Consider the following 57,671-nt stretch of genomic DNA (forward strand, 5'->3'; position numbering starts at 1 on the left):
CCAGACGGCGGAAAAGCTCGGACTGCTGGCCCCCGACCCCGATGATCCTTTCGGTTTCCCGCGGATTGACGATGACTACGCCGAAGAGTTGTTCGAACAGCTCTGCGGCATATCGCGCTACGGCAACGCGAAGATGGTGGTGCCCGCTCTCAAACAGCATTTCCGGCACGACCGCATCAAGTTCTTCGTGACCTCGTCGATCGGGTTCTACCTGGACAACGAGAAGGGCGCGTTCGATCCGGACGACCCGCAGAACCTGGTGCCCACCGCGTGGTCGGCCGCCGGCGAGTCCGGCACCGCGACCTCGCCCGGCAGCGGCTTTCAGATCCGCGGCCCGGTCCATCCGATCAACGTGATGGAGCCGATGGTCTGGCTCGGCCGGCGGATCTCCGCCGAGCGCCCTGAGGGGAAGGCGGGAGGGTGAGCCGCGAGGTGAAGGTCACCGCCGAGTGGGCGCTGTGGGGGAAGCGTCCCGGCACCGACGACGATTACAGCGTGCTGGACTGCAGCCGGGGGCCGTTCACCCGCGAGGACTTCCAGGAGATCCTCACCAAGTGGTCGCCCGGCACCCTGCCGAACCTGCCCCAGGTGACGATCAGCTGGGTGTACGGGCGCGGCGACGTGCCGTACGTCGGCCTGGCCGTCCAGTCGTGGTCGGGCGAGCGCGACGGCTTCGGGCGGCCGATCGCCGTCACCGGCTACTTCTGCGTGCCCTACGCCCAGCTGGCCGCAGGGCCGGTCTCCTACCAGGCGCTGTACGAGGTCCTCGCCGCCCACCGCCTGCCGGTGGACGGGCCGCTCATCGTGAGCGTCCCGGCGTCGGAGCCGCACCGCCTCGCGGACACCGCCGACGACACGGCCATGGCGGCGGCCGCGCTCCTGCTCGCCGACGCGCAGGTCTGCGTGACCGGTGGCGGCCACCTGCCCATGACCGAGCGCCTGCGGTATCTGGACACGGTGGCCGCGCTGCTCCCCTACGGCCTCCGGACCCGGTTGACCGCATCCACGTGGACCGACAGCTCGGCGACGCACCAGATCAAGCTCTCCTTCGCCAAGCGCCCGCGCGAAGGGGCCTCCACCCTGACCCTGGGCGGTGGGGCGGAGGGATTCAGCACCTGGTCCGACGTCTCCCGCTATTTCTACGACGTGCTGACCCGCCGGGCCCCCGGCGAGCTGGCCGAGGCCTTCGCCCAGGCGACCGACCCGCTGACGTTCAAGGAGGCGCCGAGGCAGGCGCTGGCCGCGCTGGGCGACTCCGGGCACAGGCCCGTCCACGGCTCCTCGCCGCTGCCCGTCTTCTACAGCGGCCTGAACCGCTGCGGCGAGCTTCTGGAACAGGGGGAGTACGCCGAGCTCGACGACCAGGTGGCGGAGCTGGCACGGTTGCTGCGCTCCCAGGCGCCGAGCGCGCACGAACGCGAGCACTACCGTGACATCGTCGAGTCGCGGCTGCTGCCCCGGCTGGACGCCGTCCCCCGGGCCGGCCTCAGGGACGCGGTCTACGACCTGGCCCTGCCTCTCGGGTACGGCCGGCTTCTGACGATCAACATCATGGAGCGGGTCCTGTCGATCACCGGAGGGGGACCTCCGGTGTACACGGCCATGGCGCGCATGAAGACGATGGAGCCGCAGGCCGCGCTGCTGCTGGCCATGCGCGTCCAGGATCCCGACAGGTCGCGTCTCCTCGCGGCGATACAGACGCCCGATCTCGTCAGGTTCGCCGCCGCCGAGGCGTGCGACCCGCCGGTCGTCCGGTTCATCCATGCCGAGCTGGTCGGCCGCGGCGGCGAGGGCGGCGACGACCCCGAGATCGCGCCCGCGCTGAGCGCGCACGCCTACCTCGCTCCCGCGATCGCGAGGCTGCACCGCGACGACCACGCGGCCCAGAGCGCCGCGCTCCGGGCGCTGCTCGTGGCCGCCTACGGGCCGTCCCTCGACCACGCCCAGGTCCAGGAGGTCCTCGGCAGCGTGCTGCCCCCGGAGTGGCGGCCGGTGGTCTCGGCCGCCACCTCGCTGTACGGACATGCGGCGCCGGCCCGGGAACACGCCGCGCCGGACGCGCGGAACTGGCCGAACTCCCCCGGATCACCCCCCGGCGCGATGCTGGAGGCGCTCTCCGGCGGCCCGTCCACGCGGCGGTACGAGAGGGACGAGGCCCGCCATCCGTGGTGGCGCCGCGTCTCCCTGTCCAACGGGATCTTGTTCGTCTGGTTCACGCTGGTGATCACCCTCTGCGTCATCGGTGTGTCCATGCTCGTGGGCTTCCTGAACCGCTAGCCCTCGCGACCGATGAGGACGGCCGATGGTACGAATCACCGCCGAGTGGGCGCTGTGGGGGAAACGTGCGGGAACCGCGGACGGCGACGACGTCCTGGCGTGCAGCGACGGGCAGTTCGACCGGGAGGACTTCGGCGAGATCATCGCCCGGTACACCCCCGGCGCCCCCGCCAACCTGCCCCGCGTGACGATCAGCTGGGTCAACGGGCACGGCGACACCCCCCACGTCGGCATGGCGGTCCAGGAGTGGTCCGCCGAGCGTGACGGCATGGGCCGCGACATCGCCCTCACGCGGTACTTCTGCCTGCCCTACGCCCAGCTCGCCCGGGGCCCGGTGGCCTACGAGGCGCTCTACCGGGCGCTCGGCCACCGCACGCCGCCGGCCGCGGGCCTGCTGACCGCGGACGTGGCGGCGCTGGACGTGGAGGAGGCCACCGGCCGGGCCGACCAGACCGCCATGGGCGCGGCGGCGCTGCTGCTCACCGGGGACCCGGTGTGCGTGGTGAACGCCGAGGGCGTGCCCATGCCGGCGCGGCTGCGTTTCCTCGACACGGTGGCGGCCCTGCTCCCCTACGGCCTCAGGAGCAGGCTCACGCTCTCGACGTGGACCGACAGCGCCTCACGCCACCGCATCAAGCTGTCGTTCGCCCGGCACGCCCCCGAGGGCGCGCACGTGATCGGGTGGGGGGAGCCCGCACGGGTCGCCCAAGCGCCGGAGACCGTCCGGCGCTACCACGACCTGCTGGCCGACCATCCCCGCCTCGGCGACCTGGTCGCGCGGTTCGCCCGCGACACCGCACCGCGGTCGCTGAGGTCACCGGACATCGCCGAGCTCGACGACCCGCCCTCGGGCGGTGGGTCCGGATCCGCTCCGCCGCAGACCCTGGGCGGGCTCCTGCTCGCCTGCGCCGACGGCATAGACGAGGGGGACACCCGGCGCGTGGCCCGGTGCGTGTCGCGGCTCGGCTCCCTGCCGCGCACCGGGGACGCCGCCGAGCGCGACGTCCTGCGCCAGATCGTCCGCGACCGCCGGATCCTGGTGACGGCGCGGTCCCTGGACCCGGCGTTGGAGGAACGCCTGTACCCGGTGGTGCTGGACCTGGCCTACGGCCCCGAGCCGACCGTGGAGGACTTCGAGGACCTGCGCGGGAACGCCGACCACTGGCTGTCGCCGGGGCTGGCCACGGCCCTGTCCAGGATGGCCGTGACCGATCCGGCGGTCACGCTACGGCTGGCCGCGTACCTGCCGCCCGGCGGGCTCGCGAAGGTCCTCGCTCCTCTGCCGACCGGCGACCTGGTCGCGGCGGCGGTGCGGGAGCCGCTGGACCGGCAGGCGCTGAACGTCATGTGCGCCGAGCTGAGCGTGCGGGGGGACGATCCGGCCGGACGGCCTGCCGTCCACGCGGCGCTGCGCCGCCACGGGTACGCCGTCGCGGCGGTCCACTGGCTGCATCCCGGCGACCCCGAGGGCCAGATCCGCCGGTTCCACGGCCTGCTGGCCGCCGCTCACGGCCCGGTGGTGGAGGCCCGCGTGGTGGCCGAGGACTTCCCCGCACAGCCCGACCCGGCGTACCTGCCGCTGCTGGCCGCGCTGGCGGCGCTGTGCTCGCCGGACGCCCGCAGGGAGCTCACCGAGAGCGTCCTCGCCGGCATGCTGCGGCGGGCCGGCATCAGCGAGGAGACCGTCGGCCGGGCCCTGTCGGGCACGCCGCGGGGAGGCGAAGAGGCGCCCGCCGCCCCCGCGGGCAACGGCCGCCGCTTCGGCCTGCTCGATCGCCGCCGCTCCCAGGCGTGACCTGGCGTCCGCCGCCGCGGGACGAGCCGAACGGGGCACTTCTTCCGGGTCAGTATCACATCGGCCATTGATCCGATGTGGGGGCGAGCGTATGTTCCTCCCAAGTTCCGTAATTCGAGTACGCCTCATGTTCTGGGGGTCCTCAACATGCACGCTCGTCTCCGGCGGACGATCACGGCGGCCTCGGCGCTGGCGATCATCGCGCTGGCATCCCCCGTCGTGCCCGTGTCGGCGGCCGTCTACACCGCCGACGACTACTGCCTCGGCCAATGCGCGGACGTCCTGCCCCCCGGTGAGAACGGCAACGCCACGCTGGTCGAGATCCTCGCCAACCAGGCGTTCGGCACCATGCCGAGCCACAGCGGCGACCAGCTCGGCAAGTACGCCGGCCTCATCGGCGGGTACACCGGGCTGACCGACGACCAGATCGCGAGGTTCTTCAACGACTCCTCCTTCGGCGTGCCCGCCGGGCAGGTGGAGAGCACGGTCAGCCCGCGGCCGGACGTGACCATCGTCCGGGACAAGGCGACCGGCGTCCCCCACATCACCGGCACCACCCGCGAGGGAACGATGTTCGGCGCCGGGTACGCGGGCGCGCAGGACCGGCTCTGGCTCATGGACCTGATGCGGCACGTCGGCCGGGGCGAGCTGACGCCGTTCGCGGGCGGCGCGCCGGGCAACCGCGCGCTGGAACAGAGCGTCTGGCGCAACTCGCCCTACACCGAGGCCGACCTTCAGCGGCAGATCACCCGGCTCAGGGACTCCGGCCCGCGCGGCGCCCAGCTGTACGCCGACGTCGAGAACTACATCGCCGGGATCAACGCCTACATCGGCCACTGCATGGCGAACCGCGACTGCCCCGGCGAGTACGTGCTCACCGGCCACCTCGACGCGATCACCAACGCGGGCGGTCCGCAGGCCTTCACCATGACCGACCTGATCGCGGTCTCCGGGGTGATCGGCGGGCTGTTCGGCGGGGGCGGCGGGGCGGAGATGCAGTCCGCGCTGGCCCGCGTCGCCGCGCGCGCCCGGTACGGAACCGCGGCCGGCGACCAGGCGTGGGCGGCATTCCGCTCGCAGAACGACCCCGAGGCGACGCTGACCCTGCACAACGGCCAGAGCTTCCCCTCCGGCGGCGCGCCGCCCGGCGCCACCGGCGTCGTGCTCCCGGACGCCGCCACCACCGCGCCCGTCGACGTCACCGAGAACGAGTCGGGCTCGGCCACGGCCCCCGTCCCGGCCGCCGCCCGCGCCAAGGGCGTGCTGGACGGGCTCACCGTGGACAACTCCCACCCCGGCATGTCCAACGCCGTGGTCGTGTCGGCCGCCGAGTCCGCCACCGGGCACCCCATCGCCGTGTTCGGCCCGCAGACCGGCTACTTCGCCCCGCAGCTCGTCATGCTCCAAGAGCTGACCGGGCCCGGCATCAAGGCGCGCGGCGCCGCGTTCGCCGGGCTCAACCTGTACGTGCTGCTCGGCCGGGGCACCGACTACGCCTGGAGCGCGACCTCCAGCGGGCAGGACATCACCGACACCTACGCCCTGGAGCTCTGCGAGCCCGGCGGCGGCCCGGCGACCACGTCGTCCGACCACTACATGTACCGCGGCGCCTGCACGGCCATGGAGACGCTGAAGAAGACCAACGCGTGGAAGCCCAACACCGCCGACTCCACCGCCGCGGGCTCCTACGACCTGGTGATCAAGCGGACCAAGTACGGCCTGGTGACCTGGCGCGGCACCGTGAACGGCAGGCCCACCGCCTTCGCCACGCTGCGCTCGACCTACCAGCACGAGGCCGACTCCGCCGTCGGGTTCCAGATGTTCAACGAGCCCGCCCAGATGGGCGACGCCGCGGCCTTCACGAACTCGGCGTCCAAGATCGGCTTCGCGTTCAACTGGTTCTTCGTGAACTCCTCCGACGCGGCGTACTACATGTCCGGCAACACCCCGGTCAGGCCGGCGGTCTCCGACCCGAACCTGCCGATGACCGCGGACGCCGCGCACGAGTGGGCGGGATTCGACCCGGCCACCAACACCGCCACCTACACCGCGCCCGCCACCCATCCCCAGACGGCGAGCCAGGACTACCTGGTGAGCTGGAACAACAAGCAGGCCAAGGACTACGGCGCCGCCGACGGCAACTTCAGCTTCGGCACCGTCCACCGGGTGGACCTTCTGGACGTCCCGGTCAAGGCCGCGCTCGCCGGGGCCGGCAAGCTCGACCGGGCCGGCACCGTGAAGATCATGGCCGACGCCGCCGTGACCGACCTGCGCGGCAAGGAGGTCCTCCCGCACCTGCTGCGCGTGCTCAACAGCTCGCCGGTGACCGACCCGGCGCTCTCCTCCGCGGTGTCCAGGCTGTCGGCGTGGGCCTCCGCCGGCGCCAGGCGGCTGGAGACCACGCCCGGGAGCAAGGTCTACGCGCACGCCGACGCCATCCGGGCCTTCGACGCCTGGTGGCCCAGGCTCGTCCAGGCCGAGTTCAAGCCCGGCCTCGGCGACGCGCTGTACCAGTCGCTGGTCAACGCGCTGCAGGTCAACGAGTCGCCGTCCGGGCACCAGCAGGGCGACGTCTCCAGCTTCCCCACCTCGGCCAACGAGGCACAGACCCACAAGGGGTCGGCGTTCCAGTACGGCTGGTGGGGTTACGTCAGCAAGGACGTCAGGGCCGTGCTCGGCGACCCGGTGGCCGGGCCGCTGCCCCAGAAGTACTGCGGCGGCGGCACGGTCGCGGGCTGTCGCACCGTGCTGCTGAACAGCCTGTCTGCGGCGCTCGCCGAACCCGCCGCCACGACCTACCCGGCCGACGACGCGTGCGCGGCGGGCGACCAGTGGTGCGCGGACGCCGTCCGGCACTCGCCGCTCGGCGGGATCAAGCAGTCGCTGATCTCCTGGCAGAACCGGCCGACCTACCAGCAGGTCGTCTCGTTCCCCGCCCACCGGGGCGACGCGATCGCCAACCTGGCGGCCGGAGGGAGCGCCAAGGCGTCCAGCACGCAGGTGATCCCCTACTATCCGGCCCGCGACGCCGTGGACGGCGACCCGACGACCCGCTGGGCGAGCGCCTCCAGCGACGACCAGTACCTGCAGGTCGACCTCGGCTCCGCCAAGACCGTGGCCCGGGTCGTGCTGCGGTGGGAGGCCGCCTACGGGGCGGCGTACGCGGTCCAGACCTCGGCCGACGGGTCGTCCTGGACCACCGTCGCCTCCACCACCACCGGCGACGGCGGCGTGGACAACGTCACCTTCGCCCCGGCGACGGCCCGCTACGTCCGCATGAAGGGCGTCACGCGCGGCACGACGTACGGGTACTCGCTGTACGAGATGGAGGTGTACCCACGCTGACGGCGCCATGACAGAAGGGGGTGGCGGATCCTCCCGCCACCCCCTCGGCCGCCCCCATGGCGGCGGTGGATCCGTCAGGCGCCGCGGAGCCGGGCCCCGGTGCGCTCGGACGCCAGGGCCACGGCCGCGTCGCGGGCCGCGGTGGTCTCCTCGACGGTCAGCGTGCGGTCGGCGGCGCGGAAGCGCAGGGTGTAGGCCAGGGACTTGTTGCCCTCGCCGGCCTGCGCGCCGGTGTAGACGTCGAACAGCCGGATCGACTCCAGCAGCTCGCCCGCCCCCTCCCTCAGCGCCGCCTCGACGTCGGCGACCCGCACGTCCGCCGGGACGATGAGCGCGACGTCCTGGGTGGCGACCGGGTACGCCGACACCGGCACCGCCTGCACGGGGCCGGGCAGCGCGTCCTCAAGGACGCTGAGCTCCAGCTCCATGGCGCAGGTGCGCGGCGGCAGGCCATAGGCCTCGACCACGCGCGGGTGCAGCTCGCCGGCGTGGCCGACCAGCGTCTCGCCGAGGTGCAGGGCGGCGCACCGGCCGGGGTGCCAGGGCGCGTGGCGGTCGGCGCTGATCGACAGCTCGACGCCGGCCTCGCGGGCCACCGTGCGGGCCGCCTCGACGGCGTCCGCCCAGGAGGCCTGGCGGCCCTGCCCCCACCAGCCGGACCGGTCCCGCTCGCCGGCCAGCACGACGGCGAGCCGCAGCGGCTGCCGGGGAAGGGCCGCGGTGATCGTCGCCAGTTCCTCCTCGGCCGGCCTGCGTTCGACACCCAGCACCGGCGCCTTCTCGGGGGCGCCGGGCTCGGGACGGTAGACCAGGCCCGTCTCGAACAGCGCGACGTCGCCGAAGCCGCGGCCGACGTTGCGGACCAGGGTCTTGAGCAGCCCCGGCAGCAGCGTGGTGCGCATCAGCGGCTCGTCCTCGCTGAGCGGGTTGGCCAGGCGGGTCGCCCGGCGCCGCGCGTCGTCGGCCGCGAGCTGCAGGTCGTCCAGGTCGCGCACGCCCAGGAACGGGTAGGCCAGCGTCTCGACGTACCCCGCCGCGGCGAGCGCGCGGCCCACACGGCGGCGCAGGCGCTGCGCCTCGGTCAAACCGGCGCCCGCGGGAGCGGCGGGCAGCACCGAGGGCAGCTTCTCGTAGCCCTCCAGCCGGATGACCTCCTCGGCGAGGTCGTTGGGGTCGGTCAGGTCAGGACGCCACGACGGCGGCGTCACCGTCAGCAGCCCCACGGCCCCGCTCGGCCCGTCCAGGACGTCGGCCGGGTAGGACGCGCCCTCGGAGCCCTCCCGCCCGTCGGCGTCGACCGGGCCGGTGACCGTGCAGCCGACCTGCTCCAGGCGGCGCACCACCGTCTCACGGCCGTAGGTCACGCCCGCGACCCGGTCGGGATGGTCGGCCGGGATGGTGATCGTCGCGGGCTCGACGTCGATCGAGACGTCGGTGACCCCGGCGTCCGCCGCGCCTCCGCCGAACGCGACCAGCAGCTGCACCGCGCGCCACGAGGCGTACAGCGGCAGCTCGCGGTCGACGCCGCGCTCGAAGCGGCGCGACGCCTCGCTGATCAGGTTGTGGCGGCGGGACATGCGGGCGACGCCGCTGGCCGAGAAGTGGGCGGCCTCGATCACCAGGTCGCTCGACGCGTCGGAGATCTCCGTCTCCAGGCCGCCCATCGTGCCGGCCATCGAGATCGCCCCGGACTCGTCGGTGATGAGGATGTCCTCGGGGTTGAGCTCGCGCACGACGTGGTCGAGCGTCTCCAGCGTCTCGCCCGGCTCGGCCCTGCGCACGGTGATCGGGCCGGTCAGGCGGGAGCGGTCGAAGGCGTGCAGCGGCTGGCCGAGCTCCAGCATGACGTAGTTGGTGACGTCGACGGCCAGCGAGACCGGACGCATGCCCGCGCGCACCAGGCGCACCTGCATCCACATCGGCGTCTCGGCGGAGGGGTCGAACCCCGAGACCGCGCGTAGCACGAACCGGTCGCACGCCGAGGGGTCGGCGATGGAGGCCGGGTGGGACTCCTCGGTGAAGGCGGGCGGCTCGACGTCGGCCGGGTCGCGCCAGGGCACGCCGAAGGCGGCGGCGGCCTCCCGGGCCACGCCCCGGATCGACAGGGCGTACCCCCGGTCCGGGGTGACCTCCAGCTCGATGACGTCGTCACGCAGGCCGAGCAGCTCGACCACGTCGGCGCCGAGGTGGGTGCCCGCGGGCAGGATCAGGATGCCGTCGTGGTCGTCGCCGACGCCCAGCTCGCGGGCCGAGCAGATCATGCCGTCGGACACGTGGCCGTAGGTCTTGCGGGAGCCGACCTCGAACCCGCCCGGCAGCACGGCGCCGGGCAGCGCCACCGCGACCCGGTCGCCGACCGCGAAGTTGGTGGCGCCGCAGATCACCCAGCGCGGCGCGGCCTCGCCGACCTCCACCGAGCAGTAGCGGATCGGCTTCTTGAAGCCGGTGAGCTCCTCGATGGACAGCACCTCGCCGACCACGACGTTCTTGATGTCGTAGCCGACCGATTCGATCGACTCAAGCTTGAGGCCCGCCGCGGTCAGCTTGTCGGCGACCTCGTGGGCGGTGACGGCGGGCAGGTCGACGTACTCCCGCAGCCAGGAAAGCGGGAACCTCATCAGACCTCCATACCGAACGGGAGCGTGAAGCGCACGTCTCCCTCGACCATGTCACGCATGTCCTCGGCGTTGTTGCGGAACATCAACGTCCGCTCGACGCCCATTCCGAAGGCGAAACCGCTGTACCGCCCGGGGTCGACGCCGCAGGCGACCAGCACGCGCGGGTTGACCATGCCGCAGCCGCCCCATTCGATCCAGCCCTCGGACTTGCAGGTGCGGCACGGCGGGTTGCCCGGGACGGCAGAGGCGCCGCGGCAGACGAAGCAGCGCAGGTCCATCTCGGCCGACGGCTCGGTGAAGGGGAAGTAGTTCGGCCGGAACCGCGTGTCGATGCCCTTGCCGAACATGACCTCGGCGAACCGGTCGAGCGTGCCCTTCAGGTGGGCCATCGTCAGGCCCTCGTCGACCGCCAGGCCCTCGACCTGGTGGAACACCGGCGTGTGCGTGGCGTCGAGCTCGTCGGTGCGGAAGACCTTGCCCGGCGAGACGACGTACACCGGCAGCTCGCGCGACAGCAGCGCGCGGATCTGCACCGGCGAGGTCTGGGTGCGCAGGACCATGCCCGAGTCGACGGAGCCGACGAAGAACGTGTCGTGCTCGGAGCGGGCCGGGTGGTCGGGCGCGATGTTGAGGGCGTCGAAGTTGAACCACTCGCCCTCCAGCTCCGGCCCCTCGGCGACCTCGTAGCCCATCGCCACGAACGCGTCGGCGATGCGCTCCTGCAGCGTGGTGAGCGGGTGCCTGGCCCCCCTCGGCGCGCGGTCCCACGGCAGGGTGACGTCGACGGTCTCCTCGACCAGGACGCGTTCGTCGCGCTCGGCCGTCAGCACCGCCTGGCGCGCGGCCAGCGCCTCGCCGATGGCCTTGCGGGCTCCGCCGATGCGCTTGCCCGCCTCGGCCCGGGCCTGGGGCGGCAGCGCGCCGATCTCGCGGTTGGCGAGGGCGATCGGCGACCGGTCGCCGGAGTGCGCCAGGCGCACCTGCTTCAGTTCGTCGAGGTCGGCCGCCGCGTTGATCGCGGCGATGGCTTCGGCCTCCATGCGCGCCACCTCGTCGGCGTGCAACGGCGTCACCTCGACCGGGTCATAGGTGTTCGACAAGAGTGAGCTCCGTATCCAGGGCTTGAGCGGGCACGAGTCTAGTCCGTCCAGGGCGGCGGACCTGCCGGGCGCCGGGCGGCTGCGGAAAACCCGCCCGCGCTCCCCGTAGGCATCCGGGCGCGGCGGCGGCCGGCCGGTGAATCACGGCGTGGTCAGGCCCACCGGCCGCTCCTCGCGACGCCTCAGGCGAAGTCGGGAGTGCCGGCGGGCATGGTAAATCGGAACTCCGCGCCGCCGCCGGGCGCCCGCTGCACGGTGATCGTGCCGCCGTGGGCCTCGACCAGGCCCTTGACGATGAAGAGGCCGAGGCCGGTGCCGCCGCGGCGCCGGCCGTTGCCCCGCCAGAACTGGCGGAAGACGCGCGAGGCCAGCTCGGGTGCGACACCCTCACCCTGGTCACGCACGGACACGGCCACTCCCCACTCGACAGGCTCCACCACTATCGTCACCGTACCGCGTCCGTGACGCACCGCGTTTTCCAGCAAGTTGCCGAGGACCTGGTCGATCTTGTCCTGGTCGAGCCACATCTCGGGAAGATCGCCGAGCACCTCCAGCCGGAAGCGGTCCTCGGGCTCGCCCGCGGCCACACGGCCTTCGATGATCTTACGGGCGCGGGCCGGCACGTCGACGACCTGGCGGTGGACCTGCAGCCGGCCCGACTCGATGCGCGAGACGTCGAGAAGCTCGGTGATCAACCGGGTGACGCGGTCGGCGTCGGCGTTGACCGTCTCCAGCATCACGCGCTTCTGGTCGTCGGTGAAACGGCCCCACTTGGCCAGCAGCGTGGCGGTGAAGCCCTTGACGCTGGTCAGCGGGGACCGCAGCTCGTGGGCGACGGTGGAGACCAGGTCGGCCCGGCTGCGCTCCAGGCGCGCGCGGGCCGCGGCGCCGCGCAGCGTGATCACGACGCGGACTACGTCGCCGCTTCGCGCGGGGCTGCGGACGAACCGCGCCGAGACCAGCAGCTCGTGGCGGCCGGGCAGGTAGAGCGAGCACTCGGGCTGGCGGCTGCGGATGCGCAGGCCGCCGTAGGCGTCGAGCCACTTCCACCAGTCGCGGCCGTCGTTGTCGCGAAAGGGCAGGACGTCGGGCAGGTGGCCTCCGACGACGGCCTCGCGGTCGGCGCCGGTGAGCCGGCAGGCGGCCTGGTTGAAGGCGATCACCCGGCCGCGCTCGTCGGCCACGACGACGCCGTCGGGGAGGTCGTCGACCTCGATCAGGCATGCGGCATCGGCACTCTGCCGGTGGGTTGGTCCGCCGCGCACAATCGCCTCCTCGACCCTACAGGGCCGACAATAGCGGGTTTCCCGTGCCCGACGGCAGCCCTACGCCCGCCATCAGACACGCCTCCATGCCCGATCGGACTGGCCGTACACCTCCCCGCGCCGGGCGCGAGGGCCCGTACGCCCGGGGTGCGGGCCGCGCGCGTCACGGCATCCCGGCGGAGCGCTGCGCCCGCGCCGAGGCGTACAGGCAGACCGCCGCCGCCGTCGCCAGGTTGAGGCTCTCGGCGTGGCCGTAGATGGGCACGCGGACGACCTCGTCGGCGAGGGCGAGGATCTCCTCGGGCAGGCCCCACGCCTCGTTGCCGAAGATCCACGCGGTGGGGCCGGCGAGGTCGACGTCGTCGAGCGTCCGCGTGCCGGCGCCGTCGGCGGCGAGGACCCGCAGGCCCGTGTCCTTCAGGTGGCGCACCGTCTCGGCCACGGGCGCGGAGGTGACCACGGGCAGGTGGAACAGGCTGCCGGCGCTCGCGCGGACGCACTTGCCGTTGTAGGGGTCCACGGAGGCGTCGGTGAACACGACGGCGTCCGCCCCGGCCGCGTCCGCCGTCCGCAGCACCGTGCCGGCGTTTCCGGGATCGCGCACGTGGGCCAGCACCGCGACCAGGGACGCGCCGCCGGTGACCGCCTCGGCCAGCGGCACGTGGACGAACCGGCACACGGCGAGCAGTCCCTGCGGCGTCACCGTCTGGGCCAGCTCGGCCATGACCTCGCCGCTGGCGCCGTGCACCGGCACACCCGCCACGCGGGCGGCGGCGACGATCTCGGCGTGCCGGGTCTCGGCGTCCGCGGTGGTGAACAGCTCGACCGTGACGCCGGGCAGGGCCAGGGCCTCCCTGACGGCCTGCGGGCCCTCGGCCAGGAACGCGCGGTCGCGGTCCCTGAAGGCGCGCTTGGTCAGGCGCTTGGCGGCCTTGACCCGCGGCGACTTGATGTTGGTCAGCTCCGACCCCGCCAATGTGCCCCCCTGGACAGCGGGTGCGCGCACGGCGCGGTCACGCCGGCGGCCCCGGGAAAAGCGAACGACCCGCTCCCGGAGAGAACGAGTCGTTCACGTGAGTACGTACGTACGGAGGATCAGCCGGCGACCGGCGCGTTCACGTCCGCGGGCAGCGCCTTCCTGGCGGCCTCGGCCAGCGCCGCGAAGGCCTGGGAGTCGTTCACGGCGAGGTCGGCGAGGATCTTGCGGTCCACCTCGATGCCGGCGGCCTTCAGGCCCTGGATGAACCGGTTGTAGGTGATGCCGTTCGCGCGCGCGGCCGCGTTGATGCGCTGGATCCACAGGCGCCGGAAGGTGCCCTTCTTGTCCTTGCGGTCGCGGTAGGCATAGGTCAGCGAGTGGAGCATCTGCTCCTTCGCCTTGCGGTACAGCCGCGACCGCTGACCCCGGTAACCACTCGCCCGCTCGAGGACGACGCGGCGCTTCTTCTTGGCGTTGAGCGCCCGCTTTACGCGTGCCATTGTTCTATCTCCCCGGGGGTTCGGTTACTTGCCGAGCAGCTTCTTGATCTTCTTGGTGTCGGCATCGGACATGACGACCTCAGGCGCGAGACGGCGCGTCCGCGTGGACGGCTTGTGCTCGTTGTAGTGGGCACGATTCGCACGGCGGCGAATGACCTTGCCCGTCCCGCTGAGACGGAACCGCTTCTTCGCACCGCTGTGCGTCTTCATCTTCGGCATGACAGCCGTATCTCCCTCGTCGTTCGTCCGTGCCGATGTCCCGGGTCAAGCTACCTCAGTCAGGAGTCGCCTCCCGTGAGGACCTGACCCGGTCTCGGTGTGTACTCGCGTCCCGCCGAATCGTCAGGCGGGTCGCGTCACTGGCGCGGCTCGGACGCCTGCGCCATGTCCGGCTCGAGGCTCTCGCCCACGTCGCCGGACTCGCCGCCCTTGGCGCGGGCCGCGGCCCGCTCCGCCTTGGCTTCGGCCTTCTTCTTGTGAGGCCCGATCACCATGATCATGTTTCGGCCGTCCTGCTTGGGCTGCGACTCGACGAAACCGAGCTCGGTGACGTCCTCCGCCAGCCTCTGCAGGAGCCGGAAGCCCAGTTCGGGGCGCGACTGCTCGCGTCCGCGGAACATGATGGTGACCTTGACCTTGTCCCCCGCTTTGAGGAACCGCACGACGTGACCCTTCTTGGTCTCGTAGTCGTGCGGATCGATCTTCGGCCGGAGCTTGATCTCCTTGATGATCGTGTGCGCCTGGTTGCGGCGCGCCTCGCGTGCCTTCATGGCGGACTCGTACTTGAACTTGCCGTAGTCCATGAGCTTGCACACGGGCGGGCGAGCCGTGGCCGCGACCTCGACCAGGTCGAGATCGGACTCCTGGGCCAGCTTCAGGGCGTCGCCGATCGAGACGATGCCGACCTGCTCGCCATTCGGCCCCACGAGACGGACCTCGGGCACGCGAATACGCTCGTTGATGCGGGGCTCAGTGCTGATGGGACCTCCTAGGTACCTGGCATTTGTCCGCTGATTGCTCGACCGTGCCGGGACGCCTCGCGTGGAACGCGAAAAGCCCCGCACGTCGCGCATGCGGGGCCACCAGAACCCATCGGCCGCCTGGCCGCGAGCTCCCCGGAATTCTCCGGTGTGATCCTTGGACCCATCGGCCTTTCGGCCGATCAGGTGGGAGGAAGACCTCCGCTTGCGCGTCCAGCAGTCATGCCGGACCGATCAAGCAGTTACATTACCACAACACCACGTGCCCGCAGAATCATCCCCTCCCGCCATCACGCGAAGTGATTTCACGAACACGGCGCGCGCTCGGCCGATAACATCGACCGCGTCGATCTGGACGCACCAGTGGAGGTCGCATATGGGCCAGTGGCAGTTGCAGGAAGTGAAACAGAAGCTCGGCGAGGTGATCCGGCGAGCCCACGACGAGGGACCGCAGGTGATCACCCGGCACGGTGAGGAGGTCGCCGTCGTCATCGACATCGCCGAGTACCGGCGTCTGAAGTACGGCGCCCCCGACTTCAAGGAGTTCCTGAGATCCGCACCGGACCTGAGCCTGCTGGAGATACACCGCGCGAAGGAGCCCATCGTCCCGGTAGAGCTGGTCTAGCCGATGGCATTCCTACTCGACACGAACGTGGCCTGCGAGGTCACCAAGCGACGCCCCAACTCCCACGTCGGGGAGTGGCTCGACATGGTCCCCGGACCCACTCTCTACATCAGCGTCATGGTGCTCGGCGAAATTCGCCAAGGAGTCGAGCGCCTACGCGAGCGTGATCCCGTCCAGGCGGCCATCTACGAGACGTGGCTCGCCAAGCTGCGGCATGAGTTCGTCGACCGCATCGTCCCTGTCACTCCCAACATCGCCGAGGACTGGGGGGCACTGAACCACCCCGACCCCCTGCCGCTGGTGGACGGGCTGCTGGCCGCCACCGCACGGTCCAACGGCTGGACGATGGTGACGCGCAACGTCAAGGATTTCGAGCGGACCGGGGTTCGGGTGCTCAACCCGTTCGAGTCGCTCGTCTGAGGATCTCGGCCTCGCCGGCCGCGCGCACCGGCTCCACGGGTACCACCCCTCGACCCAGGCCCGTGTAGAGCTCGACCTGGCGCACGGCCTGGTGCAGCAGCATCGAGAAGCCCCTGACCACCGTGCCCCCGGCCGTTTGCACGGCCTGGGCCAGCGGCGTCGGCCAAGGGGCGTAGACCACGTCGAAGACGGCGGGGACGGACGCGAGTGCCTGGGCGTGGGCGTCCGCCGCGCCGGGCGGCAGCGTCGAGATCACGAGGTCGGCGTCCAGCACCGCGCCCAGCTCGCCGAAGGTGTGGACGGTCAGGCTCGTGCCCAGCCGCTCGGCGACCTCCAGCGTCTCGCGCGCCCGCGAGCGCTCGCGCACCACGAGCGCGGCCTCCGGCAGCCCCAGCTCGCGCAGCGCCGCGAGCGCCGACGCGGCCGTGGCGCCGCCGCCGAGGATCGCCGCGCTCTTGGGCGCCCGCACCCCCGACTCGGCGAGCGCCCGCACGATGCCGTGCACGTCGGTGTTCTCGCCGTGCCGGGCGCCGTCGCGTAGCAGCACGGTGTTGACCCCGCCCACCTCGACGGCGAGGTCGGCCACGGTGTCCAGCAGCGGCAGCACCGCCCTCTTGAGCGGCATGGTCAGCGACAGGCCCGCCCATTCCGGGCCGAGGCCGGACATCAGCCCCGCCAGTCCCGCCTCGTCGCACTCGATCGCGTCGTAGCGCCACCCGCGCAGGCCGAGCGCCGCGTACGCGCCGCGGTGGAGGGCGGGCGAGAGGGAATGCGCGATCGGGGAGCCCAGGACTGCGGCCCGCCGCTCCATCAGCCGGCCCCGTGGTTCTTGTTGAACTCCTCGGCGAGCTTGAAGAACTCCGACTCCGAGTCGGTGAACTTGGTGATGCCCCGCTTGGGATCGGTGGTCACGAAGAACAGCCAGCTGCCGGGGGCCGGCTTCAGCGCGGCCTGGATGGCGTGGTCGCCCGGGTTGCCGATCGGGCCCGGGGGCAGGCCGAGGCGCGCGTAGGTGTTGTACGGCGACCTGCTCTTCAGTTCCTCGTGCGTCGCGGCGATGCCGAACTTGTTGAGGCCGTACATGACCGTGCTGTCCATCTGCAGCTTCATCTGCGGGTCGCGGTTCAGCCGGTTGTAGATCACCCGCGCGACCTTGGGCATGTCGCGCACGTTGCCGGCCTCGGCCTGCACGATGCTCGCGATCGTCACGATCTCCAGGGGCGTGCGGCCCACCCTCTTGGCGGCGTCCACCAGGTCGGCGTCCTTGGCGGCGTCGTTGAACCGGCTCACCATGTTCGCGAGGATCTCGTCGGGCGTGGCCTTGGGCGCGATCTCGTAGGTCGCGGGGAAGGCGAAGCCTTCGAGCCTGCCCTTGGCGTAGGACGGCAGTTCTAGCGCCTTGGTGTCCTTGGCGGCCTTCTGGAAGGCCGAGACCGGCTTGCCGGTGGCCGTGGAGAGCTGCGCCAGGATCTGCGAGAGGCGCAGGCCCTCCCTGATGGTCAGGGTGGTCAGCATGCGGAGCTTGGGGTCCAGGAGCGGGACGGCGCTCGCGGCGGCCATGCCCTTGCGCAGCTTGTACTGGCCGGGCTGAAGCGAGGAGGTCTTGCCCGCGGCGTCGATGGCGTTGACGAACGCGCGCTCGCTGGCGACGACGCCCTGGTCGACGAGGGTCTGGGCCACCTCGCCCGCGCTCTGGCCCTCCTTGATCTCCACGACGACCTCGCCGGTGCCGGGGCCGGCGTAGTCGTCGGCGACGGCCACGTCGCGGACCCAGGTGTAGCCGTAGTACCCGCCCACGCCGAGCACGCCGACAATGATGATCATCGCGACGAAGAAGGCCACGAAGCCCTTGCGGCGCTGACGGCGCTGGCGCCTCCTGCTGCGCGCGCGCGAGGCTCTGGAGCCACCACGAGACCTGCGCCGGGGACCCTCGTCGTCCTCGGCACCCAGCAGACTATCGAGGTCGAGATCGCTCATAGGTGCGCACGCCAATCTCCCTGGACGACCTGCCCGCCGTCAAGCGTGTGCGCCATATTGATGCGACATACCAGACAAGTCATCGTTCCATCGCCCTGGGACGCGACGGCGGAGATCACCGGACGCGTACGGGAAGTGGGGGCCATCCCGCGGGGCATCAGTGCTGCCCGAGACGTTTGTGCAGCTCTTCTCGGAATTTCACGAACTCACTCTCTTTGCTAGTGAATCTCGTGATTCTACGTGCTGGGTCAACCGTGACAAACCAGTACCAATCACCCTTTGCCGGGCTCAGCGCCGCGCGCAGCGCCGCCTCCCCGGGGTTACAGATCGGCCCCGGAGGCAGTCCGGGATGCATGTAGGTGTTGTACGGAGTGTCACGCTTGATCTCGGCATGTGAGGCCACGATGCCGTGCTTGCCCAGGCCGTACATCACGGTGCTGTCCATCTCCAGCTTGGCTCGGGAGGCCAGCCGATTGTAGATGACTCTCGCGATCTTCGGATAGTCGGCCACGTGACCGCCCTCGGCCTGCACGATGCTCGCGATCACCACCACGTCGCGCGGGGTGAGGCGCTGCCGCGAGGCGCCCGCCTCCAGGTCCAGGCGGGTCGCGGCCCGCTTGAACCTGCGCACCGAGGCCTTCAGCAGGTCCAGCGGCCGGGTCGTCGGCTCGATCTCGTAGGTGGCGGGGAAGAGAAAGCCCTCGGCGGCCCCCTTGGCGTACGGCGGCAGGCCGAGCCGGGCGGGCGCGGCCACCAGCCGGGCGAGCTCGGCGGCGGGCAGGCCGGATCCCTTGGCCAGGCGGGCGACCGTCTCGTTCGCGCGCAGGCCCTCGGGGACGGTCACGCGCCTGCGGATCCTCGACTTCGGGGACAGCAGCAGGTCCAGGGCCATGGCGGACGCCATCCGCTTGCGCATCTTGTAACGCCCCGGCCTGAGGTTGTTCGTCACGCCGCGCCGCTCGACGGCGCCCACGAACGACCGGGCGCTCGCGACGACCTCCGCGCGGACCAGGGTCTCGGCGATCTCGCCCGCGCTCGCACCGGGGGCGATCTCGACGACGACCGGATCGGTCCCGGGGCCGTCGAAGTCGTCCGGGGAGATCAGCGGCCTGAACAGGACGAACGCGCCGGCCAGCCCGGCGGCGACCAGCACCGCGCTGCCGCCCCCCACCAGCGCCAGCAGCGCCCTGCGCCCGCGGCGCCGCCGCTCGCCCTCCCCCTCCGGCTCCCGATCCTCGCTGAACCGGATGAGCCCCTCGGAGTCGCCGGTCTCCTCGGCGGCGCGCGGAGGCGCAGCCCCCGGGCCCTCGGCGGCCGCCTCTTGGCGGGCGCCGGGCGCCGCGTCCGCGTCCGCCCCACGGGAACGATCCACGACGGGCGGGGCGGGATCATCGGGGCCCTCGTGCTGGTCACGCGGACGGGCGTCCTCGGGGGTGTCGGGGCCGGGCGGCTCGTCCGGGCTGTCGGGCCCCACCTGGCCCGGCCGCTCGCGGGCCTCCTGCCCCCCGCCGGAGGATGTGGACGGACGGTCGTGCTCCGGCTCGCCGGGCGAACCGGGCGGGCGGGTCACTGGACCGGCCCGGCGCTCGATTCTCCGCCGGGGCGCCGCCCCGGTGGCTCGACGGGTCTGCCCGGCGGCGCGCCGCTCGCGCGCTCGGCGTCCAGGGCCGCCTGCAACAGCACGACGGCGGCCGCCTGGTCGACGACGCCGCGCTGGTTCCTGGCCTTGACCCCGCTGGCCCGCAGCCCCTGCTGGGCGGTGACGGTGGTCAGGCGCTCGTCGTACAGGCGGACAGGCGTCGGAGCGAGGCGCGTGGCCAGGCGCGCGGCGAACGCGCGTGCGGTGTCCGCGGCGTGGCTCTCGCGGCCGGACAGCGAGGTCGGCAGGCCGACGACGACCTCGATCGCCTCGTGCTCCTGCGCGATGGCCGCGAGCCGGTCGAGATCGCCCCGGCCCCGGCGGACCGTCTCCACGGGCGTCGCGAGCAACCCCGAGGGGTCGCTGCGGGCCACGCCCACACGGACGGACCCGACGTCGACGCCCAGCCGGACCCCGCGCCTCACGAGGCCCTGCCCGGCGGAGAACCCAACTGTGCGGATCTTCCGGCAGGCCGGCCCGCCCGGCCGCGGGCTCCCGAGCCGGTCATGACACGACCATCGCGGACGCGTCCGACCTGCCGGGAGCCGGTCGTGGCCCGGGCAACTCGGCCGGGGCGGGCGTGGGTTCGGGGTCGGATCAGGACAGAGCCTCCCGGATCGCGCGCTCGACGGCGTCGAGTGCCTCGCCGATCGCCTCCGGACGGGCTCCACCGCCCTGCGCGACATCATCTTTACCGCCACCGCCACCCCCAAGTGCCTTGGCGGCGACGCCGACCAGTCGCCCGGCCGCAAGGCCCCGGGTGCGTCCCGCATCGTTCACAGCGGCGACCACGACCGGCCGGTCTGCTGGCACACCGGCGACCACGGTGATCGCAGCGCGGTCACCGGGGAAACGCCCGCGCACTTCCAGAGCGAGTTTACGCAGGTCATCGGCCGAAGTTCCGTCAGGCGCGCGGTGCGTCACGACGGAGACGCCGATGATGTCGCGGGCGGAGGCGGCGAGCTCGCCGGCGACGGCGAGCACCTGGGCCGAGCGGATCTTCTCCAGCTCACGCTCGGCGGTGCGCAGGCGGGTGACCATGCCCTCGATGCGCTCGGGCAGCTCTTCGCGGCGGGCCTTGAGCTGCTCGCTGAGCTGGGCCACCAGAACGCTCTCGCGGGCGAGGAAGCGGAAGGCGTCGATGCCGACCAGGGCCTCGACCCGGCGCACGCCGGCGCCGATCGACGCCTCGCCGAGCACCTTGATCAGGCCGAGCTGGCCGGAGCTGGCGACGTGGGTGCCGCCGCACAGCTCGCGGGAGTACTCGCCGACCTCGACGATGCGGACCTCGTCGCCGTACTTCTCGCCGAACAGCGCCAGCGCGCCCATCGAGCGGGCCTCGCTGAGCGAGGTGTGGTAGGCGTGGACCTTCAGGTCGTTGATGAGGATGGCGTTGACCTCGTCCTCGACGTCGCGCAGCACGCTCGGCGGGACGGCGCCGGCGGCGGTGAAGTCGAAGCGGAAACGCCCGGGCGAGTTCTCGGAGCCGGCCTGGGCCGCGGTCTCGCCGAGGGCGTTGCGGAAGCCGCGGTGGACCAGGTGGGTCGCGGTGTGGCTGCGGGAGATCGCGCGGCGGCGCTCGATGTCGATCTCGGCGTGGGCGTTGTCGCCGGCGCGGATCTCGCCGTCGCGCACCTTGCCGCGGTGGACGACCAGGCCCGCGAACGGCGACTGCACGTCGACGACCTCGACCGAGGCGCCCGCGGTGCGGATGACGCCCTGGTCGGCGAGCTGGCCGCCGCCCTCGGCGTAGAAGGGCGTGCGGTCGAGGACGACCTCGACGGTGGTGCCCGCGCCCGCCGCCGGGACCGAGGCGCCGTCGACCAGGATGCCGATGACGGTGGCCTCGGCGGTGGTGAGGTCGTAGCCCAGGAAGTCGACCCGGCCGGCCTTGTCGAGCATCTCGCCGAGCACCGAGACGTCGGCGTTGCCGGTCTTCTTGGCGGCGGAGTCGGCCTTGGCGCGGTCGCGCTGTTCCTGCATGAGCCGGCGGAAGCCCTCTTCGTCGACCTGCAGCCCCTGCTCGGCCGCCATCTCCAGCGTCAGGTCGATGGGGAAGCCGTAAGTGTCGTGCAGCTGGAAGGCCTGGGGGCCGGCGAGGGTGGCGCCGCCCTTGCGCTTCGTCTCCTCGACGGCGGCGTCGAAGATCGCGGTGCCGGTGCGCAGGGTTCCGAGGAAGGAGCCCTCCTCGGCGTCGATCACGGTGTGGATGTTCGCCGCGTCGGCCTTGAGCTCTGGATACTGCTGCCCCATCGCCTCGATGGTGGTCGCGGTGAGCTCGTGCATGTAGCGCTCCTCCCCCGCGCCGAGCAGGCGCAGGTTGCGGATCGCGCGGCGCAGCATGCGGCGCAGGACGTACCCGCGGCCCTCGTTGGAGGGCAGGACGCCGTCGCCCACCAGCATGACCCCGGCGCGCAGGTGGTCGGCGACGACGCGCAGCGAGACGTCGGCCCGGGCGTTGCGGCCGTAGCGGGACCTGGTCAGCTCGGCGGCCCGGTCGAGGATCTTGTAGGTGGTGTCGATCTCGTAGATGTTGTCGACGCCCTGCAGGATCGCGGCCATGCGCTCCAGGCCCATGCCGGTGTCGACGCTCTTGGCGGGCAGGTCGCCGAGGATCGGGAAGCCTTCCTTGCCGCCGCCCGCGCCGCGCTCGAACTGCATGAAGACGTTGTTCCACACCTCGAGGTAGCGGTTCTCGTCGGCGATGGGGCCGCCGTCGCGCCCGTACTCGGGGCCGCGGTCGTAGTAGATCTCGGAGCAGGGGCCGCAGGGCCCGGGGACGCCCATGGACCAGAAGTTGTCGGCCATGCCGCGGCGCTGGATGCGCTCGGCGGGGACGCCGATCTTGTCGTGCCAGATGGAGTGGGCCTCGTCGTCGTCGAGGTAGACCGTGACCCACAGGCGGTCTGCGGGGAAGCCGAACCCGCCCTCGGACTCGGGCTTGGTCAGCAGTTCCCAGGCGTACGGGAGGGCCTGCTCCTTGAAGTAGTCGCCGAAGGAGAAGTTGCCGAGCATCTGGAAGAAGCTGGCGTGGCGGGTGGTCTTGCCGACCTCGTCGATGTCGAGGGTGCGCATGACCTTCTGGGCGCTGGCCGCCCGCGGGTAGGGCGGCTTCTTCTGGCCGAGGAAGTAGGGCTTGAAGGGCACCATGCCCGCGTTGACCAGCAGCAGCGTGGGATCCTCCGCGACAAGGCTGGCCGAGGGCACGACGGTGTGGCCGCGCTCCTCGAAGAAGCGCAGGAAGCGGCGGGCGATCTCTGCCGACTCCATCTCAGCGGCCGTCCTTTTCGTCGTGTCGGATTTCTCTTACGGTGTCGAGCTCGAAGCGCGCCCGCAACTCGGCCTCACGGCCGGCGGCGAGACCCTGGACGTCCCGCGCGAACAGGCGTGCCTCGGCCAGCAGGCCCAGGGCGCCGTCGGCGGCGCGGCGCGCCACGTGGTCGGGCTTCAATGCTTGCAGCTTACGCATGACCCAGATGCCGACGTACGCGCCGAGGGCCAGGTAGAACAGCCGCCTGATCATCGGCGCCGCCCTTCGAGCGAGGCGCGGGAGGAGCCGGCGCGGCGGGCGGCGACGGCCCGGCGCAGGCCGTGCGCCAGCGCGGAGACCTTGATCACCGGCTTGGCGAAGAGGGTGGAGGCCACGCCGGTGACCTTGACCATGTTCCCGCTCACCTGCTTCATGTCGCCCGCGATGGCCTCGACGGCGACGAGCTGCCGGTTGGTCTCGGCGACGGTGAGGCTGACCTCGTCGAGCAGGGGGACGACCCGGTCGTTCAGGTCGGCCATCAGCTTGGTGGTCTGCGTGAGCAGCCGGGCCAGCCTGACCAGCACCACTGCCAGAAAGCAGACCAGTATGGCCCAGAACATGGCGACGATGAGGCCGGCGACCTCTCCCGCGGTAAGCATGTCGGTGCGTCCCCTCGTAGCGCCTTGCGGATGTCCGGCCCGGCTAGGGCGGTGGAATGGGGAGACCTTATCGCGCCCGGACCCCCCGCCCGCGCCCAGCGCGCCCTGGCTGTGGACGACGGACCGCCCTGTGGACGAAGGCCGCACCCGGTGTCAGGAGGCGCCGCGCAGGAACTCCCTGATCTTGGTCCAGCGGTCGGCGAAGTGCTGCTCGCCGCCGTGCCGGGTGGGCTCGTAGTAACGGCGCCCGCGGACCTCCTCGGGCGCGTACTCCTGCTTCACCAGGCCGTGCTCGAAATCGTGGGGGTACTTGTAGCCCTTGCCGTGGCCGAGCTTGGCGGCGCCGGGGTAGTGGGCGTCGCGCAGGTGGCCGGGCACCTGCCCGATCAGCCCGCGCCGGACGTCCTCGGACGCGGCGCCGATGGCCTTGACCACGGCGTTGGACTTGGGAGCCAGCGCGCAGTGGATCACCGCCTGGGCGAGGTTGATGCGCCCCTCGGGCAGGCCGATCATCTGCACCGCCTGGGCCGCCGCCACCGCGACCTGCAGGCAGGTGGGGTCGGCCATGCCGACGTCCTCGGAGGCGAAGATCACGACGCGGCGGGCGATGAACCTCGGGTCCTCCCCCGCCTCGATCATGCGGGCGAGGTAGTGCAGCGCGGCGTCGGCGTCGGAGCCGCGCATGCTCTTGATGAAGGCGCTCACGACGTCGTAGTGCTGGTCGCCCTGCCGGTCGTAGCGGACGGCGGCCTTGTCGACGGCCTTCTCGACGGTCTCGACCGTGATCTCGCCCTCGGGCACGAGCAGGGCGGCCGCCTCCAGGTAGGTGAGCGAGCGGCGCGCGTCTCCCCCGGCCAGGCGGACCAGGTGCTCCATCGCCTCGGGGGCGAGGCGCACCCTGCCGCCGAGCCCGCGCGCGTCGGCCACGGCGCGCTCAAGGACGGCGCGGACGTCGGCCTCCGACAGGGACTCCAGCGTCAGCAGCAGGGAGCGCGAGAGCAACGGGGAGATCACCGAGAAGAAGGGATTCTCGGTGGTGGCGCCGATGAACGTCACCCAGCGGTTCTCGACGGCGGGCAGCAGCGCGTCCTGCTGAGCCTTGTTGAAGCGGTGCACCTCGTCCACGAACAGCACGGTCTGGCGGCCCGTCATGCCGAGCTCGGTCCTGGCCTGGTCGATGGCCGCGCGGACCTCCTTGACCCCGGCGGAGACGGCCGAGACCTCGACGAAGCGGCGGGCGGTGACCCCGGCGACGACGTAGGCGAGCGTCGTCTTGCCGGTGCCGGGAGGGCCCCACAGGAAGAGCGACATGGGCGCCTCGCTCTCGACGAGCCTGCGCAGGGGCGTCCCCGGGCCGAGGAGGTGGCGCTGGCCGATGACCTCGTCCAGCGTCTTCGGCCGCATGCGCACGGCCAGGGGCTCCTGGGCCTTGTGCGCCTCCCGCGCCGCCGCGTCGAACAAACTCTCCACGCGTTGACACTACCGCCGATAGAAGAGGTCCACGGTGTCGTGGTGGGAGCCCCAGGTCAGCTCCAGGGTCCAGCAGCCTGGCCGGGGCAGGTCGGTGATGCTTGGATAGATCTCCCCCGGCCCCGAGTCCGAGGGGAACCGGAGCTCGACGACCGGGTGCTCCCGGCCGCGCGGGTGGGCCAGGACACGCAGGGGTTTCGCCTCGCGCGGCTGCCGGACGTACCAGAGGATCTTGTTGGCGGGGTCGGCCGGGTGCCCGGCCCGCAGCGGCTGGGTGAACAGGTAACCGAGGGCGTTGCCCTCGCGGCCGAGCACGAACCGCGTTCCTGGGGCGTTGACGGAGGCCCAGGCCGGCGGGCTCCCGTCCCTGACCGGCGTGTCCCCGCACCCCTGCCGCGTCTCACCGCTCACGGGCACGTGGCTCCGGGCGGAGGCGGCCGGCTTTCCCGTCGTGGAGCCCGCGGGCGCGGAGGTGTCCGGAGAGGCCGGGGAGGAGGCGCACGCGGCCGCGGCGGCCGCGCACACCATCAGCGTCACTACGTGTCTCATGCCCCTACTACCGGCCCGGGGGCGGGGAGGTTCCGGAGGTCAGCTCCCCCAGGCCGCCGTGGCGCCCGTGTGGCCGGCGCGCAGGACGTAGAAGCCCGCGACGAGGGCGAGCGGGACGGTGACGACGGCGAGGACGGTCGTCGCGGTCTTGCCGAGTTTGGCGGCGGAGTACACCAGCAGCAGCGCGACGACGCCGAGCCCGAGGGAGCTCAGCAGCAGGGGCAGGGCGAAGCTCTCGTGTTCCTCGATGCGCTGCGCGAGCGGGCCCTGGGGGGCTCCTCCGGCGAAGAGCCGGGCCTGGAACGCTTCGCCGCTCTCACGCGCGGCGAAGGCCGTCACGGGGGCGGCCACGGCCAGCACCACGACCGCCCAGCCGAGCACGGGACGCCAGCGCGGGACCAGGCCGTAGAACACGGAGCCGACCGCGAGCAGCGGAATGAAGATCACGGCGGTGTGGATGATCAGGGGGTGGGCCGGCAGGCCGAGAACCTCATCGAACATGTCTGGGCTCCATGTGAAGTGACGTGTCGTCCCTTATACGAATCGGGAGCTCCCCTGGTTCTCCGGGCGGCTCCCGGGTCACCGGGAGAACCCCTGGCCACGCGAGTCAATCATGACCACCGGGGCGCCAACACCTCGTAAGAAGTCGGCTGGACAACTTTCCGCGAGGCAACCAAGCAGCCCGAGTCCCCGGGTCAAGGATGATCTTCGAAGCCGTGCGAACTGCGCGTTTTATGCGGCCTCAACGTAAAGGCCGGTACGATTCCCGAGCACATCAAGTCATCTATCGGCAAATGGAAGGCATACCGTGACCGACGTGGATCGCCAGACCCAGCTGGCACGGGAGCACCGCGAGCGACAGGAACAGCGGGCCAAGAACGGCACGTCGAAGCGGAACACGATCATCGGGTCCGTCGTGGGCGTGGTGGTCGTCGCGGGCGGCGTCGTCGCGGCCACCACCCTCATGGGAGACGACGACAAGACCTCCGGCGCGGCCCCCTCCGCGTCCTCCTCGGCGTCGGCGTCGTCCTCGGCCGACCCCTCCACGGCCCCGTCGGTCACGGCCGCGCTCCCCAGCACCGGCGCCGCGCCGGCGGCCGTGACGTGCTCCTACCGCAAGGACGACACGGGGGCGCCCGCCAAGAAGGTCGGCATGCCGCCGTCGAAGCCCGATCCGAAGGCCAAGACCATGACGATCGACACCAACCAGGGGACGATCGTCGTCCAGCTCGCCACCCAGGCGGCGCCGTGCACCGTGAACTCCTTCGAGTTCCTGGCGAAGAAGAACTTCTTCGACGACACCCGGTGCCACCGCCTGGCCACGCCCGAGACCGTCGGGCTCGGCATGCTTCAGTGCGGCGACCCGCTGGCCAAGGGCGACGGCAAGTCCAAGAACGACGGCACCGGCGGCCCCGGCTACCTCTTCGGCGACGAGAACCTCGGCGGCATGCCGCTCGGCCGGGGCACGGTCGCGATGGCGCAGTCCAGCGAGGACGCCAACTCCAACGGCAGCCAGTTCTGGATCAGCTTCTCGGACGAGAACAACCAGCTCAGCGACCAGGGCGCGGCCTTCACGCCGTTCGGCGTGGTGGTCAAGGGCATGGACGTCATCGACAAGATCGCCAAGGGTGGCATCATCCCCTTCAACGGCGACCCCATGGCCGACGTCCGCGGCGAGGGCTCCAACGCCCCCAAGCTCCCGGTGATCATCAAGAACCTGACGGTCTCCCACTAGGCCCCGCCGCCGGCAGGGGGACGGCGGAGACGGGACCACAGCGGACCACGGCGAAAGGGGTGAGCCCCGGCGCGGCACAGGCGCCGGGGCTCACCCCTTCTCGGCTCTTACGGCGCTCTCACGGCGTCGCGGGCCGCCCTCAGGCGCCCGGCGCCGGGGCGCGCTTGGCGTCGACCCCGGCCTCCTTGCGCTGCTCGGCGGTGATCGGCGTGGGCGCGCCGGTCAGCGGATCGAACCCGGAGGCCGTCTTGGGGAAGGCGATGACGTCGCGGATCGACTCGCCACCCGCCAGCAGCATGCAGATGCGGTCCCAGCCGTAGGCGATGCCGCCGTGCGGCGGGGGGCCGTACTTGAAGGCCTCCAGCAGGAAGCCGAACTTGCTCTCGGCCTCCTGCTTGGAGATGCCGAGCACGTCGAAGACCCGCTGCTGCATCTCGGCGCGGTGGATACGGATCGACCCGCCGCCGATCTCCATGCCGTTGCACACCATGTCGTAGGCGTACGCCAGGGCCTCGCCGGGGTGGTCCTGGAAGTTGTCCGCCCACTCCGGCTTGGGGCCGGTGAAGGGGTGGTGAACGGCCGTCCAGCCGGTCTGCCGGCCCACCTCGTCGAGCACCGGCTCGAACATCGGGGCGTCGACCACCCACAGGAAGCTCCACAGCGACTCGTCGATGAGCCCGCAGCGCCGCCCGATCTCCAGGCGCGCGGCGCCCAGCAGGTCGCGGGACGGCCCGGGGACACCGGCGGCGAAGAAGACCGCGTCACCGGGTGAGGCGCCCACGGCCTTGGCCAGGCCCGCGCGCTCCTGCTCGGAGAGGTTCTTGGCGACCGGGCCGCCGAGCTCGCCGTCCTCGCCCACCAGGACGTACGCCAGGCCCCTGGCGCCGCGCGACTTGGCCCAGTCCTGCCAGGCGTCGAGCTCCTTGCGGGTCTGGGACGCGCCACCGGGCATGACCACCGCGCCGACGTAGGGCGCCTGGAATACCCGGAAGGGCGTCTCGGCGAAGTAGCCGGTCATCTCGACCAGCTCGCAGCCGAACCGCAGGTCCGGCTTGTCGGAGCCGAAGCGCGCCATCGCCTCGCGGTAGGTCAGCCGGGGAAGCGGCAGGGGAAGCTCGTAGCCGGCCGTCTCCTTCCAGATGCGGCCGATCAGCGTCTCGCCGAGGGCGATCACGTCGTCCTCGTCGACGAACGACATCTCGACGTCGATCTGGGTGAACTCCGGCTGCCGGTCGGCGCGCAGGTCCTCGTCGCGGAAGCAGCGCGCGAGCTGGTAGTAGCGCTCCAGCCCGCCCACCATGAGCAGCTGCTTGAAGAGCTGCGGCGACTGCGGCAGGGCGTACCAGGCGCCCGGCTGCAGGCGGACCGGCACCAGGAAGTCGCGGGCGCCCTCGGGGGTCGAGCGGGTCAGGTCCGGCGTCTCGACGTAGACGAAGTCGTGCTCGCGCATGACCTCGTGGGCGAGGTAGGTGGCCGTCGAGCGAACGCGCAGCGCCTGGGCCACCTGCTGGCGGCGGATGTCGAGGTAGCGGTACTTCAGCCGCGCCTCCTCCGAGACGCCCGCACCGCCCTCGATGGGGAACGGCAGCGGCGCGGACTCGCTCAGCACCTCGACCTCGGAGGCGACGACCTCGATGTCACCGGTCGGCAGGTCGGGGTTCTCGTTGCCCGCGGGACGGGTGCGCACCTCGCCGGTGATCCGGACGCAGTACTCCGACCGCAGGTCGTGCGCGTGATCCTCCTCCCGGAACACCACCTGGGCCGTGCCCGAGGCGTCGCGCAGGTCGATGAAGACCACGCCACCGTGGTCGCGGCGGCGTGCCACCCATCCGGCCAGCGTCACCTGCCGGCCGGCGTGCTCTTCGCGCAGCGACCCGGCGGTGTGGGTGCGGATCATGGGGTCAGTCTCTCCTTCAAAGTGGTGATGATCTCGGCGAGCGGCACGGACGTCTGGTCGCCGCTCGCCAGGTCCTTGACCTGGGCGGCCCCCGCGGCGATGTCGCGGTCGCCGAGGATCACGGCGTAGGCGGCCCCCGAGCGGTCGGCGCCCTTCATGGCCCCCTTGAGGCCCTTGCCGTCGAAGGCCATGTCGGCGGACACGCCCGCCGCGCGCAGCTCGCTCACGAGCCTGAACATGCGCCTGGCGGCCTCCTCGCCGAGGGGCACGCCGTACACCGCGACGCGGGCCGGGGCCTCCTGGGAGAGGTTCTCGGCCTCCACGGCGAGGATGATGCGGTCGACGCCGACGGCGAAGCCGATGCCGGGCAGCGGCGGGCCCCCGATGTCCTCCGACAGGCCGTCGTAGCGGCCGCCGCCGCCGATGCCGGACTGGGCGCCGAGCAGCGGGTGGTCGAACTCGTAGGTGGTGCGGGTGTAGTAGTCGAGGCCGCGCACCAGCCGCGGCGCGTCCTCCCAGGGCACCCCGAGGTCCTCCAGCAGGGAGCGGACGCGGTCGTGGTGGGCCTTGCAGGACGCGCACAGGTGGTCGGTGATCAGCGGCGCGTTCTCGACCTGGGCCCTGACCTCGGGACGCTTGTCGTCCAGCACGCGCAGCGGGTTGATCTCGATGCGCTCGCGGGTGGCCTCGTCCAGGTCCAGGCCGCGCAGGAAGTCCTGCAACGCGGCGCGGTAGGCCGGGCGGCACTGCTTGCAGCCGAGCGTGTTCAGCAGCAGCCGCACCTGGCTCAGGCCGAGCGCCTGGTAGCCCGACCAGGCCACCGCGATGGTCTCGGCGTCCACGGCCGGGTCCTCGGTGCCGATGGCCTCGACGTTGAACTGCTGGAGCTGGCGGTAGCGGCCGGCCTGCGGGCGCTCGTAGCGGAAGGCCGGGCCGGTGGTCCACAGCTTGACCGGAAGCTGGCCGTGGTGCAGGCCGTGCTCCAGCGTGGAGCGCATGACGCCCGCGGTGAACTCCGGCCGCAGCGTGACCGACCGGCCGCCGCGGTCGGCGAAGGTGTACATCTCTTTGGTAACGACATCGGTCGACTCGCCGACGCCACGCGCGAACAACTCGGTGTCCTCGAAGACCGGCACCTCGATGTAGGAGTAGCCGGCGTTCTGGGCCGCGGTGGCGAAGGCCGCGCGCACCGCGAGGAAGGTCGCCGAGCGCGGCGGGAAGTATTCTGGTACGCCCTTGGGCGCCTGAAAGCTCATTTACAGTCCCCTGGTTGGACCCGCGAACGGCGCAGCCTCGGCGAGGTACGGGTTGGCGGCGCGTTCGCGGCCGATCGTCGTCTGTGGTCCGTGACCGGGCAGCACCGCGGTGTCGTCCGGCAGCGTCAGGCACACACGGCCCAGGCTGCGCAGGATGGTCGGGTAGTCACCGCCCGGTAGATCGCTGCGGCCGATGGAGCCGGCGAACAACAGATCCCCCGAGAACATGACACGCTCCTCGGCGAACCTGAACGTCACCGACCCCCTGGTATGGCCCGGCGCGTGGTCGACGGTGATGGCCATGCCCGCGATCTCCAGCACCGAACCGTCCGCCAGCTCCCGCACGTCGTCGGGCTCGGTGAACTTCAGGCCGCCGAGCAGATCCTGGCCGGCGTTCAGAGGGAAGCCCTTGGCGGGATCGGCGAGAAGGTGGCGGTCTTCCGGGTGGATCCACGCCGGGACGTCCCGCGCGCCGCAGACCGGGGCGACCGACCACATGTGGTCGATGTGCCCGTGCGTCAGCAGCACCGCGACCGGCTTGAGCCGGTGCTCGCGCAGCAGGGCGTCCACACCGGCCATGGCGTCCTGACCTGGGTCGACGATCACGCATTCCTCTCCCGCGGCGGGAGCGGCGACGTAGCAGTTGGCCTGGAAGGAGCCTGCGGGAAAGCCGTCGATGAGCACGGGAACGGACCTCGATGTGATCGATCTCGTCAAGGAAAGCGGATGGGAATGTAACCGAAGGGTACCGGTGCGGGTCGCCGGGCTGCGAACCATCGCCCGTAGGCCGATACGATTCGCCCACTCCATAAAGGTGGCGGTCGTCCAGTGAGGCGACCAAACGGATCAACTCGGACAGTCGGGAGGGCACGCGGTGGCGACCGGCAAGGACCGTCAAAAGCAGCTGGCACGAGAGCATTACGAACGGCAGATGCAGCGGCGCGTCGAGCGGCAGCAGCGTCAGAAGCGCGTGGCGATCATCGGCACGACGCTGGGCGTGCTAGTCGTCGTCGGTGGCATCTTCGCGGCCGTCGCGCTGGTCGGTGGCGGCGACTCCAAGACCGAGGCCGCGACGGCCACCCCGTCGTCGTCCGCGTCGGCGCCCCCGTCCGCGGGGCCGACTCCCAAGCCTTACGACGCGGCGACCGGCACGTGCGACTACGTCGCCGACAGCACCGGGGGCCCGGCCAAGAACGTCGGCACGCCGCCGGCGAAGGCCGACACGAAGGTGAAGACGATGACGCTGGCGACCAACCACGGCGACATCGTCATCGACCTGGCGACAGACAAGGCGCCGTGCACGGCGAACTCGTTCGCGTTCCTGGCGAAGCAGAAGTACTTCGACGGGTCCAAGTGCCACCGCATGGGCGAGGCGGCCTTCCCGATGCTCCAGTGCGGTGACCCGCTGGCCAAGGCCGACGGCAAGAACCCCACCGACGGCCAGGGCGGGCCGGGCTACCGGTTCGCCGACGAGAACCTGACGGGCGCCCAGTACAAGCGCGGCGTGGTGGCGATGGCCAACAGCGGCCCGGGGACCAACGGCAGCCAGTTCTTCATCATCTTCGGGGACCTGCAGCTTCCCCCGAACTACACGCCGTTCGGTACCGTCACAAAGGGGCTCAAAGTCCTGGACGATGTGAGTAAGAAGGGCGTCCTGCCGGGGGGGATGGGCGACGGCACGGGTGCTCCCAAGGACCCGGTCGAAATCAAACACGTGACAATCTCTGGCAAGAGCTGACGTAATACACCAAGGACGCTTAGCCTCCTGGAGGCTGATTCGAGTGCGGGAGGACACGGTGAGCACCGACCCGTGGGGCCGGGTAGACGACGACGGCACCGTCTACGTTCGTACGGCTGAGGGAGAACGGGCCGTCGGGTCCTGGCAGGCCGGTGAGCCGGAAGAGGCCCTGGCCTACTTTCATCGGAAGTACGACGAGCTGGCGACCCAGGTGGAACTGCTGGAGCAGCGACTCCGTGGCACCGACCTGCCACCCGCGCAGGCCGAGGCGACGATCGTCAAGCTGCGCGAGTCGATCTCCGGGGCCCACGCCGTCGGCGACCTGGCGGCCCTGGAGGCCCGTCTCGAAGCGCTCACCGACCTGGTCGGCAAGCGCCGCGAGGAGGTCAAGGCCGCCCGGGACCAGGCGCGCGCCCAGTCCCGGGAGGTCAAGGAGCGCATCGTCGCCGAGGCCGAGCGCATCGCCGAGGACACCACTCATTGGAAGTCGGGGGGCGAGCGGCTGCGCCAGCTCGTCGAGGAGTGGAAGACCGCCGAGCGCATCGACCGGGTGACCGAGGCGGCGCTGTGGAAGCGGCTGTCGGCGGCCAGGACGGCCTTCGCCAAACGGCGCAAGTCCTACTTCGCCGGGCTGGACGAGCAGCGTGAGTCGGTGCGCAGCCTCAAGGAGCGCATCGTCGCCGAGGCCGAGGAGCTGGCCACCTCGACGGACTGGGGCGAGACGGCCTCGGCGTACCGGGACCTGATGCGCCAATGGAAGGCGGCCGGACGCGCCTCCCGGGAGGCGGAGGACGACCTGTGGACGCGCTTCAAGGCGGCGCAGGACCAGTTCTTCCAGGCCCGTTCGACGGTGTTCGCCGAGCGGGACGCGTCCCTGCGGGAGAACGCCGAGGCCAAGGAGCGCATCCTGGCCGAGGCCGAGCGCATCCTGCCGGTGACCGACGCCCGCGCCGCCAGGGCCGCCCTGCGCGGCGTCCTGGAGCGGTGGGAGGCTGTCGGCCCGGTGCCGCGCGAGTCCAGGGACAAGCTGGAGGGCGGCCTGCGCCGCATCGACGAGGCCGTGCGCAAGGCGGAGGAGACCGAGTGGAAGCGGTCAAACCCCGAGGCCCGGGCGCGGGCGCAGAACACCGTCGACCAGCTGCGGCGCTCGATCGAGCAGCTCGAGGGCCGGCTGGGCAAGGCCAGGACCGCGGGCAGGGACAAGGACGTCAAGGAGGCGGAGGAGGCCATCGCCGCCCGCCGCTCGTGGCTGGAGGAGGCCGAGCGCACGCTCGCCGAGTTCTCCTGAGGCCCCTGCTGTTGATCGTCCGCCGAGCATGAGCGGGCGTCCCGGCCGACCTGACCGGCCGGGGCGCGTGCGCCATGGCTCCCCGCCGTGCGCGGCTCCGGCTCAGCGGTGGAACGGACACGACCTCGGCCGGGCCTGCCGGTACGGCCTTCGCGGATCGGCCGCGCCGTCCCGGCGATCGAGGCGGCTCCCGGCCGGGACCGGCGCCATCTCGGCCGCCGCCGACGAGCGACGGCCGGCGCGCTTCAGTTGGTGACGCGGTAGACGTCGTAGACGCCCGGGATGTTGCGCACCGCCTTCAGCACGTGGCCCAGGTGCTTGGGGTCGCCCATCTCGAAGGTGAACTTGCTGACCGCCGTGCGGTCACGCGAGGTGGTCACCGACGCCGACAGGATGTTGACGTGCTGGTCGGACAACGTGCGCGTGACGTCCGACAGCAGGCGGGGCCGGTCCAGCGCCTCGACCTGGATGGCCACCAGGAACACCGAGTCGTCGCCGGGCGACCAGCTCACCTCGACGAGGCGGTCGGGCTCGGCCCGGAGCTGCTCGACGTTCGGGCAGTTGGTGCGGTGCACCGAGACCCCGTGGCCCCGGGTCACGAACCCCACGATGTCGTCGCCGGGCACCGGGGTGCAGCACCGCGACAGGCGCACCCAGACATCGGAGTCGCCCGCCACGATGACGCCGGCGTTGGTGCCGCTGCGCGGCGGCCGGCCGCGGAGCTTGGTAGGGACGGCGGCCTCGGCGATGTCCTCCTCGGCCCCCTCCACACCGCCGAGGGCCTGCACGAGCTTCTGGACGACGTTCTGCGCGGCCGTGTGGCCCTCTCCGACGGCGGCGTAGAGCGCCGAGACATCTGAGTACCGGAGATCCCTGGCGAGCGCTAGGAGGCTTTCTCCGGACATCAGGCGCTGCAACGGCAGGCCCTGCTTGCGCATGGCCCTGCCGATCGCCTCCTTGCCGGCCTCGATCGCCGTCTCGCGGCGCTCCTTGGAGAACCACTGGCGGATCTTGTTGCGCGCCCGGCCGCTCTTGACGAACTTCAGCCAGTCGCGGGACGGCCCCGCGTCGGGCGACTTGGAGGTGAAGATCTCGACGGTGTCGCCGTTGCTGAGCCGCGACTCCAGCGGCACCAGGCGGCCGTTCACCCGCGCCCCGATGCAGCGGTGGCCGACCTCGGTGTGGACGGCGTAGGCGAAGTCGACCGGGGTGGCGCCCTCGGGCAGCGCGATCACCTGGCCGCGCGGGGTGAAGACGAAGACCTCCGACACCGAAAGGTCGAACCGCAGCGACTCCAGGAACTCCCCCGGGTCGGCGGTCTCCTTCTGCCAGTCGAGGAGCTGGCGCAGCCAGGCCATGTCGCCCGCGGCCTTCACGCGGGCCCCGGCCGGGCCGGACGCGCCCATCTCCTCCTTGTACTTCCAGTGGGCCGCGACGCCGTACTCGGCGCGGTGGTGCATCGCGCGGGTGCGGATCTGCAGCTCCACGGGCTTGCCCTCGGGCCCGATGACCGTCGTGTGCAACGACTGGTACATGTTGAACTTGGGCATCGCGATGTAGTCCTTGAACCGGCCGGGCACCGGGTTCCACCGAGCGTGGATCGTTCCTAGCGCGGCGTAACAGTCGCGGACCGTGTCGACCAGGACGCGGATGCCCACCAGGTCGTAGATGTCGTCGAACGCGACCTCGCGGGCGATCATCTTCTGGTAGATCGAGTAATAGTGCTTGGGCCTGCCCTTGACCGTCGCCCTGATCTTGGCCTCGCGCAGGTCGCCCGAGACGTTCTCGATGACCTCCTGGAGGAACACGTCACGGCGCGGGGCCCGCTCGGAGACCATGCGGGCGATCTCGTCGTAGCGCTTGGGATAGAGCATCCCGAAGGCGAGGTCCTCCAGCTCCCACTTGATCGTGTTCATGCCGAGGCGGTGGGCGAGCGGCGCGAAGATCTCCAGCGTCTCGCGGGCCTTCTGCTCCTGCTTGTGCCTCGGCAGGTAGCGCAGGGTGCGCATGTTGTGCAGGCGGTCGGCGAGCTTGATCACCAGCACCCGGATGTCGCGGGACATCGCCACGACCATCTTGCGGACGGTCTCGGCCTGCGCGGCGTCGCCGAACTTCACCTTGTCCAGCTTGGTGACGCCGTCGACCAGGAGCGCGATGTTCTCGCCGAAGTCGGCCGTCAGCTCCTCCAGGCCGTAGGCGGTGTCCTCGACGGTGTCGTGGAGCAGCGCCGCGCACAGCGTCTCGTCGTCGGTTCCCAGCTCGGCGAGGATGGTCGCGACGGCCAGGGGGTGGGTGATGTACGGGTCGCCGCTCTTACGCTTCTGGTCGCGGTGGTGGTAGGCGGCCACATCGTAGGCGCGCTCGATCAGGCGGAGCTCTGCCTTGGGATGGGTGGCCCGGACCGTCTTGAACAGCGGTTCCAGAACCGGATTCATTGCTCCACCCCATTGCCCCCCGAACCGGGACAGCCTGCGTCGTACGGCAGGTGCCGCCGGCTTGTCGTCCGTGCCCACGGGCGTGGCTGGACCCGTTTCGTCCACGGGCGCGGATACGGGCGCCGAGGTATCGGTCACCTCGGGCAGGGCCACATCACGGGGCACTCAGACTCCTCACGTCGAGTCCAGATTCTCCAGTGTATCCACGCCGGAGACGCCCGCCTTCCCGCCTGTGGATCAGACGACCACCAGGGAGCGCACATCGACTCCGGTCAGGCGGTCACGGCCCTTGAGGAAGCCGAGCTCCATCAGCACCGAAACGGCCACGACCTCGGCGCCGGCCCGGCCGACCAAGTCCACCGCCGCACGGGCCGTGCCGCCCGTGGCGAGCACGTCATCGACGATCAGCACGCGCTCGCCCGGGGCGAAGGCGTCGCGATGCACCTCGATGACGGCGGAGCCGTACTCCAGATCGTAGGACTCTTCGAGCACCGCGGCAGGGAGTTTTCCCTTTTTACGGACGGGCACGAACCCCGCGCCCGCCTGGTAGGCGACCGGGGCGGCGAGGATGAAGCCGCGCGCCTCGATGCCGACCACCGTGTCGACGTCCAGTTCATCGGCCAGGGCGTCCACCACGGCGGCGAACGTGACGTGGTCGCCGAGCAGCGGCGTGATGTCCTTGAACACGATGCCGGGGCTGGGGTAGTCCGGCACGTCGCGGATGCGACCGAGGATCTTCGCGGTGAGGTCGCTCATGGGGAGTCCTTCCTGACGGCAGCGAAGCGCCCCCGTGACACCGGCAGGGATCACGGGGGCGCCACGGGGACGTGACGCGGCTAGCGTTTCTTGCGTTTGGGCGCGGCGACCGCGCCGTTGGCCGAGCTCGCCGGGCCTGTGGAGGTGGCCGCCGTGGCGGGCTCCTTGCCCTTGGCCGGCGGGGCGTCCTGCGCGGACGCGCTCTTGTTGGAGGCGAGCCGCTTGGCGATGGCCATGTACTTCGGTTCGCGCTCCTTGAGGTTGACCAGCAGCGGCGTCGCCACGCACAGCGAGGAGTACGTGCCGACGATCATGCCGACGAACAGCGCCAGCGACAGGTCCTTCAGCGTGCCCGCGCCGAACAGCGTGGTGCCGATGAACAGGATCGCCGCCACCGGCAGGATCGCGACCAGCGAGGTGTTCAGCGAGCGGATCAGCGTGTGGTTCAGCGCGTTGTTCGCCGCCTGGGTGTACGTCATCTTGGCGGTCGTGCCGAGCTTGGCCGTGACCTCCTTGATCATGTCGAACACCACGACGGCGTCGTAGAGCGAATAACCGAGGATCGTCAGGAAGCCCAGCATCGTGGCCGGGGTGACCTCGAACCCCGACCAGGCGTAGATGCCGGCGGTGATGATCAGGTCGTGGAGCAGCGCGACCACCGCGGCCAGCGCCATCTTCCACTCGAAGGCCATCGTCAGGTACAGGATGATCGCGATCATGAAGACGACCAGGCCGATGACGGCCTTCCTGAGCACCTCGCCGCCCCACGTCGGGCCGATGATCTGCTTGCTGATCTGGTTGCCCGCGACGCCGAACTCCTTGGAGATGGCGTTCTGGACCGTGGTGACCTCTTCCGCCGTCAGGCTCTGCGTGGTCACCCGCCAGCGGTTGCTCGCCTCCTGGACGGTGACCTGGTGGGCGCCGGCGCCCTCGACCGTGGAACGGACGGTCTCGATGGTGGACGAGCGCGGCTTGTCGAAGCTGAAGACCGAGCCGCCCCTGAACTCGATGCCCAGGTTCAGGCCCTGGACGATCAGGCCGGCGATGGAGATCACCAGCAGCAGGCCGGACAGCAGCGACCACAGCTTGTAACGCCCGACGAAGTCGATGTCGACCTCGCCGCGGTACAGGCGGCGGCCGATCGAACCGATGCGCGACATCAGCCCTCCTGCGAAACGGTCGTGCGGGCCACGGGCGCCTCGCGGCCCATGCGCTCGGCGTCGAGGCCGGACAACTTGTGCCCCTTGGCGAAGAACGACAGCTTGGCCAGCATCGCGACGAACGGCTTCGTGAACAGGAACACCACGAGGATGTCGATCAGCGTGGTGAGGCCCATCGCGAAGGCGAAGCCCGCGACGCCGCCGACCGCCAGGAAGTACAGGACCACGGCGGCGATGAACATGACCGCGTCGGCGATCAGGATCGTGCGCCGGGCGCGGACCCAGGCGACCTCGACGGCCACCCGCAGCGAGCGCCGGCCCTCCTTCATCTCGTCACGCATGCGTTCGAAGTAGACGATGAAGGAGTCGGCGGTGATGCCGATGGAGACGATGAGGCCGATGATGTGCGGCAGCGACAGCCGGAAGTTGGCGTTGTGGCCGAGGATGACCACCGCCTCGTAGGTCACGATCGTCGCGATCGCGAGGCTCGCCACCGCCACCAGGCCGAGGCCCCGGTAGTAGAGCAGGGAGTACAGCACGACGAGGACGAGGCCGATGGCGCCCGCGAGCAGGCCGCCGCGGAGCTGGTCGGCGCCGAGCGTCGAGGAGACCTCCTCGATCGAGCTCTGCACGAACTTCAGCGGCAACGCGCCGTACTTGAGCTGGTTGGCCAGGTCGTCGGCGGTCTTCTGGGTGAAGCTGCCGGAGATGCGGGCCTGGCCGCCCGGGATCGGCTCCTCGATGACGGGGGCGGAGATGACCACGCCGTCGAGCACCATGGCGAGCTGGTTGCGCGGCTGGGGTGCGCTGGTGATCTGACCGGTGATCTTCGCGAACTCGCTGGCGCCCTTGCTCTTGAAGTTCACCTGGACGATCCACTCGCCCGTCGTGGAGTCGACGCCGGAGTTCGCGCCCGCGACCTCGGTGCCCTTCACGGCGGCCTTGTCCAGGATGTACTTGGCGACGCCGTCGTCACTGCAGGCCGCGAGCTGCTTGTCCGGGTTGTCCTGGACGCCCTGGCCGCGGTCCTTCTTGGTGCAGTCGAGGGTCTTGAACTGCTCGGCCACCGCGGGGTCGACACCGCTGAGGTCGACGCCGGCCATTGGATCCTCCTGCGCGGGAGGGGCCGACGCCGAGGCGGAGGGCGCCGCGGAACCGCTCGGCTCCGGGGTGGCCTTGTCCTTGGCGTCCTTGGCGTCGCCCGTCGCGGACGCGGAGGGCGCCGGGGTCGGGGCGGTCAGCGCCGAGGACAGCGCCCGGCCCGCCGGGGTGCCGCTCGGGGCCGGCTTGGCCGTGGCCGTGGGCTTGGCGGTCGTGCTCGGCTGGGCCGACCCGGAGGGGGCGGGGGTCGAGCCGCCCGACGGCGCCGGGGTGGCGGGGGCGGTCGGCAGCTTGCCCGGCGTGGCGTTGGCGGCCGCGACCGCGAGGACTTGACGGAAGCGCAGCTCGGCCGTGGTGCCGACCAGCTTGACGACCTCCTCCTGGCCGGCGCCGGGAACGGAGATGACGATGTTGTCGCCTGCCTTGGCGACCTCTGCGTCGGAGATGCCGCTGCCGTTCACCCGATCACGGATGATGTTGACGGCCAGGTCGAGGCTCTCCTGGGAAGGGGTCGCACCGCCGCTCTGCGTGACCGGGGACAGCGTCACCGTGGTGCCGCCGGCGAGGTCGAGGCCGAACTTGGGCACGAGTGCCTTCTGCAGGAGCATCACCCCGCCCATGGCGAGGATGAGCGCCAGGAGCGCCAGGAGCACGCGCCCCGGCTTACTCTGGCTACTGGTCGATGGGGCCACTGGTGGTCAGTTCTTTCGTCAAGAGGGGTTTGCCGTGAGCCTACTCAGGACTTCGCGTTAGTCGAGCCCTCGTCTCCCCGGCGTTCCGGGGCGTCGATCACCGTCTCGTCGGTTACGGAGTCCCGAACGCCCGGGGTCCCGTCTTCACCGTCTTCATTGTCCACCGTCTCCTCCACCGGAGTGACCACACGACCGATGGACGCCTTGATCCACCGGGTCTGGACGCCGGGCGCGATCTCCAGGATCAGGTCGTCGTCCTCGACGGCGGAGACGGTGGCGAACATGCCGGTCGTGGTCATCACCCGGGTGCCGGGCGTCAGGCTGCTCTGCATCTGCAACTGCTCCTGCTGCCGCTTGCGCTGCGGGCGGATGAGCAGGAAATAGAACACCACGACCAGCAAGATCAGTGGCACGAACGATCCAAGGCCCTGCACGGGGCTTCCTTCCGGTTAAGGACTGACCGGCCTGGCGCCGGAGGTCTGGAGGCGATGGGCACGGCCGCACACCGATCATGTCAGCGTACACAGCCAGCCAAGCCACGGAGTTTAGGCGAGCTTGTCAAAGCCCGGCAACGAACCCACGCTCTAGCAAGCAGGAAAGTTCCCGTTGTAGCCGATCTGTGACCAGCCGATACGACGATTTTGAAACTTTCGCGGCCGTCGGGTTCCGGCGGCCGGCCCGCCCGCCGTAGCAGGGGGTTCACCCGGTGGCGCGGGCTTCACCAGGGACGGAACGCCGCCCGGCGCGGCCGGGGCCGCGAAGCCGCCGTCAAGACGCCTGTCAGAAAGCCCGCGTATCAGGGATCTTCGAAGAGTGTTGGCAGGCCGGGCGCCCCGAACGCGTCCGGCGGAGGGGTGAGCCCGAGATGGGACCAGGCGGAGGCGGTGGCCACCCTCCCCCGGGGCGTGCGGGCGAGCAGCCCCTGGCGGACGAGGAACGGCTCGGCGACGACCTCGACGGTCTCCGGCTCCTCGCCGACGGCCACCGCCAGGGTGGACAGGCCCACCGGGCCGCCGCCGAACTTGCGCAGCAGCGCGCCGAGGACCGCCCGGTCGAGCCGGTCGAGCCCTTCGGCGTCCACCTCGTACAGGTTGAGCGCCGCCGAGGCGATGTCGCGGGTGATGACGCCGTCGGTGCGGACCTCGGCGAAGTCGCGGACCCGCCTGAGCAGGCGGTTGGCGATGCGGGGCGTGCCTCGCGACCGGCGGGCGATCTCGTGGGCGGCCTCGTCGGGGAGCCGCAGCCCGAGCAGGCTCGCCGACCGGCGCAGCACCTGCTCCAGCTCCTCGACGTCGTAGAAGTCCATGTGGGCGACGAAGCCGAACCGGTCGCGCAGCGGCGCGGGCAGCAGCCCGGCGCGGGTGGTGGCGCCGACGAGCGTGAAGGGCGCGATCTCCAGCGGGATGGCGGTGGCCCCGGGGCCCTTGCCGACGACGATGTCGACGCGGAAGTCCTCCATGGCCAGGTAGAGCATCTCTTCGGCGGGGCGGGCCATGCGGTGGATCTCGTCGATGAAGAGCACCTCGCCCTCCGACAGCGTGGAGAGGATGGCCGCGAGGTCGCCCGCGCGCTCCAGGGCCGGTCCGGAGGTGAGGCGCAGGGGCATGCCCAGCTCGGCCGCGATGATCATGGCGAGGGTGGTCTTGCCGAGGCCCGGCGAGCCGCTCATCAGCACGTGGTCCGGCGGGCGCTCGCGGCGCAGCGCGCTCTGCAGCACCAGGGAGAGCTGCTCGCGCACCCGGCTCTGGCCGATGAACTCGCTCAGCCGCTTGGGCCGCAGCGCCGACTCGATCGCCCGCTCGTCGCCCTCGGCGTCCGGCGACACCAGATCTCTCTCCAGGCTCATCGGGGCCCCTATCGCACGCTCAGGGCCCGCAGGGCCGCCTTCAGCAGGATGGCGACCTCGGGAACGCGGCCCGCGGCCTCCTCGGCATCCGCCTGGGGCGAGACGACGGCGATCGCCTCGTCGGCGTCCCTGGAGGAGTAGCCGAGGCCGACCAGCCCCGCGTGCACCTGCTCGCGCCACATCTGCCGCCGGGCGCGCCCGTTGAGCGCGGCGTCCACGGCCTGTTCCGGCGTGCCGAGCTTGTCCTTGAGCTCCAGGATGATGCGCTGGGCGCCCTTCTGGCCGATGCCCGGCACCATGGTCAGGGCCTTGACGTCGGCGCTCGCGACCGCCACCCGCAGGGAGTTGGGCGCGTGGACGGCGAGCATGGCCAGCGCCAGCCTCGGGCCGACGCCGGAGGCGGTCTGGAGCATCTCGAAGACGGTGCGCTCGTCGTCGGTGGCGAAGCCGTAGAGCGTCAGGGAGTCCTCACGGACGACCAGGGAGGTGGCGAGACGGGCCTGCTCCCCCGCGCGCAGCGTGGCGAGCGTGGCGGGCGTGCAGTGGACGAGGACGCCGACGCCGCCGACCTCCACGACCGCCGAGTCGGGGGCGAGGGCGGCGACGCGGCCGGACACCGAGGCGATCACGGGGTTCCCTTCGCGGCCGTCGCGGCGGCCTTGGCCTTGGCGACGGCCTGGGCCAGGCGGTTCTGCGTGCCGCCCCGCCAGATGTGGCAGATGGCGAGCGCGAGGGCGTCGGCGGCGTCGGCGGGCTTGGGCATGGCGTCGAGGCGCAGCAGGCGGGTGACCATGGCGCCGACCTGGGCCTTGTCGGCGTTGCCGTACCCCGTGATGGAGGCCTTGACCTCCGAGGGGGTGTGCAGCGCGACCGGGAGCCCGCGGCGGGCGGCGCAGACGATGGCCACCGCCGACGCCTGGGCCGTGCCCATCACCGTGCGCAGGTTGCTCTGGCTGAAGACCCGCTCGACCGCGACGGCGTCGGGCCTGACCTCGTCGAGCCAGCGCTCGATCTCGGCCTCGATCGCGACCAGGCGGGCGCCGATGTCGTCCCCGGCGGGGGTGCGGGCGACGCCGACCTTGACCAGGGACAGCGGGGCGCCCGCGCGGCCCTCGACGGCGCCGAGGCCGCAGCGGGTGAGGCCGGGGTCGACCCCCATCACCCTCAGCTCCGGTAGCCGCACCGGCACGCCTCCCCAGACCGCCGAACACCTGTTCGGCCCCGAACTCTACCCCGGCGGGCGCGGCGGCGCACCCAGGGACACGCCGCCGGGCCGGGCGCGGAACTCAGAAGTAGTCGATCATGTAGGGCTTGGCGGCGAAGGCCGCGGCGAGAAGATCGTCGGCCTCGGGGGTGCCCCCGTCAGCAGCCCGGCGCGGCGCAGGCCGCCGACCTGGACGCCGGCGAAGGCCGAACCCTTTTCCGGCGGCCCGCCGGCGCGGTCACGCGGGTCAGTCCAGCTTGGCGAGGACGTCGTCGCTGACGTCGAAGTTGGCGTAGACGTTCTGCACGTCGTCGCTGTCCTCCAGGGCGTCGATCAGGCGGAACACCTTGCGGGCGCCGTCCTCGTCCAGGGGGACGCTGAGCGTGGGCAGGAAGCTGCTCTCGGCCGAGTCGTAGTCGATGCCGGCCTCCTGGAGCGCCTTGCGCACCGGGACCAGGTCACCGGCCTCGGAGACGACCTCGAAGGACTCGCCGAGGTCGTTGACCTCCTCGGCGCCGGCGTCGAGGACCGCGGCCAGCACGTCGTCCTCGGCCAGCTCACCCTTGGGGACGATCACGACGCCCTTGCGGTTGAACATGTAGGACACCGAGCCCGGGTCGGCCATGGAGCCGCCGTTGCGGGTCATGGCCACGCGGACCTCGGAGGCCGCGCGGTTGCGGTTGTCGGTGAGGCACTCGACCAGCACCGCCACGCCGCCGGGCGCGTAGCCCTCGTACATGATCGTCTGCCAGTCGGCGCCACCGGCCTCCAGGCCGCCGCCGCGCTTACGCGCGCGCTCGATGTTGTCGATCGGCACGGAGCTCTTGCGGGCCTTCTGGATCGCGTCGTAGAGGGTCGGGTTGCCTTCCGGGTCCGGACCACCGGTCCGGGCCGCCACCTCGATGTTCTTGATGAGCTTGGCGAAAAGCTTGCCCCGCTTCGCGTCGAGCGCGGCCTTCTTGTGCTTCGTCGTCGCCCATTTGGAGTGGCCGGACATCGGCTAGAGCTCCCTCACCATCTCGACAAAATACGAATGAACCCGCGCGTCCCCCGTCAGCTCGGGGTGGAAGGACGTCGCGAGCAGAGGTCCCTGCCGGACCGCGACGATCCTATCCCCAGGCTCGGCCAGCCCCAGCACCTCGACATCCTCGCCCACGGATTCGACCCATGGGGCGCGGATGAAGACGGCGCGCAGCAGACCGCGGCCCGCGAAATCCAAGGATGCCTCAAAAGAGTCGATCTGGCGGCCGAAGGCGTTGCGGCGCACCACCATGTCGATGCCGCCGATCGTCTGCTGGCCCTCGATGCCGCCCTCGATGCGGTCGGCCAGCATGATCATGCCCGCGCAGGACCCGTAGGTCGGCATGCCGGACTTGATGCGCACGCGCAGCGGTTCGAGCAGGTCGAAGGCGTCGGCGAGCTTCCACATGGTGGTGGACTCCCCACCCGGGATGACGAGCGCGTCCACGGCGTCGAGCTCGGCCGGGCGGCGGACGGCCACGGCCCTGGCTCCGGCGGCCTCGAGAGAGCGGGCGTGTTCACGCACGTCGCCCTGGAGAGCGAGCACGCCGATCGTCGGCATCGTCGGCGCAGAGGTCACCGGTCGTTCCTTCCTTCACTGCTCGGGGCACCGCAGGGGTCGCTGCCCGCTGGTCGCGTTCCGGGGACGTGGCCCCGCGCGGCCGTCAGCCGCCGGCGGTCGTCCCCGAGGCCCCCGGTCGCGGCGGATACGGCGCGCGTCAAAAGCCTAGGGCCATGCGGAACAACGTCCCAAACCGCCCAGGACTTCCCCTGGCGGAGGACCGGAACGCCCGGCGCGGCTCAGGGCCGGCGCAGAAGCCCGGGCACCCGGTCCGGCACCTCGAAGGTCGCGGCGGTGAGGGCGGGGGCGCCGGGCGTGCTGACGTACCGAAGGATCTTGAAGTCGGCGACGACCGCGGTCGGCGTCACCTTCACCATGAGGTATCCGCGGCGTCTCAGGTGGAACTTCAGATGGGGGTTCTTCTCCAGCAGCGCGTCCCTGGGCCGGTCGTGGTCGTCGCCGTCGCCGCCGCTGGTGATCGAGGTGACGGCGAGCTCGGTGCCGACCAGGCGCGAGGACTCGTCGTCGTAGTCGAGGGCCAGGTCTCCCGCCCAGTGCGAGTGCACGTCGCCGGTCAGCACGATGGCGTTGCGGACCCCGGCGTCGACCCAGCCGCGGGTGACCCGGGTGCGGGAGGCGGAGTAGCCGTCCCAGGAGTCCTGCCGCACCTTCTTCTCGCCGCTCGTGTGCTTGTCGCGCTGCCCGAAGAAGACCTGCTGGCCGATGACGTCCCACAGCGCCTTGGACTCGCGGAAGCCCTCCAGCAGCCACCGCTCCTGCTCGGCGCCCGTGATCGTGCGGTTCTCCACGCGCGACTCGGGGCACTCGTGGAAGCCCGCGCCGCAGATCAGCGGGTCGCGGTACTGGCGGGTGTCCAGCAGGTGGATGGTCGCGAGGCTCCCCCAGCGCACGCGCCGGAACAGCTTGATCGCCGGGCCCTTGGGGACCGCGGTGCGGCGCAGCGGCATGTGCTCGTAGTAGGCCCGGAACGCGGCCTCGCGCCGCTCGGCCGGCAGCAGGCTCATCCAGTTGTTGCGCACCTCGTGGTCGTCCATGATCGGCAGCCACGGCGCGGCCGCGTGCGCCGCGCGCAGGTCGGCGTCGGTCTTGTAGAGGGCGTGCCTGCGGCGGTACTCGGTGAGCGTGCGCGCCTCGGGCCCCTCGTGCTGGCGCACGTTGCCGCCGGGGCACGGGTTCTCGCCCTTGCCGTACTCGTAGATGTAGTCGCCCAGGTGGAGGACCAGGTCGGGACGCTCCTGCGCCACCCTGCCGTAGGCGGTGAAGTGGCCGTGCTGGAAGTTGGCGCACGAGGTCACGGCCATGCGCAGCGAGCCGGGCAGCGACGCCGGCGCCGGGGCCGTCAGCGCGCGGCCGATCGGCGAGACGTACTGGCCCGCCTTGAAGCGGTACCAGTACTCGCGGCCCGGCTCCAGGCCGGCGACCTCGGCGTGCACGCTGTGCGCCCACTCGCGCACGGCCTCCTCGGTGCCGCGCCGGACGATCCGCGCGCAGGCGGGATCGGTGGCCACCTCCCAGTAGACCGGTACCGCCGACGGCGGCATCCCGCCGAAGCCGTCCTCGGCGAGCGGCGCGGGGGCGAGCCGCGTCCAGATGACGAAACCGTCCGGCGCGGGATCGCCGCAGGCGACGCCCAGCGTGAACGGGTCCCCATAGGAGACCCGCAGGGGTGGCACTCCCGACGCCAGCCCCAGCACGAGGAACGATCGCCTGTCGATCACATGACGATCATCGACTATTCACAGCAAACGCCGAGTACAGGGAATCCCAGGTCAGAGGGGATATTTACGGGCATCGGCGTACTGTCCGTGGCGCGGCCCGGCCGCGCCACGGACGCGACCACTACCAGCCGCGCGTGGCGAGACGGTCGGCTTCGGGGAGGGTGGAGACGTTGATGCCGACCATCGCCTCACCGAGGCCGCGGGAGACCTTGGCGATCACGTCGGGGTCGTCGTAGAAGGTGGTGGCCTTGACGATGGCGGCGGCCCGCTTGGCCGGGTCGCCCGACTTGAAGATGCCGGAGCCGACGAACACGCCCTCGGCGCCGAGCTGCATCATCATCGCGGCGTCCGCGGGGGTGGCGATGCCGCCCGCGGTGAACAGCACGACGGGCAGCTTGCCGGTCTTGGCGATCTCGGCGACCAGCTCGTACGGAGCGCGCAGCTCCTTGGCGGCGGCGTACAGCTCGGCCTCGTCCAGGGCCCCCAGCCGCTTGATGTCGCCGCGGATCTGCCGCATGTGGCGGGTGGCCTCGACGACGTTGCCGGTGCCGGCCTCGCCCTTGGAGCGGATCATCGCCGCGCCCTCGGAGAGGCGGCGAAGGGCCTCGCCGAGGTTGGTGGCGCCGCAGACGAAGGGGACGGTGAAGGCCCACTTGTCGATGTGGTTGGCCTCGTCGGCGGGGGTGAGCACCTCGGACTCGTCGACGTAGTCGACGCCGATGGCCTGCAGGACCTGGGCCTCGGCGAAGTGGCCGATGCGGGCCTTGGCCATGACGGGGATGGAGACGGCCTGGATGATGCCGTCGATCATGTCGGGGTCGCTCATGCGCGACACGCCGCCCTCGGCGCGGATGTCGGCGGGAACACGCTCAAGGGCCATGACGGCGACGGCGCCGGCGTCTTCGGCGATCTTGGCCTGGTCGGGCGTGACGACGTCCATGATGACGCCACCCTTGAGCATCTCGGCCATGCCACGCTTCACACGGGCGGTGCCGGTGACGGCGGGGTCGGTGACTTCGGGGGTGCTGCTGGACACGGTCTTACCTCACGAGCGCGACAATGGGTTCAGGTCCATGGTAGGCGCTGATCAGCATCCGCCCGGACGGTCCAGATCGTCGCAAATGACGGCGATCTTTGGACAAGCCGTACGACGCGCGGGCGCGGCCACGCGGGGCCGCGGCGGGCGGGGAGGCTCAGGGCTGGACGGGCTTGGGGGCGGCGAGGACCACCCACACCTGGCCCCGGCTGAACGTCATCGGCTCGCCGTCCGCGGTGGTGAACTCGGTGCCGGTCTTCTCCGAGCGGCGCGACCACTTGGCCTGGTAGGCCTTGCCGTCGCGCAGGACGACGGCCTTGCCGGTGCCGGTGGTCTGGATCAGCGGCGTGTAGCTGCCGGTGAAGTCGTGGAACTCCGAGCGGGTGGTCTTGGCGTACTGCACCACGATGGTCGGCGCGCCGAGCTGGCCGCCCTCGGCCGCCATGTCGGGCTTGCCGTCCTGCGCCACCAGCCAGCGCTTCTGGGCCGCGGACCAGGTGAAGGTGAACCGAGCCGCCGGATATTTTACGGTAAAGGTCTTTTTAGGTACCCCGCCCGCCGGGGCGTCACCGAACTCGAACCCGATGTCCCGGGCCTTGGTCGCCTTCGGCGCGCCCGCCAGCAGCTTCTTGGTGTCGGCGAACAGGTTGTACGGCGCCACGCGTCCCGGCTGGCGGAAGTACGCGCCCGGGTCCGCGCTGTCGGAGACGTCGAACAGCGACGCCTCCCTGACCAGCGGGATCATCTTGCTCTGCACGCCGGAGTAGGCCAGCGCGGGCTTCCCGAACATCGGGAGCAGGTGCAGGTCGGAGATGCGGGCGCTGCGGACGGGCCCGACCTTGGCGGGCAGCTTGGAGGAGAAGACCGCCATGAGGCGGGTCAGGCCGCCCTCCACCTGCTCGACGAACACCAGGTCCGCGCTGCGCAGGCCGAGCTGCGGCTTGCCCGACGCCGTGTTCTCGATCTTCACGGCGAGCACCGGCCTGCGGCTCGCCACCGGCTGCCCGGTGAACGGGTGCTCCGGCGGCGGCGCGGGCGAGGAGGACGCCAGAGGAGCGGGCGCCGTCTCCTGGGACGCCGGCGTGGCCCCGCCGGAGGACGAGCAGGCCACGGCGGGCGCCAGAACGGCCGCCCCTGCCAGGGCGACGCCGATCACCCGTTTTGCTGGCATAGCTGCGGCTCCTCCCGATTTCTCCTGGAAATGCCACGAAGCTTACCTACGGCGGGCACCGCTGATACGCAAGATCAGACGAGTCGCTTTCCCCGCGTTTCCGGCCGCCACCCGCTCGCGGTACGCGGCGAAGCGTTCCGCGATCTCCCGCGCGCGCCCCTCCGCGTCGGGCAACGGCATCTCCCGGCAGTCGTAGCCCAGTTCTTCGGCCAGGACCCCCATCGACGCGTCCTCGAACACTACGGTCCCGTCGGCCCGGATCTCGGTGATGCCGTCCTGGACCTGCCCGGAGACGTTGATCGCGAGGGCCTCCTCCCGCGTCATGCCGTCGGGCGGCAGCAGGCGGAACCGCCCGGACTCGATCGCGACGGGGTAGCCGCCGATCATGCCCATCGGACCGGGGGCGTGGACGACGGCGTCCCGCCGCTCGACCAGGGGCTCCAGGACGCTGAGCGCCGAGGCCGCGGTCATCGCCTGCCCGGCCAGCCCTCCGGTGCGGCGGTAGCGCCCGGGGAGCCGCCGCAGCAGGCCCGCGATGTCCACCTTGGCGGTGACGTCCCGCCCCTCCCACAGCAGCGAGAGCCCCATCGCGGCCGGGCCGCTGTCCCCGCGCCGGGACAGCCGGTGCGACACGTAGTGGTGGGCGACCAGCCGCACCTCCACCTCGTCCGGCGCGCAGCCGAGCTCGTCGGCCGCGGCGACGCGGATGCCGGGGACGTTGTTGGCGAGATTGCCGATGCCGATGTGCGGCGCGAGCCCCGCCGCCGCGAGCGCGGGGTGGACTGCGTCGGGGTAGGCGGCGTTGACGACCGTCGCGTCGCTGCCCGCCATCCGGACGGCCTCCATGGCCTTCATCACCGGCACCAGGTGCATCGGCAGCCAGGGGCCGTAGTTGGCGGCGTACAGGCGCTCGAAGGCGTCCTTCGGGAGAGTGGAGATCACCCACCACGACTGGTAGCTCGCCGCGAGGAACAGCACGTCCGGGGCGAAGCGGGCGATGCGCTCGGCGGTGCGGGCGACGTCGGCCAGATCGGTGACCGCGTGGCTGACGCCGACGTCCGCGTACCCGCGCTGGAGGGCGCAGTAGCGGGTGAGGTTGGCGGCCCGCAGTGTCGCGTCCTCGTCCCGGCCGACCAGCTGTACGTGCCTGCCCCCACCGTGCGCGAGCTCGTGGAACACCCGCCGGCCGAGATCGCCGGCGCCCAGGACCATGATCTTCCGGATGTCGTTCACCTGATACCTCCGTCGCGTGCGGTGACCGGGGTGAAGGGCGCGGGCGCGCGCAGCAGCTCGGGCAGGCGCCGCATGGACGAGAACGTGGGGACGCCCTCACGGTGCGGACCCGCCGAGGGGTCGGGCGTGAACTGGAGCACCCGCATGCCGGCCTCCAGGGCGGCGTCGACCCCGACCGGGCTGTCCTCGATGACGACGCAGCCGCTCGCGTCGGCGCCGCACTCCGAGGCCGCCCACAGGAACAGCCTCGGGTCCGGCTTCCAGGCGCCGACGTCGTACGCCGAGTAGATGCCGCCGCCGAAGTGGTGCAGGACGCCGGCGCCGCGCAACCGGCGTTCGATGATCTCCCTCGGGCTGTTGGAGGCGACGCACTTGGGGGCGGGGATCCGCGCGAGCGCGTCGGCGACCCCGTCCACCGGCTCCAGACTCGGGCCGATGAGCTCCTCGCACCTGGCCCGCACGATGCTCATCGCGCCGTCGGGAGGAGCGCACCCCGCCATGTCCGCCATCAGGTCGATGCATTCCTGCATCTTCCTGCCGGAGAACAGCTCGGCCGCGGCGCCCTCGCCGATGGTGAGCCCCATCAGCCCGCCGAGGTAGGCGAGGGCGCCGTTCTCCGCGTCCTGGGTGTCGACCAGGACGCCGTCGAGGTCGAAGATGACGAGGTCACTCATATGCGATCCAATCGACGGCCTCGATCGCGGCGACCGTCTCGGCCAGCTCGTCGTGGTCGCGGACGGTCCCGATGACGGCGGCCACGTTGCCGCGGGCGCCGATGCGCCAGTCCACCGAGGCTCCGGGCCGCACCAGCACCGAGAGCCTCTCGACGCCGCGCACCCGGCGCAGGGCGGCGGCGCCGCGGATGGAGCGCACCCGCCGGGCGCCGAAGGGCGGCACGATGAGGTAGTGGAAGGCGATCGGCCCGTCCGTCTTGACCCCGCCGGTCTCACAGTCCCTGCCGAGCGCGGCCCTGACCGCGACGTCGGCCGGGTCGGCGGTGCCCGAGCGCACGGCGAGGTCGTCCACCCAGGCGCCCAGGCGGCCGTTGACCTCGATGACCCGCGGGCCCGCCCCGGTCAGCTTGATCTCGACGTCGGCGATGCCATGGACGCCGAGGGCGCGCACGGCGCGGCACGCCAGGTCCCGCACCTCCCGCACCTCCGGCTCGGGGACCACCGAGAACCCGCCGTAGCCGCCGCGCTCACGAAACGGCTCGGCCAGGGCGAACTTGCTGGTGACGAAGACGGGCCGGACGTCGCCGCCGAGCGCGACGCAGTCGACGGCGATGTAGTCGCCCCACGGCGCGGCGGTGGGGCGCCCGGGGAGGAGCTCCTCCAGCATCACGGCCGTCTCGGCGGGCGCGTCACCCGTGCCGCCCAGGATCTCGGCCAGGGCCCGGTGGCACTGCCCAGGGGTGGAGACGGCGACGGTGTTGCGGCTGGACGCCCCGATCACGGGCTTGATGATCGCGGGGAGCCCGACGTGGGCCAGCGCCTCATCGGCCTGGTCGAGGCGCGTGACCGTGCGGAACCGGACGGCGGGCAGGCCGGCCTCGGCCAGGCGCTCGCGCTGCCGGTCCTTGTGCGTGATCGCCTCCAGGTCGCCGGGCGCGTGGTACGGCAGGCCGAGCGCGTCGGCGAGCCGCACCGTCGTGGCGAGCTGGAACTCGCTGAAGGTGACGATGCCGGACGGCTTCATCTCCCGCAGTTCCCGCACCAGGTCGTGCTCGGTGCGGCCGGACGATTCCACGACCGATCCGACCATGCGCAGCGCCGGGATCATCTCCCGGGCGTGCTCGGTGGCGGCCGTCACGAAGACGAGGTCGCAGTCGTTGCCCAGCGCCGCCTGAGCCAGCCGTGTCGGCGCGAGGCTGCCGGTGTCGTAGACGACGAGCAGGACGGGCCTGTGGCTCATGCGATCACCCCGCCGCTCCGCCTGGCGGCGGCCAGCGCGCCGGCCAGGTCTTCGACGGTGGTGTGGGTGAAAAGGGCGGACACCGGGACCTCCAGGGCGAACTCGTCCCGCAGTCGCGCCGCCACGCGCACGGCGATCAGCGAGTCGCCGCCGAGTTCGAAGAAGTCGTCGCGCGCGCCCACCTCGTCGATCCAGAGGGCCTCGGCCCAGATGCGGGCGACGGCGCGTTCGGCGGGCGTGCGCGGGGCGACGAACGAGTCCAGTCCGCTGCGGTCGCCCTCGGGGGCGGGCAGCGCCCTGCGGTCGGTCTTGCCGCTGGTCGTCAGCGGGATGGCGTCCAGGAACACGAAGGCGCTCGGGACCATGTAGCCGGGCAGGCGGTCCGCGCACCACTGCCGCAGGCCGGCGACGCCGGGCGCGCGGCCCGGAGCGGGAACGCAGTACGCCACCAGCGCCTTGCCGCCGGCGTCCCCGGGGACGTCCTCGCGGGCGGTCACGACGCAGGAGGCCACGTCCTCGTGGGACGACAGCACCGCCTCGATCTCCCCCGGCTCGACGCGGTAGCCGCGCACCTTGACCTGGTGGTCGAGGCGTCCGAGGCACTCCAGGTCGCCGTCGGGCGCCCAGCGCACCAGGTCGCCGCTGCGGTACACGCGGGCGCCGGGGTCGGCCGAGAAGGGGTGGGGGACGAAGCGCGCGATGGTCTCCTCGGGTCGGCCGACGTAGCCGCGGGCAAGGCACACCCCGCCGATCAGGAGTTCCCCGGGGACGCCGACCGGGACGGGCAGCCCGGCGTCGTCCACGACGTAGACCTCGGTGCCGGGGAACGGGCGGCCGATCGGCACGCCGCGCGCCACGTCGCGGATCTCGGCGGACGTCATGTAGATCGTCGTCTCGGTGGGGCCGTAGGCGGTCACGACGCGCGACCCGGCCCGCAGCATGGCGGCCGCCAGGTCGGCGGGCAGCGTCTCGCCGCCGGTGAGGATCTGCAGGTCGCGTGGCCCGCCGGCTTCCAGGGCCGCCACTAGGGGACGCCAGGCCGAGGGCGTCGCCTGGGCCAGCGCCACGCCGTGCGCATCGATGAGGTCCACCAGGTCGCGCGGGTTGCGGGCCTGCTCCCTGGTCGCGACGACGACCCGGCCGCCGCTCGTCAGAGGCAGGAACACCTCGATGGTGGCGATGTCGAAGGCGATGGAGGTGGCGAACAGGACCGCGCCCTCGGCGGCGGGGAACGTGCCGCGCATGACCTCCAGCAGGTTGGCCAGCGCCGCGTTGGGGACCGCCACGCCCTTGGGGACGCCGGTGGAGCCGGAGGTGTAGATGACGAAGGCGAGGTCGCCGGGACCGGCGCCGGGGCCGGCCGGCTGGGCGGCCGCGTCGGCCGGCTCGTCCGGGGCGATCACCTCGGGGCCGGCGGGGAGGCGGCCGCGCAGGTGCCCGTGGGCGATCACGACCGGGGCGCCGGTGTCCTCCAGGACGAAGGCCAGCCGCTGGTCCGGGTACTCCGGGTCCAGCGGCACGTACGCGCCGCCCGCCTTCATGATCGCGAGCAGTGCGACGATCATGTCGGTGCCGCGGTCGAGGAGCAGGCCGACCGGGACGTCCGGTCCCACGCCGCGGGAGACGAGGCGGGCGGCCAGCCGGCCGGCGCGCGCGTCCAGCTCGCGGTAGGTCAGGCGCTCGTCCCCGCAGATCACGGCGACGGCGCCGGGCCTGCGGGCCGCCTGCTCCTCCACCAGCCGGTGCACGAGGTGGCCGGCGGGGACGGTGGCGGGGCCTGCGCTCCACTCCCCCAGCAGCAGGTGGCGTTCGCCCTCGGTCAGCATGTCCAGCTCGCCGAGCGGCTTCTCGGGGGCGGCCACGGCGGCCGCGAGCAGCACTCCCAGGTGGCCGGCCATCCGTTCGGCCGCCGGCCGGTCCAGATGGCCGGTCGCGTGGCGGATCCGGACCTCCAGCGTGCCCGCCTCCTCCCGGACGCCGAGCGCCAGGTCCACGGGCGGGTCGCCGTCCGCAGCCTCCGCCTCCCCGAGCACCGCCCGGACCCACGGCAGGCCGTCCGCCTCGCCGAGCCGCGCGAGCGGCACCGGGTGTGCCTGGGCGTCGCGCAGCCGGTCGCTGACCTGTGCCACGAGGCCGCCGAACCCGCCGGTCAGGGTGGTGCGGACGGGCACCGGCCCGGCGGGCTCGGCCCGGACGAGGGTGGCGACGTCCTCCTGGCGGCCGTAGCGGCCCAGCAGCAGGTGGAAGGCCGCGAGCACGACCACGGGCGGTGTGGTGCCGTGCTCGGCGGCGAGCTTGCGCACGCCCTCCACCACCTCGCCGGGCAGGATCGCCTCGCGGGTCGCGACCTCCCCGCCGTCCACGTTCAGGCGGGGCCGGCCGGCCGGAACCTCCAGCGGCTCCAGCCCGGCCAGCTCGCGCCGCCAGTGCTCCATGTGCGCGTCGATCATGCTGTCCCCCAAGGTGCTCCCCCTGTCGTTCACATCGGTGGTCGGGATCACGTGGCCCGCGCGGGCGCTCAGCCGGACGCCTCGGACTGCCGCAGCCGCCGCATCGGGACGACCGCGAACGCGGCGGCGGCGATGACGAGCAGCAGCCCGGAGACGATGATCGAGCCGGCGACGCTCACCAGCTGGGCCACCACACCGCCGACGATCACGCCGACGACGGTGAAGTTGACCATGAGCGCGTTCAGCAGGCCGACGCCGCGGCCGCGCAGTTCCTCGGGCAGGTCGCGCAGCACGGTGTTGGCCACAGGCACCTGGAACAGGCCCGAGCCGAGGCCCGCCAGCACGCACCAGAGCGAGATGACGACCATGCCGAGCCGGTCGGCCAGCCAGCCGGTCGGGCCGAGCAGCAGCAGCGACAGCCCGAACAGCATCACCGCGCCGATGAGCAGCCTGTTGGACGAGTACCGCCGCACCAGCCCGGGGCCGATGAGCGCGCCGAGGATCGACCCGGCGCCGAACATGGCCTGGGCGACGCCGAACTGAAGGGCGGACAGGTCGAAGACGGTCAGCAGCTGGGCGTTCAGGTTGGTGGTGAACAGCCCGAGGACGATCATCACCGGCACCAGGAACGCGCCGAGGAAGCGCAGCGAGGGCACCGCCATCACCCCGCGCACGCCGGTGCGCAGCGCCTGCCAGTACGGCTCGCGCCCGGCGCCGCCCGCCACCGGCACCTCCCGCAGCACTCCCATGCTGCCGAGCAGCACCGCGGACACCACGAAGGTGGCGGCGTTGACGCCGAGCACGACCGGCACGCTGCCGAGGGCGATCAGCAACCCGCCCAGCGCCGGGCCGACCAGGTTGATGGTGTGGTTGGTGCTCTGGAACAGCGCGACCGCCGCCGGGATGCCGTGCCCGCCGACGATCTTCGGAATGGCGCTGATGCGGGCGGTCTCGAAGAACGCCTTGCCGACCCCCTCCAGGAGGATGAGCAGGAGCAGCAGCCACGCCGAGCCGCGGGCCGGGATCATCGCCAGCACGATGACCACCCGGGCCAGGTCCGAGCCGACCAGCAGCACCCGCGCGGGGACGTGGTCGGCCAGCGGGCCGATGAACGCGGCCAGCACGCCCGCCGGGAGCATCTGCGCGAGGATGACCAGCGCGATGAGCAGCGCCGGGGCGTCGGTCAGGGTGGCCGCCACGTAGATCAGCGTGACCCGCGCGGTGGCGTCGCCCAGGAAGGACGCGACCACCGCCAGCCAGTACCTGATGTACGTCCCGTCCTTCAGCAGCTCAAGCATGCGCGCCCTCGGTTCCGATGTCCTGTCTGAGGACGGTGTGCTCGCGGAAGACCTCGTTGATCACCGCGGCCACCGCCTGGACGCGGGGTGCCCGCATCACGGTGTAGTGGTTGCCCTCGGCCTCGCGGACGTCCAGGTCGCCGGCGGCCAACTCCCGCCACCGCGCGGCGATGTCGTGCTCCTCCTCGGCCGCGCGGACCAGCGTGATCCTGCCCTTCAGCGGGGAGGGCCGGTAGTTCCACAGCAGCCGCAGGTTGGCGACCCACAGGTCGAGGACCTCGGCGATCTGCTCGCGGCCGGCGTCCGGCGGCAGGTAATCGGCCGCGCGGGCGAGCCCGAGAAGGTAGTCCAGGTGCTCCTCGGGCGTCATCGCGTGCAGCTCGGCGAGGGGCTTGAGGGCTGCGCCGTAGTCCCAGATGAGGTTGGCGGCCACCGCCTCGACGATCTCGGCGCGGTCGGGCTCCTCGCCGGCGGCGACCGGCTCGGGCGCGTGGGAGTCGATGAGCACGACCGACACCATCTCCCCCGCGTCCTCAAGCTCGCGGGCGACGGCGTAGGCGTTGGACCCGCCGTAGCACCATCCGGCCAGGTGGTAGGGCCCGTGCGGCTGCACCTGGCGGATGAGCTCGGCGTAGGCGGCGGCGCGGTCCTCGAACCGGGGGAACGGCAGCGCGCCGTCCACCGGCGGCGGGGAGGCCAGCGCGTACAGCGGCCGGCCGGCGGGCTCCACATGCCGGGCGAACGGCATGTAGCAGACGACCTCGCTGCCGGCCGGGTGGGCGAAGAAGACCGGCGAGCCGGTGCCGTCCCCGCCGATGCGCACCAGGTGGACGCCGGTCTCCTCCTGGTAGCCCTCGCGCAGCATGCGGGCGAAGCGTTCGACCGTGGCACCCTGGAAGATCGCCGCCATGGGCAGCCGCCGCCCGAAGCGCCGCTCGATCTCGGCCATCAGGCGCAGCACGAGCAGGGAGTGGCCGCCGAGGTCGAAGAACCCGTCGTGGACGCCGATCGGCGCGACGCCGAGGACCTCTTCCCAGACCCGCGCCACCTCCAGTTCCACGGGGTCGCGGGGCGGGGCGTAGTCCGCGGCGCTCCGCTCGGACGGCGGCTCGGGCAGCGCCTTCCGGTCGATCTTTCCGCTGGTGGTGAGCGGGAAGACACCGACCTGGACGAACGCCGAGGGGATCATGTAGTCGGGCAGGGACGCGCGCAGGTGGTCGCGCAACTCGCCGGGACGGGGCGCGTCGCCCTCGATGTAGGCCACCAGGCGCGGGTCGCCGGGACGGTCCTCGCGCAGCATCGCCACCGCCCGCCGTACGGCCGGGTGGTCCTCCAGCCGGGCCTCGACCTCGCCCAGCTCGATACGGAAGCCGCGCAGCTTGATCTGGCCGTCGCCACGGCCGAGGAAGACCAGCGAGCCGTCCTCGCGCAGCCGTACCCGGTCGCCGGTCGCGTACAACCGCGCCCCGGGACGGCCGCCGATGTGGTCGGGGACGAACCTCTCGGCGGTGAGGCCGGGGCGGCCGCGGTAGCCGCGGGCCACGCCGTCGCCGCCCAGGTACAGGTCCCCCGGCACGCCGACCGGCACCGGCTCCAGGCGTTCGCCGAGCACGTAGGCCTGGGTGTTGGCCAGGGGACGGCCGATGGAGATCGGCTCGGTGCCGGCGTCCATCCGATGGGCGGTGGACCAGATCGTCGTCTCGGTCGGCCCGTACACGTTCCAGGTGCGGCCGGGCTGCCGGACGAGCCGCTCGGCCAGTGCGGGCGGCAGCGCCTCGCCGCCGACCAGGATCCGCATCCCGGCCGCGTCGCTCCACCCGGCCTCGACCAGGAGCTGCCAGGTGGCCGGGGTCGCCTGCATGACGGTCGCGCCCTCGCGGGCGAGCAGCGCGGCCAGGCGGTGGCCGTCCTGGGCGTCCTCGGCGCGGACGACGGCGACCCGCCCGCCGGTGATCAGTGGCGCGTACAGCTCCAGGCCCGCGATGTCGAAGGAGACCGAGGTGACGGCGGTGAGCACGTCGCCCTCGCCGAGCCCCACCTCGCCGGCCATCGCGAGCAGCAGGTTGACCAGGGCCCGGTGGGTGACCTCGACGCCCTTGGGGCGGCCGGTCGAGCCGGAGGTGTAGATGACGTAGGCCAGCCGCTCGTCCCGCAGGACGGGCTCGCGCGGGACCGGCGGCGCGCCGGCGATCGCCTCGGCGTCGGCGTCCACGCGCACGCGCCCGCCGGGGCAGCCGGCCACGACGTCGAGCAGGTCCTCCCGTGTCAGGACGAGCCGCGTGCCGGCGTCGGCGGCCATGACGGCGAGCCGCAGCGGCGGGTGACGCGGGTCCAGGGGCAGATACGCGCCCCCGGCCATCAGCACGGCGAGCAGCCCGACGACCAGGTCGCATGACCGCTCCAGGCAGACGCCGACCACGGTCTCGTCGCCCACGCCCTCGGCCTGCAGGTGGGCGGCCAGCCTGCCCGCGCGGCCCACCAGCTCGGCGTAGGTGAGCCGCTCGTCGCCGCAGGACACCGCGACCGCGCCGGGGGTCGCGCGGGCCTGGCGGCGGACGAGGTCTTCCAGGCACAGGCCGGGCTCGCGTGCGGCGGCGGTGCGGTTCCACTCCACCAGCACGGTCTCGGCCTCACCCGGGGCGAACAGCTCCAGCTCGCCCACCGGCCGGCCGGGCTCGGCGACCATCTGCTC

General features: G+C 71.9%; 47 protein-coding genes and 1 pseudogene (1 of these 48 cut by a window edge). 9 read left to right on the forward strand and 39 right to left on the reverse strand.

What is annotated here, in order from left to right; genetic code table 11:
- From DQ384_RS43230 to DQ384_RS29735, 4 genes and pseudogenes are all read left to right on the forward strand, one after another.
- A pseudogene (locus tag DQ384_RS43230) lies at window positions 1–424 on the forward strand (hypothetical protein); the annotation flags it as partial.
- Entirely contained in the window at window positions 421–2,277 is a 1,857-nt protein-coding gene (locus DQ384_RS29725; RefSeq protein WP_114032197.1) for a hypothetical protein, read from the forward strand. The pseudogene DQ384_RS43230 and the gene DQ384_RS29725, both read left to right, overlap by 4 nt.
- Window positions 2,278–2,302: 25 nt before the next feature.
- A complete protein-coding gene (locus tag DQ384_RS29730; RefSeq protein WP_114032198.1) occupies window positions 2,303–4,072 on the forward strand; it encodes a hypothetical protein in 1,770 nt (589 codons plus the stop codon).
- Between the two features lie 147 nt (window positions 4,073–4,219).
- Entirely contained in the window at window positions 4,220–7,417 is a 3,198-nt protein-coding gene (locus tag DQ384_RS29735) for a penicillin acylase family protein (protein ID WP_114032199.1), read from the forward strand.
- 74 nt (window positions 7,418–7,491) lie between these two features.
- Here the strand turns inward: DQ384_RS29735 and DQ384_RS29740 are convergent, their stop codons facing one another.
- The 7 genes from DQ384_RS29740 to infC form a co-directional block, all read right to left on the reverse strand.
- Window positions 7,492–10,035, reverse strand: a complete 2,544-nt coding sequence (locus tag DQ384_RS29740) for a phenylalanine--tRNA ligase subunit beta (protein WP_114032200.1) — start codon at window positions 10,033–10,035, stop codon at window positions 7,492–7,494.
- Window positions 10,035–11,075 carry a phenylalanine--tRNA ligase subunit alpha gene (pheS, locus tag DQ384_RS29745; RefSeq protein WP_245966893.1) on the reverse strand — a complete coding sequence of 347 codons (1,041 nt, stop codon included), beginning with the start codon at window positions 11,073–11,075 and terminating at the stop codon, window positions 10,035–10,037. The genes DQ384_RS29740 and pheS overlap by 1 nt, the downstream gene beginning before the upstream one ends.
- Before the next feature lie 242 nt (window positions 11,076–11,317).
- The gene (locus tag DQ384_RS29750; protein WP_220183216.1) at window positions 11,318–12,400 is read right to left on the reverse strand and encodes a sensor histidine kinase; all 1,083 of its coding nucleotides are present in this window, start codon (window positions 12,398–12,400) and stop codon (window positions 11,318–11,320) included.
- 163 nt (window positions 12,401–12,563) lie between these two features.
- Window positions 12,564–13,376 (reverse strand): TrmH family RNA methyltransferase, encoded by an 813-nt coding sequence (locus DQ384_RS29755; RefSeq protein WP_114032203.1) that lies wholly within the window; start codon window positions 13,374–13,376, stop codon window positions 12,564–12,566.
- A 119-nt stretch (window positions 13,377–13,495) separates the two neighbouring features.
- Complete coding sequence (rplT, locus tag DQ384_RS29760; RefSeq protein WP_114032204.1) at window positions 13,496–13,879, reverse strand: 50S ribosomal protein L20; 384 nt, start codon at window positions 13,877–13,879, stop codon at window positions 13,496–13,498.
- Between the two features lie 24 nt (window positions 13,880–13,903).
- The gene (rpmI, locus tag DQ384_RS29765; RefSeq protein WP_114032205.1) at window positions 13,904–14,098 is read right to left on the reverse strand and encodes a 50S ribosomal protein L35; all 195 of its coding nucleotides are present in this window, start codon (window positions 14,096–14,098) and stop codon (window positions 13,904–13,906) included.
- Window positions 14,099–14,235: 137 nt separating this feature from the next.
- Window positions 14,236–14,859 carry a translation initiation factor IF-3 gene (infC, locus tag DQ384_RS29770; protein WP_114032306.1) on the reverse strand — a complete coding sequence of 208 codons (624 nt, stop codon included), beginning with the start codon at window positions 14,857–14,859 and terminating at the stop codon, window positions 14,236–14,238.
- Window positions 14,860–15,235: 376 nt separating this feature from the next.
- On the opposite strand from infC, the gene DQ384_RS29775 reads away from it, so the two are divergent.
- Window positions 15,236–15,484, forward strand: coding sequence for a type II toxin-antitoxin system Phd/YefM family antitoxin (locus DQ384_RS29775; protein WP_181871492.1), 249 nt, complete (start codon window positions 15,236–15,238; stop codon window positions 15,482–15,484).
- Between the two features lie 3 nt (window positions 15,485–15,487).
- Window positions 15,488–15,904, forward strand: a complete 417-nt coding sequence (locus DQ384_RS29780) for a type II toxin-antitoxin system VapC family toxin (RefSeq protein ID WP_114032206.1) — start codon at window positions 15,488–15,490, stop codon at window positions 15,902–15,904.
- Here the strand turns inward: DQ384_RS29780 and DQ384_RS29785 are convergent.
- From DQ384_RS29785 to DQ384_RS29830, 10 genes are all read right to left on the reverse strand, one after another.
- Window positions 15,879–16,715, reverse strand: a complete 837-nt coding sequence (locus tag DQ384_RS29785) for a shikimate dehydrogenase (protein ID WP_114032207.1) — start codon at window positions 16,713–16,715, stop codon at window positions 15,879–15,881. The genes DQ384_RS29780 and DQ384_RS29785 overlap by 26 nt on opposite strands.
- Window positions 16,715–17,881, reverse strand: coding sequence for an endolytic transglycosylase MltG (mltG, locus tag DQ384_RS29790; RefSeq protein WP_114032208.1), 1,167 nt, complete (start codon window positions 17,879–17,881; stop codon window positions 16,715–16,717). Before mltG (DQ384_RS29790) ends, DQ384_RS29785 begins: the two co-directional genes overlap by 1 nt.
- 157 nt (window positions 17,882–18,038) lie before the next feature.
- The gene (gene mltG / locus DQ384_RS29795; protein ID WP_245966878.1) at window positions 18,039–19,451 is read right to left on the reverse strand and encodes an endolytic transglycosylase MltG; all 1,413 of its coding nucleotides are present in this window, start codon (window positions 19,449–19,451) and stop codon (window positions 18,039–18,041) included.
- On the reverse strand, window positions 19,448–19,945 hold the full coding sequence (ruvX, locus tag DQ384_RS29800) for a Holliday junction resolvase RuvX (RefSeq protein WP_114032209.1): 498 nt from the start codon (window positions 19,943–19,945) through the stop codon (window positions 19,448–19,450). The genes mltG (DQ384_RS29795) and ruvX overlap by 4 nt, the downstream gene beginning before the upstream one ends.
- A gap of 172 nt (window positions 19,946–20,117) precedes the next feature.
- On the reverse strand, window positions 20,118–22,790 hold the full coding sequence (gene alaS, locus DQ384_RS29805) for an alanine--tRNA ligase (protein ID WP_114032210.1): 2,673 nt from the start codon (window positions 22,788–22,790) through the stop codon (window positions 20,118–20,120).
- Window position 22,791: 1 nt separating this feature from the next.
- Window positions 22,792–23,043, reverse strand: coding sequence for a hypothetical protein (locus DQ384_RS29810; protein ID WP_114032211.1), 252 nt, complete (start codon window positions 23,041–23,043; stop codon window positions 22,792–22,794).
- Window positions 23,040–23,429: a DUF948 domain-containing protein gene (locus DQ384_RS29815; RefSeq protein WP_114032212.1), complete on the reverse strand. Its 390-nt coding sequence runs from the start codon at window positions 23,427–23,429 to the stop codon at window positions 23,040–23,042. Before DQ384_RS29815 ends, DQ384_RS29810 begins: the two co-directional genes overlap by 4 nt.
- A gap of 153 nt (window positions 23,430–23,582) precedes the next feature.
- Window positions 23,583–24,899: a replication-associated recombination protein A gene (locus DQ384_RS29820; RefSeq protein WP_181871493.1), complete on the reverse strand. Its 1,317-nt coding sequence runs from the start codon at window positions 24,897–24,899 to the stop codon at window positions 23,583–23,585.
- A gap of 9 nt (window positions 24,900–24,908) precedes the next feature.
- On the reverse strand, window positions 24,909–25,448 hold the full coding sequence (locus DQ384_RS29825; protein ID WP_147268938.1) for a hypothetical protein: 540 nt from the start codon (window positions 25,446–25,448) through the stop codon (window positions 24,909–24,911).
- A gap of 39 nt (window positions 25,449–25,487) precedes the next feature.
- Window positions 25,488–25,949: a DUF2231 domain-containing protein gene (locus DQ384_RS29830; RefSeq protein ID WP_114032215.1), complete on the reverse strand. Its 462-nt coding sequence runs from the start codon at window positions 25,947–25,949 to the stop codon at window positions 25,488–25,490.
- 307 nt (window positions 25,950–26,256) lie between these two features.
- Here DQ384_RS29830 and DQ384_RS29835 point away from each other — a divergent pair, with 307 nt between their 5' ends.
- A complete protein-coding gene (locus DQ384_RS29835) occupies window positions 26,257–27,183 on the forward strand; it encodes a peptidylprolyl isomerase (protein ID WP_114032216.1) in 927 nt (308 codons plus the stop codon).
- 139 nt (window positions 27,184–27,322) lie between these two features.
- On the opposite strand, the gene aspS is transcribed toward DQ384_RS29835, so the two are convergent.
- Genes aspS through DQ384_RS29850 form a run of 3 tightly spaced genes read right to left on the reverse strand, consistent with a single transcriptional unit; the run spans window position 27,323 to window position 31,020 of the window.
- Window positions 27,323–29,080: an aspartate--tRNA ligase gene (gene aspS, locus DQ384_RS29840; RefSeq protein ID WP_114032217.1), complete on the reverse strand. Its 1,758-nt coding sequence runs from the start codon at window positions 29,078–29,080 to the stop codon at window positions 27,323–27,325.
- Entirely contained in the window at window positions 29,077–30,336 is a 1,260-nt protein-coding gene (gene hisS / locus DQ384_RS29845) for a histidine--tRNA ligase (protein ID WP_114032218.1), read from the reverse strand. The genes aspS and hisS overlap by 4 nt, the downstream gene beginning before the upstream one ends.
- On the reverse strand, window positions 30,337–31,020 hold the full coding sequence (locus DQ384_RS29850) for an MBL fold metallo-hydrolase (protein ID WP_114032219.1): 684 nt from the start codon (window positions 31,018–31,020) through the stop codon (window positions 30,337–30,339). It lies immediately after the preceding gene.
- 247 nt (window positions 31,021–31,267) lie between these two features.
- Here DQ384_RS29850 and DQ384_RS29855 point away from each other — a divergent pair, with 247 nt between their 5' ends.
- Both DQ384_RS29855 and DQ384_RS29860 read left to right on the forward strand, forming a co-directional pair.
- A complete protein-coding gene (locus DQ384_RS29855; RefSeq protein ID WP_114032220.1) occupies window positions 31,268–32,074 on the forward strand; it encodes a peptidylprolyl isomerase in 807 nt (268 codons plus the stop codon).
- 58 nt (window positions 32,075–32,132) lie between these two features.
- Window positions 32,133–33,362 (forward strand): DUF349 domain-containing protein, encoded by a 1,230-nt coding sequence (locus DQ384_RS29860; RefSeq protein WP_114032309.1) that lies wholly within the window; start codon window positions 32,133–32,135, stop codon window positions 33,360–33,362.
- 245 nt (window positions 33,363–33,607) lie between these two features.
- On the opposite strand, the gene DQ384_RS29865 is transcribed toward DQ384_RS29860, so the two are convergent.
- The 19 genes from DQ384_RS29865 to DQ384_RS29955 form a co-directional block, all read right to left on the reverse strand.
- Window positions 33,608–35,797 carry a RelA/SpoT family protein gene (locus DQ384_RS29865; protein WP_114032221.1) on the reverse strand — a complete coding sequence of 730 codons (2,190 nt, stop codon included), beginning with the start codon at window positions 35,795–35,797 and terminating at the stop codon, window positions 33,608–33,610.
- A gap of 237 nt (window positions 35,798–36,034) precedes the next feature.
- Window positions 36,035–36,553: an adenine phosphoribosyltransferase gene (locus tag DQ384_RS29870; protein ID WP_114032222.1), complete on the reverse strand. Its 519-nt coding sequence runs from the start codon at window positions 36,551–36,553 to the stop codon at window positions 36,035–36,037.
- Between the two features lie 80 nt (window positions 36,554–36,633).
- Complete coding sequence (secF, locus tag DQ384_RS29875; protein WP_114032223.1) at window positions 36,634–37,713, reverse strand: protein translocase subunit SecF; 1,080 nt, start codon at window positions 37,711–37,713, stop codon at window positions 36,634–36,636.
- Window positions 37,713–39,467 carry a protein translocase subunit SecD gene (gene secD / locus DQ384_RS29880; RefSeq protein ID WP_342769465.1) on the reverse strand — a complete coding sequence of 585 codons (1,755 nt, stop codon included), beginning with the start codon at window positions 39,465–39,467 and terminating at the stop codon, window positions 37,713–37,715. The genes secF and secD overlap by 1 nt, the downstream gene beginning before the upstream one ends.
- Before the next feature lie 83 nt (window positions 39,468–39,550).
- Window positions 39,551–39,919, reverse strand: a complete 369-nt coding sequence (gene yajC / locus DQ384_RS29885; protein WP_245966879.1) for a preprotein translocase subunit YajC — start codon at window positions 39,917–39,919, stop codon at window positions 39,551–39,553.
- 383 nt (window positions 39,920–40,302) lie between these two features.
- Complete coding sequence (ruvB, locus tag DQ384_RS29890) at window positions 40,303–41,352, reverse strand: Holliday junction branch migration DNA helicase RuvB (protein WP_114032225.1); 1,050 nt, start codon at window positions 41,350–41,352, stop codon at window positions 40,303–40,305.
- Between the two features lie 8 nt (window positions 41,353–41,360).
- Window positions 41,361–41,981 (reverse strand): Holliday junction branch migration protein RuvA, encoded by a 621-nt coding sequence (ruvA, locus tag DQ384_RS29895; protein WP_114032226.1) that lies wholly within the window; start codon window positions 41,979–41,981, stop codon window positions 41,361–41,363.
- The gene (gene ruvC, locus DQ384_RS29900) at window positions 41,978–42,520 is read right to left on the reverse strand and encodes a crossover junction endodeoxyribonuclease RuvC (RefSeq protein ID WP_114032311.1); all 543 of its coding nucleotides are present in this window, start codon (window positions 42,518–42,520) and stop codon (window positions 41,978–41,980) included. The genes ruvA and ruvC overlap by 4 nt, the downstream gene beginning before the upstream one ends.
- Window positions 42,521–42,803: 283 nt before the next feature.
- The gene (locus tag DQ384_RS29905; protein ID WP_114032227.1) at window positions 42,804–43,553 is read right to left on the reverse strand and encodes a YebC/PmpR family DNA-binding transcriptional regulator; all 750 of its coding nucleotides are present in this window, start codon (window positions 43,551–43,553) and stop codon (window positions 42,804–42,806) included.
- A 3-nt stretch (window positions 43,554–43,556) separates the two neighbouring features.
- A complete protein-coding gene (gene pdxT / locus DQ384_RS29910) occupies window positions 43,557–44,138 on the reverse strand; it encodes a pyridoxal 5'-phosphate synthase glutaminase subunit PdxT (protein ID WP_114032228.1) in 582 nt (193 codons plus the stop codon).
- Between the two features lie 239 nt (window positions 44,139–44,377).
- Window positions 44,378–45,877 (reverse strand): alkaline phosphatase D family protein, encoded by a 1,500-nt coding sequence (locus DQ384_RS29915; RefSeq protein ID WP_245966880.1) that lies wholly within the window; start codon window positions 45,875–45,877, stop codon window positions 44,378–44,380.
- 121 nt (window positions 45,878–45,998) lie between these two features.
- Window positions 45,999–46,913 carry a pyridoxal 5'-phosphate synthase lyase subunit PdxS gene (gene pdxS, locus DQ384_RS29920; RefSeq protein WP_114032230.1) on the reverse strand — a complete coding sequence of 305 codons (915 nt, stop codon included), beginning with the start codon at window positions 46,911–46,913 and terminating at the stop codon, window positions 45,999–46,001.
- A gap of 157 nt (window positions 46,914–47,070) precedes the next feature.
- A complete protein-coding gene (locus DQ384_RS29925) occupies window positions 47,071–48,084 on the reverse strand; it encodes a DUF3048 domain-containing protein (RefSeq protein WP_114032231.1) in 1,014 nt (337 codons plus the stop codon).
- Between the two features lie 42 nt (window positions 48,085–48,126).
- Window positions 48,127–49,317 (reverse strand): SDR family oxidoreductase, encoded by a 1,191-nt coding sequence (locus DQ384_RS29930; RefSeq protein ID WP_114032232.1) that lies wholly within the window; start codon window positions 49,315–49,317, stop codon window positions 48,127–48,129.
- Window positions 49,314–49,991, reverse strand: coding sequence for an HAD family hydrolase (locus DQ384_RS29935; RefSeq protein ID WP_114032233.1), 678 nt, complete (start codon window positions 49,989–49,991; stop codon window positions 49,314–49,316). The genes DQ384_RS29930 and DQ384_RS29935 overlap by 4 nt, the downstream gene beginning before the upstream one ends.
- A complete protein-coding gene (locus DQ384_RS29940; RefSeq protein ID WP_114032234.1) occupies window positions 49,984–51,231 on the reverse strand; it encodes an ATP-grasp domain-containing protein in 1,248 nt (415 codons plus the stop codon). Before DQ384_RS29940 ends, DQ384_RS29935 begins: the two co-directional genes overlap by 8 nt.
- A complete protein-coding gene (locus tag DQ384_RS29945; RefSeq protein ID WP_147268939.1) occupies window positions 51,228–53,693 on the reverse strand; it encodes a non-ribosomal peptide synthetase in 2,466 nt (821 codons plus the stop codon). The genes DQ384_RS29940 and DQ384_RS29945 overlap by 4 nt, the downstream gene beginning before the upstream one ends.
- Before the next feature lie 56 nt (window positions 53,694–53,749).
- A complete protein-coding gene (locus tag DQ384_RS29950; RefSeq protein ID WP_114032236.1) occupies window positions 53,750–54,979 on the reverse strand; it encodes an MFS transporter in 1,230 nt (409 codons plus the stop codon).
- A protein-coding gene (locus DQ384_RS29955; RefSeq protein WP_114032237.1) for a non-ribosomal peptide synthetase crosses the window boundary here: on the reverse strand, window positions 54,972–57,671 show its 3' portion. It continues 1,413 nt past the right edge of the window; only the last 2,700 of its 4,113 coding nucleotides appear in the window; its start codon lies off the right edge, out of view — the gene reads right to left on this strand; the stop codon is at window positions 54,972–54,974. Before DQ384_RS29955 ends, DQ384_RS29950 begins: the two co-directional genes overlap by 8 nt.

Origin of the sequence: Sphaerisporangium album (assembly GCF_003323745.1) — a bacterium.
GTDB classification, from domain to species: Bacteria; Actinomycetota; Actinomycetes; order Streptosporangiales; family Streptosporangiaceae; genus Sphaerisporangium; species Sphaerisporangium album.

Coding starts and splice junctions, on each gene's coding strand:
- DQ384_RS29870 (WP_114032222.1), bottom strand. CDS start 36,553: ATGAGCGACCTCACCGCGAAGATCCTCGGTCGCATCCGCGACGTGCCG.
- DQ384_RS29940 (WP_114032234.1), bottom strand. CDS start 51,231: ATGAGCCACAGGCCCGTCCTGCTCGTCGTCTACGACACCGGCAGCCTC.
- DQ384_RS29815 (WP_114032212.1), bottom strand. CDS start 23,429: ATGCTTACCGCGGGAGAGGTCGCCGGCCTCATCGTCGCCATGTTCTGG.
- DQ384_RS29735 (WP_114032199.1), top strand. CDS start 4,220: ATGCACGCTCGTCTCCGGCGGACGATCACGGCGGCCTCGGCGCTGGCG.
- pheS (WP_245966893.1), bottom strand. CDS start 11,075: ATGGAGGCCGAAGCCATCGCCGCGATCAACGCGGCGGCCGACCTCGAC.
- alaS (WP_114032210.1), bottom strand. CDS start 22,790: ATGGAGTCGGCAGAGATCGCCCGCCGCTTCCTGCGCTTCTTCGAGGAG.
- DQ384_RS29865 (WP_114032221.1), bottom strand. CDS start 35,797: ATGAATCCGGTTCTGGAACCGCTGTTCAAGACGGTCCGGGCCACCCAT.
- DQ384_RS29925 (WP_114032231.1), bottom strand. CDS start 48,084: ATGCCAGCAAAACGGGTGATCGGCGTCGCCCTGGCAGGGGCGGCCGTT.
- rplT (WP_114032204.1), bottom strand. CDS start 13,879: ATGGCACGCGTAAAGCGGGCGCTCAACGCCAAGAAGAAGCGCCGCGTC.
- DQ384_RS29785 (WP_114032207.1), bottom strand. CDS start 16,715: ATGGAGCGGCGGGCCGCAGTCCTGGGCTCCCCGATCGCGCATTCCCTC.
- DQ384_RS29905 (WP_114032227.1), bottom strand. CDS start 43,553: ATGTCCGGCCACTCCAAATGGGCGACGACGAAGCACAAGAAGGCCGCG.
- DQ384_RS29950 (WP_114032236.1), bottom strand. CDS start 54,979: ATGCTTGAGCTGCTGAAGGACGGGACGTACATCAGGTACTGGCTGGCG.
- aspS (WP_114032217.1), bottom strand. CDS start 29,080: ATGATCCGCACCCACACCGCCGGGTCGCTGCGCGAAGAGCACGCCGGC.
- DQ384_RS29740 (WP_114032200.1), bottom strand. CDS start 10,035: ATGAGGTTCCCGCTTTCCTGGCTGCGGGAGTACGTCGACCTGCCCGCC.
- DQ384_RS29730 (WP_114032198.1), top strand. CDS start 2,303: ATGGTACGAATCACCGCCGAGTGGGCGCTGTGGGGGAAACGTGCGGGA.
- secF (WP_114032223.1), bottom strand. CDS start 37,713: ATGTCGCGCATCGGTTCGATCGGCCGCCGCCTGTACCGCGGCGAGGTC.
- ruvB (WP_114032225.1), bottom strand. CDS start 41,352: ATGAGCCTGGAGAGAGATCTGGTGTCGCCGGACGCCGAGGGCGACGAG.
- mltG (WP_114032208.1), bottom strand. CDS start 17,881: ATGAGCGATCTCGACCTCGATAGTCTGCTGGGTGCCGAGGACGACGAG.
- rpmI (WP_114032205.1), bottom strand. CDS start 14,098: ATGCCGAAGATGAAGACGCACAGCGGTGCGAAGAAGCGGTTCCGTCTC.
- pdxT (WP_114032228.1), bottom strand. CDS start 44,138: ATGCCGACGATCGGCGTGCTCGCTCTCCAGGGCGACGTGCGTGAACAC.
- DQ384_RS29825 (WP_147268938.1), bottom strand. CDS start 25,448: ATGAGACACGTAGTGACGCTGATGGTGTGCGCGGCCGCCGCGGCCGCG.
- hisS (WP_114032218.1), bottom strand. CDS start 30,336: ATGAGCTTTCAGGCGCCCAAGGGCGTACCAGAATACTTCCCGCCGCGC.
- DQ384_RS29935 (WP_114032233.1), bottom strand. CDS start 49,991: ATGAGTGACCTCGTCATCTTCGACCTCGACGGCGTCCTGGTCGACACC.
- DQ384_RS29780 (WP_114032206.1), top strand. CDS start 15,488: ATGGCATTCCTACTCGACACGAACGTGGCCTGCGAGGTCACCAAGCGA.
- DQ384_RS29775 (WP_181871492.1), top strand. CDS start 15,236: ATGGGCCAGTGGCAGTTGCAGGAAGTGAAACAGAAGCTCGGCGAGGTG.
- DQ384_RS29855 (WP_114032220.1), top strand. CDS start 31,268: ATGCAGCGGCGCGTCGAGCGGCAGCAGCGTCAGAAGCGCGTGGCGATC.
- DQ384_RS29810 (WP_114032211.1), bottom strand. CDS start 23,043: ATGATCAGGCGGCTGTTCTACCTGGCCCTCGGCGCGTACGTCGGCATC.
- DQ384_RS29830 (WP_114032215.1), bottom strand. CDS start 25,949: ATGTTCGATGAGGTTCTCGGCCTGCCGGCCCACCCCCTGATCATCCAC.